The organism is Streptococcus sp. 9903, from assembly GCF_013276625.1.
In the GTDB taxonomy this organism is placed as follows: Bacteria; Bacillota; Bacilli; order Lactobacillales; family Streptococcaceae; genus Streptococcus.
Genome location: NZ_VMLI01000002.1, coordinates 1 through 53,618, shown reverse-complemented (window position 1 = coordinate 53,618; position 53,618 = coordinate 1). Strand labels below are relative to the sequence as shown.

Genomic DNA, 53,618 nt, shown 5'->3' with positions numbered 1-53,618 from the left:
TACTTCATCTGTTCCATCAATTTCGACACCGTCAGAAATAATCGCACCTTCACCAATAATGGCACGTTTAATCTTAGCTCCTTGACCAATGATAGCTCCACTCATGATAACTGAATCAACAACTTCCGCTCCTTCGCGAACTTGCGCGCCTGTTGAAAGGATAGAATGTTTAACAGTTCCATCAACGAAACATCCGTCTACAACTAATGAGTCTTCCACATCAGCATTTGCCCCGAGGAAGTTTGGTGGTGCAATCAAGTTTCTTGAGTAAATCTTCCATTGACGGTTACGACTATCCAAGGCATTCTCTGGAGAAATGTACTCCATATTCGCTTCCCAAAGTGACTCAATCGTACCAACATCTTTCCAATAACCACTAAATTCGTAAGCATAAACACTTTCACCTGACTCAAGGTAATTCGGAATGACATTTTTACCAAAGTCTGACATATCTACATTGCTCTTTTCAGCAGCGACTAACATATTACGAAGGCGTTGCCAATCAAAAATGTAGATTCCCATAGAAGCTTTTGTAGATTTAGGTTGAGCTGGTTTTTCTTCAAATTCAACAATGCGGTTATTGGCATCTGTGTTCATGATACCAAAACGGCTCGCTTCTTTAAGAGGAACGTCTAAAACTGCTACTGTCAAACTAGCATTATTGTCCTTATGAGACTGGAGCATATCATCATAGTCCATTTTGTAGATGTGATCCCCAGACAAAATCAAGACATATTCAGGATTGACACTGTCGATATAGTCGATATTTTGGTAAATAGCGTGACTAGTCCCCTCAAACCAACGATTTCCTTCACTGGCAGAATAAGGTTGGAGAATAGAAACACCAGAATTGATACCATCTAGTCCCCAGCTTGAACCATTCCCAATATGATTGTTGAGAGCAAGAGGTTGATACTGTGTAATGACCCCAACATTATGAATTCCTGAGTTGGCACAGTTTGATAGGGCAAAGTCAATGATACGGTAGCGCCCACCAAATTGCACAGCTGGTTTTGCGATGCTTTGAGTGAGTTTACCGAGACGAGTTCCTTGCCCACCAGCAAGAATCAAAGCTAACATTTCATTCTTCATTTTCTACTCCTTTTTGGTTTTTACTTGTGACGGTTTTAGTAGGTTTCAAGCGACGTTTGATTTTCCAGACACTAGCTCCCATAGCCGGTAGGGTAAAGGTCAAGGTCTGCTCATAATCTTTCCATAGTCCTTCTTGCGTTTGAACAGTTTGATTATGTTCTTTCCAAACGCCTCCCCACTCTTCCAACTCAGTATTCCATACTTCTTCGTAAATCCCTGCAACAGGTAGTCCAATTGTAAAATCTTTTCGTTCAACAGGTGCCATATTAAAGACGCAGACTAGCATGTCGCCCTTCTTACCCTTACGGATGAAGGAAAGAACACTCTGGTCTCGATTATCCGCATCAATGATTTCAATACCATCATAGCTGGTATCGATTTCCCACAGACAGCGATGATCTTTGTAAAACTGGTTTAGCTGAGAAGTGAAATACTTCATCTTAGCATTCATCGGGTCTTCTAGGTTAGACCATTCCAACTGTTCTTCGGATTTCCATTCTAGGAATTGACCGTATTCGCTACCCATGAAGAGCAATTTCTTACCAGGGTGACAAATTTGGTAAGTGTAGAGATTACGCAAGCCTGCGAATTGATTATAGCGATCTCCCCACATCTTGTGCATCATACTCTTCTTACCGTGAACCACTTCGTCATGTGAGAATGGTAAGAGATAGTTTTCATTGAAAACATACATAAAGCTGAAAGTTACCAAATTAAAGTCATACTTACGGTAAATAGGGTCTTCTTCGTAGAATCGAAGGATATCATTCATCCAGCCCATATTCCACTTGTAGTCAAATCCTAGACCACCAAGCTCTTTCATTCCCGTAATCTTGGTTGCTGACGAACTTTCTTCTGCGATCATCATCACATCTGGATGTGCTAGTTTAATGACATCATTCAAACGTTGAAGGAAATAATATCCTTCATAGTTGAGATTGCCACCATCTTTATTAGGCGTCCATGGAGCATCATCGTAGTCAAGATAGAGCATATTGCTAACGGCATCCACGCGAATACCATCTAAATGGTAAAAGTCAATCCAAAACTTAATGCTAGAAATCAAGAAGGACTGGACTTCATTTTTTCCAAGGTCAAAATTGAGAGCGCCCCAACCATAGTTATGAGCCTTATTATGGTCTTGGTACTCAAAAGTCGGTGTCCCGTCATAATAAGCTAAGGCATCATCATTAATGGTGAAATGACCAGGTACCCAGTCTACAATAACCCCAATATTGTTTAAGTGACATTCCTCAACAAAATCTTGAAACTCTTCAGGGCGACCATAGGCATGCTCTAGAGCAAAGTAACCCATAAGCTGATAGCCCCAACTCAAACCGAGTGGGTGGGACATTAAGGGCATAAATTCAATATGAGTATAGTTCATCTCAACTAGGTAAGGAATGAGTTCATCTTTCAATTGAGCAAAACTATAAGGACTTCCATCTGGATTTCTCTTCCACGATCCAGCATGAACTTCGTAGATATTGACAGGACGTTCAAAGAAAGTCCAACGTTTTCTGCGAGCTAACCAAAGCCCATCCTTCCATTTCTTTTCTGGAATCTCTGTTAAAATAGCTCCAGTACCCGGACGTGCCTCATACCGTACAGCCAAAGGATCAATCTTCATCAGCTGATGACCATTTGCACGTGTGATATGATACTTGTAAATTTGGCCTTCATGAGCAAGGCTGGTAAAGACTTCCCAGACTCCAAATTCATTTCGTTCCATCGGAATTTGATTTTCTACCCAATTCGTGAAATCCCCCACCAAGTGAACAGCCTGAGCATTGGGAGCCCACACACGAAATGTATAACCGTATTCTCCATTTAGTTCTTCCCTATGTGCTCCTAGATAATGCTGAAGGTGAAAATTTTCTCCTGTCATAAAGGTGCGCAAAGCTTCTCTTTTATCCATAATACCTCCTCTTTTCTGTAAGCGTTTTCTATGTTTTTATTATACTACCTTTTTAGAGAAGATTCAAGTGAATTACTATATTTAGTAAAAATTCTTTTGAAAATCTTCAACAAATTCACTGATGTGTCCACTTGTAAATCAATGTTTTTCAAAAAAATATGAAAACGCCTTTCTTTTCTCTACTATAATACCAAAAAGTTCGTATTTTTGCTACCAATATTATTTTTTTATAGCAAAAAATAAAACCAGGAAAACAATTTCCTGATTTTATTGTTATTAAGAGATACAGTACTGCAAATGAATTTAAATTATAAATCTATTTTATAAGACTTTAAAGACACTAGCGCTAACGCCACCAACCATGTCTTTATCAGCTAAATGGCTATTGGTCACCAATAGTTCTAAATTTCCTGCATTTTCAAATGGATAGGGTTCTGATTTAGCATTCACAACCACCAAGAGGTGTTCTTTGCCGTGAACTTCATAGATAAGGCAGCCGCTATGTTCAATCGCAGAATGCACAAAGACATGATGGTAAATTTCATCATAGCTAGAGTAAGAAAAGGCACCAGTTTTTGTCTTCAATCGGATGACTTGACGGATAAACTCAATACTGTCTTGACGCTCATTGATCAAATCCCAGTTGACTTGGTTCACACTGTCAGGAGCATTATAGCTATTCATCGCACGCTCTCTATCATCATGTGTCAACTCACCATTCTCACCAGTCGCAACGAGTTTGGTACGACCAAATTCTTGACCGATTTCCATAAAGGCCATCCCTTGCATGAGTAGGTTCATAGCTGTGGCTGTCTCAACCTTGCGCATGATTTGTTCTGAACTTTGGTCTGGATGAAGAGTTGCCAATAAATCGTGAAGATTGTAATTGTCATGGGCTTCTACATAGTTAAGCACCTGATTTGGATGTGTATAGGTTCCTAATTCACGACTTCCTAGGATTGCTTTAGCTAGAATTGGCTCTGTCGCAGCACCACTGACAAAACCTGATTTAATTGCACCGTAAACTTCTCCACCTTTGACAGCATCGCGCTGATTGTCATTAAAGAAACCAATATTTGGCATCTCGTAGGCATTGTCTTTCTTAGCCTTATCATAAGGGGCAAGGCCTGTTCCCATATCCCAACCTTCTCCATAGAGGATAATGTTAGGGTCGATTTCATCCAAGCTCTGACGAATCATCTGCATGGTCTTGACATCATGAATCCCCATCAAGTCAAAGCGGAAGCCGTCAATATTGTATTCTTGCACCCAGTATAGAAGAGAATCAATCATATACTTGCGGAACATTTCGTGTTCACTGGCTGTTTCATTTCCAACACCAGTTCCATTCTGGAAGGTACCATCTGGATTCATACGATAATAATAGTCAGGGACAGTTGTTTGGAAAGGTGCATCAACAACTGAGAAGGTATGGTTATAGACCACATCCATAATAACACCAATACCCGCATCGTGGTAAGCTTGAACCATGGTCTTCAAGTCGCGAATAACCTGAGCTGGATCCTCTGGATTAGTTGAAAAACTAGTTTCTGGTGCGTTATAGTTTTGTGGATCATAACCCCAGTTGTAGGTTACATTTCCATCCTCATCGTATTCTTTGTGACGGTCTGCAATTGGTTGCAACTGAACATAATTGTAGCCCAACTTCTTGATGTGATCAAAAGCAGTTGACTGACCGTACTGGTTAACCGTTCCAGTCTGAGCAGCACCCAAGAACGTTCCTCGAAGATGTTCATCCACACCTGAGGTCTGTGATTGGGTCAAATCACGAATATGCATTTCACAAATAACTGCCTTACATGGATTTTCCAAACGCCAAGCAGCATCAGAACCATGCTTAACCTCAAAGTTTTCAACTTGCTTTTCTGCATGACTCAAAATAGCTGAACGTTTGCCATCAGGGCTGGTCGCGATTGTATAAGGATCACGTGTCAGTGTTTCGTGATGAGGGAATTGGACTTGATACTGATAAGCCTTACCAGTCAAATCTTCCTCAACATCCAAACTCCAGACACCAATAGTATTGTCCTTATGGTTATAAGAGTAACGATTGCCTCTCTCCATATCAAAAATCTTCCAAACAGGTGCATCATTAGCAGCTGATTCATAGACTAGGACTTGCACTGCTGTCGCTGTTGGTGACCAGAGGGAAAAATGAGCCTGATTGTCCTCTACACGGCAACCCAATTCCCCTTGGTAACCCCAATGATGGTCAAAACTAGCACTGTTGATAGCCTTGTCAAAGGCAAAAGGATTTTGATTTTTATAGAAAGGACTGGCAATAGCAGGATTTTCAGAATAATAAATCCGATCATCCCCTTCCAAAATCCAGACCTCTGTTAATAGGGGATAGTGATTAAAACGGATAGCATATTCCTTACTAGTTTGGCCTGTGTGAACTACAAAATTCAAGCTTTCTAGGGGATGAACACTGGGATGTTCAAAACTAAATAAGGCGCCAAAATAATCTTCTTTGTAGGTCAGCAAATCAATTCGGTGGTCATGGCTTTTTACAAAAGAGCAAGTGTCATATTCACCATTCTTGCGATGGTAATGAATGCGCATAGGGTAGGTATACATTTTTATTTTTTCCTTTTTTTAATTTGTTTCTGTTTCACTAATAAATTCTTGACTAATTTTGTCACGACTAACAAACATAGTTATATTATCTAAACTCTGTTTTTAAACGATCATTACAGACTTTCTAGCCAAGCTTCATCTCGAACTTCGATACCAAGTTCTTGTGCTTTTTGCAGTTTACTTCCAGCATCTGCTCCTGCCACAACAAGGTCTGTCTTTTTAGAAACACTGCCTGTTACTTTTGCACCCAGACTTTCGAGTTTGCTTTTAGCTTCTGAGCGCTTGAGACGTTCCAATTTCCCAGTCAATACAACGGTCAAACCTGACAAGGCTGCATCCGCAACTACTGTCTGTCCTTTATAGTCCAGATTGACCCCAGCTTCTTTCAATTCTTTAAGGAGAATTTCAGAGCCCTCTGTCGCAAAATAAGTCTGAAGGCTCTTGGCAATCACACCACCCAGACTTTCAATACTAGCCACTTCCTCTGGATCTGCCTGAGCCAGATTTTCAATTGAATGGAAATGTTGGAGTAAGAGCTGACTGACCTTGCTTCCGACATGGCGAATTCCTAGTCCAAACAAGAGTTTTTCAGCAGAGTTTTCCTTAGATGCTTGAATAGCTTTATACAGTTTAGAAGCGGACTTTTCCTTGACCCCTTCTAAAAGGAGGAAATCCTCTTCTTGCAAACGGTAAATATCCGCCACATCCTTAACCAAATTGGCAGCAAAAAGCTTCTCAACAATAGATGGACCAAGGCCTGTAATATTCATAGCATCTCGAGAGGCAAAGTGAATCAAACCTTCCATGATTTGAGCAGGGCAACGCGGATTGATACAACGCAGGGCCACTTCATCTTCAAAGTGCAACAAATCAGAGTCACAACTTGGACAGTTTGTAGGGATATCTAGTTTCTCTTCAGCAATCCGTTTGGACTCTACTACTCGTAAAACAGCAGGGATGATGTCACCAGCCTTATAGACGATAACCGTGTCGTATTTACGGATATCTTTTTCAGCAATATAATCCACATTGTGCAGGGTCGCACGGCTAACAGTTGTTCCAGCAAGCTGAACGGGAGTCAGATTAGCAGTTGGGGTGGCAACACCTGTACGACCAACTGTCCAGTCAACTGACAAGAGTTGAGCTTCTTTTTCCTCAGCAGGAAACTTGTAGGCCACTGCCCACTTTGGAGCCTTAACGGTAAAACCAAGTTCTTCTTGACCTGCTAGGTCATTGACCTTGATCACTACTCCATCGATATCATAAGGCAGATTGTCCCGTTCCTGTCCTACTTTTTGAATAAAATCCCAGATTTCATCTATGTTTTCAGCCAAAATTCTCTTTGAATTGACCACAAAACCGAGCTGTTCTAGGTGCTTCAAAACCTTTTCTTGGCTATCACGAGTTGAAGGGCTGGCTTCTTGATAGAGAAACGTGGCAAGATTGCGCTTGGCTACTACTGCTGTATCCAACTGTCGCAGGGTGCCTGCTGCCGCATTACGAGGATTGGCAAATTCAGGCTCTCCATTTTCCTGGCGAGCTTGATTGACCTGGTCAAAAGAAGCACGTGGCATATAACATTCCCCACGAACTGTGATATCTAGTTCTTCTGGCAAGGTCAACGGAATGTCCTTAACACGCTTGAGATTTTCTGTGATATTTTCACCAATAGAACCATCTCCACGCGTTGCCCCAGCAAGCAAAATCCCCTTTTCATAAGTCAGCGAGATAGATAAGCCATCGATTTTCAGCTCACAAATATAGGTTGGATGAGCCACTTCCTTACGAACACGCGCATCAAAAGCTTCAAGCTCCTCACGTGAAAAAGCATCCTGCAAACTATAAAGAGGATACTGATGACTGTATTTTTCAAAACCATCTAAGACTTTGCCACCAACACGATGGGTCGGACTGTCTGCTAACACTTGATCTGGATAGGCAGTTTCTAACTCAACCAACTCACGGTAAAGGCGGTCATATTCACTATCTGAAACCGAGGGATTGTCGCTGGTATAGTACTCAGTCGCATAGCGATTGAGCAAGGCGACTAACTCATTCATTCTTTTATTCATAAGACCATTTTACCATAAACTAAGCCCTCCTCACAAACGAGAAGGGCGGAAAAACACTTAGATTGGAATTATTTTTAAAACTCAAGCAGCCTTATATCGATTTTTCAAAATGAGTTCGAACATAAATAAACGATATACAAGACAAGATGATAACACCACTTCCAATTATCAGGAAAGAAGAGAGATGGACACTTGGCAGGACTGTCATAAATCCTTTTGCAATAGGCATAAATAGAATAGCTAAGGTAAAAATTGTACTTAGTACTCTCCCAAGAAATTCGCTCTCCACCTTGGTTTGTACTTGAGTAAAAAAGTGAATATTAAAAATCGTCATAAACAATTCACAAACTAAATTTCCAGAAAAGGAAAGCAAATTTGGAAGTGGTAATCCCATCATAAAAACTCCGACACCTGTCAAAGCCAATAAAATCAAAAGATTATAAACATTAGCTTTAATTTTACTAGCTAGAAGAGCCCCAATGATGGAACCAATAGCCCCCATAGTTAAAATACTTGCATAGGCTCCTTCTGACCCGTAAAGCTGATTCGAAAAGGGGAGGAGAAATTCAAAAGAGGCAAAAAAGAAATTAACGCTGGAAGCTACCAGCAAAAGGAAGAAAATTTCTTGCTGATGCCAGATATAGTGTAACCCATCCTTGATATCTACAAAAATATCTCTCCCAGTAAAAGCCTTTTTCTCTTGAACTTTTGCTTCCTCTTTTGGAAGGAAAGCCACTAGAACAAAAGCAATGAAAAAAGTCAGCGAGTCTAGTAATAGCGTCATATGGAGACTTGCAAATTGTAAAACAAGGAAGGAAAGAACAGGAGAACTAACACCTACAACCTGCAAAACTAGTTCTAAGCGAGAGTTATAGATCACAATCTCATCTTTCTCCACCACTTCAGTTATAATAGCTTTATTGGCTGTACGAGAAAAGGCAAAAGCAATAGCCTGAACAATATTGGCAACAATCAAAGCGCCAATCATCCAGCTGTCATTCCTTATGAACGAAATAGCTAAACAAAGAATCCCACAAACAAGGTCTGTCACCATTAAAATCTTACGACGAGAAAAACGGTCTGAAATAACTCCGCCGAAGGGATTGACGAGAATAGATGTGACGAGCTCAGAAATCTGATACATTCCTAAAACTGTCTGTCCGATAGTTCCCATGGACGCCAACCAGACACTATTGCCATAATCATAGAGCATATTCCCTATCCTGTTAATAGCTCCACGGCTAATCAACTGTACTGCATAGCGATTCATATAAAAACTCCTCTCAAATTTTGAAACTATTGTATCAAAACCGAAAGGAGCTTTTTATTTTTTCCCTTATTTGGGAAAATTAATCTTTGACAAATTTTTCATAGTGTTCCTGGTAGTAGGCTACTTGCTCTGGAAGACCTAGTACGTCAAAAATATGCATAGCCTCTTGCATTTGGCTACAACCTTCTTTACACTGTCCTTTTTGGTATAAGGCAAAACCTTTTAAATAATGGAAAACATTACGCTCATAAAGCTTAATACCTTTACCAATAATCTTCTCTGTATAAGTCTCAAAATAGCTTGCATTATCAAAAGAAAGATGCTCTAAACAATGCTGGTAACAATTGAGGGCCAAAATCAACACTAATCTCTTATGGCGACCAATCTCTTGGTAAAATTCCTCCCTCTCCATAACTTCTCTACCAATCCGAGTGACATAGTCCACATCGTAGAAACTATAGAGGTTACCGAAAAGAATCAACTCATACATGGTCCATTCTTCCGTTTTGAAAAGATAATCTGCTACCTTATCCAAATCATCCTGCTTCATGTCATAACTCGAATCTCTTTGACAAATCAGACCTTGCAACAAAATCCAGTTCAGCTCAAAATAAAGGGGAGTCGTCGAACTCTTAGCCTTTTCAAGTTGTTCTCTTTGAAGCTTTTGAAAACCTGCAATATCATTTGAATAGTAAAGAGGCACAATTTGTCCCATCATGGCAACATGTTCATGATTATGAAAATTCCTTGCCTTATCCATGAAATTTTCGATTGTGACATGAATATTATCCAAAATCTCAAAGAAACGTGAGACTGCTAGGTCAGACTCCCCAAGCTCAAAGCGAGATAACTGAGAGGTAGAGCAGGACTCGCCTGCCGCCTCCTTTAAAGAATAATTTCCACTTGTTCGAAATTCACGAAATACTTTTCCAAGATGTTCCATCTTTACACCTGCTCTGATAATTCTTCCCATTCAAGCATAGCTTCTTCCTGACGATGGCTGATTTTGTCCAGCTCAGCCTGTAATTCCATCAATTTGTCTGCATCGTTTGTTTCCAACATTTGTTGAGAAATGGCTTGACTTTGACTTTCTAACTCTTCGATTTCAGCTTCTAGACTTTCGATTTGTCGCATGAGTTTGCGGGCTTCTTTTTGACTTTCTTTCTGGGCCTGATAATCATTGACTGGACTTACTTCATTTGCTTGATTGCTGGTTAAAGCTCCCTCTGTCAGACTTATTTCCATTTCAGCCTTTTTATCAACATAGTAGTCGTAGTCTCCAAGGTAGAGAGTCGAGCCATTCTCAGACAATTCCAAAACATGAGTTGCCACACGATTGATAAAGTAACGGTCGTGGCTGACGAATAGAAGAGTTCCATCAAAGTCAATCAAGGCATTTTCTAGCACTTCCTTGCTATCAATATCCAAGTGGTTGGTTGGCTCGTCCAGAATCAAGAAGTTGTTGTTTTCCATAGACAATTTAGCCAAAAGCAAACGTGCTTTCTCACCACCAGACAGCATGCCGACGGATTTTTTAACATCATCTCCTGAGAAAAGGAAGGCACCTAGACGGTTGCGGATTTCAACTTCTGGTGTCAATTTAAAATCATTCCAAAGTTCATCCAGTACCGTATTACTTGCTGTTAGTTTGCTTTGCGTCTGATCATAGTAGCCAACCTCAACATTAGCGCCAAATCGCTTTTGACCCTTGATAAAAGGAATCTGATCCACGATAGATTTGATAAAGGTTGACTTGCCAATGCCGTTTGGTCCAACAATAGCAACAGCATTCATCTTACGAAGGTCTAAGTTGATAGGCTCTGACAGGACTTCCCCATCATAGCCAATAGCCGCATTTTCAACAGTCAATACAACATTACCAGACGTTTTTTCAGACTGGAAGGTCATGTTGGCTGCTTTCTTGCCAGCTTCAGGCTTGTCTAAACGCTCCATTTTTTCCAGTTGTTTACGACGAGATTGGGCACGTTTGGTCGTTGAAGCTCGGACTAGATTGCGATTGACAAAGTCTTCCAGAGCAGCGATTTCCTTCTGCTGCTTTTCATAGTTTTTTGCCTCAGTAGCTAGCTTTTGCTCCTTCAACTCGACAAAACGAGAGTAATTACCCACATAGCGATCCAAAGAGTGCTTGGTCAAATCCAGCGTAATCGTCGCAACCTTATCTAAGAAATAACGGTCGTGACTAACAATAATGAGGGCACCGCTATAGTTTACCAAATAATTTTCTAGCCAGGCAATGGTTTCAATATCCAAGTGGTTGGTTGGCTCGTCCAAGACCAAGAGATTTGGCTTTTCAAGAAGCATTTTGGCTAGAGCCAAGCGAGTATTTTGACCACCCGAAAGCTCAGCAATTTTCATCTGCCACATAGATTCATCAAACTTGAATCCATTTAAAATCGCTCGTATATCAGCTTCATAGGTAAAGCCACCTGCTTGGCGAAAATTCTCAGATAAGCGGTCGTAATCTGACATCAGCTTATTCAAGTCCTCACCAGACTTTTCACCCATCTCCAGCTCCATCTGACGAAGTTGTTTCTCCGTCCGACGTAAGCCATCAAAGACATGAAGCATTTCATCATAAATGGTATTTTCAGACTCAAAGCGACTATCTTGAGCTAGGTAAGATAGAGAAATATCTTTTTTCTTATTGATTTCTCCGCTAGTTGGCTCCTCTTCTCCAACCAAAATCTTCAAAAGAGTAGACTTACCTGCACCATTTTTCCCAACAAGAGCAATCCGATCTCGTTCATCAACCTGCAGGTTGATATTATCAAAAAGAACCTCTCCTGCAAAAGAACGTTCAATTTTATTAGCTTGTAAAATAATCATACAAGTAGTATAGCATGTTTCCCTAAGGCATTCAAGACAATCGTAAGTCTTTTAGTACAATTTTTGTAACATAAAATAAATTATGTATATTTCATGTTATATTCCTTCGCTATCTTGTTGGATTTTCTAACCAGCTAATCTTGCTTCAAATAGTTATCGCACAAGTCTATTATTTAATTCTTTTCATTATATACGTACGTATAGCAAATTGAAATAAGATGAGAACAAATCGATTGGGAAAGTAAAATTAATTTCTATAAATGTTTTAGCTTTTGTTTCGTACTATTTTAGATTCAGCTACTATATATACAATATTTTCGGAGCATTCAACTTTTTAACTCTATTTATTACTAGATTTCATAATTAAAAAGCCTACTGACCAAGCTAGAAAACTTGATACAATAGGCTTTTTAAAGGCTGATTATTTAACAGCGTCTTTTTATAAAGGATATACTTCATAGCTATATAATAGAAAAAAGTTTTGATAAATAAGGATGTATACGATTAAAAACCAATTTAAAATTATAGGTAAAAATACATAAGTTTTAAACTTATGCCCCATTAATGCCCCAAATTTTATTTTTATATTTTTGGGGCATATATAGTCCCTATTCTTCAAGTAAGCACTTTTTTGAACAATAGGATTGTAATTTCTGTTTCTAATCGTTCAAAATACGTGTTTTTGCAAAATAGAAAAACGCAAGCCAAGCGGCCTGCGGTGAAAGAACATTTTAGAAAGTTTCCTTTCTATTTATTTTTTAAAATTATTTAGTCGTAATCAAGCCATCAGGCTCTACTTTGAACTCTGGCTTGTCTGCCATCGTTCCGTCTGGTTTGAGGTAGTACCAGCCTGTTCCGTCTGCGGACTGGATAAAGGCATTTGATACCATAGCACCTTCTTTACCGTCAAGATAATACCAAGTATCTTTGTACTTGACCCAGCCTGTCTTCATAGCACCTTCTGCGTCAAAGTAGTACCACTTCTCAGCGATTTTCTTCCAACCTGTGGCCATTTCGCCAGATTGGTCAAAGTAGTACCAGTTGCCATCTGAGTGCTTCTTCCATCGGTCTGCAAGCATGTAGCCTGAGCCGTCGAAGTAATACCAAGTGCCGTTAATTTTCTCAAACTTGTCTTTTGGATAAGAGCCGTCTGAGTGTACGTACCAATAGCCTGTATCATTCTTCTGCCAGCCTGCCTCAATCGTCAAGCCGTTTTCAATATCCTGCTTGAACTGTTGACGGCTAATGCCCCATTTGGCTAGATATGGATAAGGGTCAACATGGTCTGAGTTGTTGTTAGGTTGGTTATTGGTACAGTATTCATGCGTTTTGATACCTGCCAAGTCGTCTGTATCAAGCGTTTTAGGTAAACCTGCTTCATCAGCTAGATTGCGTAAGAGTTCGATATAGAGGCGGTAGTCAGCCATGAACTCTTCTTTAGTTGAATGGCTTTCAATCAATTCAACTGCTGCATAGCTTTCCGCATTCCAACCGCCTCCAACGTCCCAAGATCCGTTATTTACAGGGCCTACTTGCATGACACGACCGTTACCAACGACATGAGAAAAGAATCCAAGTTCAGGGTCCTTTCTATAGTGGTAGTCTGCCTCATTCTGAGCTGTTGAGTTGCGGTTACCTGTTGAGTGGGCATGTACTTGTCGGTAAGGTTGCACTCCGACTTGAGGCAAGCCTGTACGTAGTCTGCTTGTATCGATATCCATACCTACTCCTTCCAAGCGTCATTCATCTGTTTCACGGCTGACTCAACAAAAGTATCCAAGTCCTTGTTGGTCATACTGATGTTATATTTGGTCAGCTCTGCACGGATTTTAGCACGAGCCTGTGCCAGTTTTTCATCTCCCTTGTAGCCAGTTTCAGCAGCTACCTGCTCAACGGCATTTACTGCGTTCTTGGCTAGGATTTCAGCGATAATCACCGCTTTCTCTCCGCCTTTACGCAAAAGGTAGTCTTTCACTGCCTTTACAATACTGCCTATTGCTACTGCCAAAAAGCCTGTCGCAAAGGCAATGATGAGTTCGTTAAATTGTGTCATGTGTTGTTTCCTTTCTTATTCATAGTAGAATGTGATATCACGGTGAATAAAGCCCGTTGTGACTCCTACACGTTTGAAGTTTTCGATTGTTTCGCTACTTAGATGAAAAATGTATGAACTTTCAGAGATATGCGGCGAATTTGTCGTGATTAACGGGAATTCACTAGCACCTATTCTTACTTTTGTTATTTTCTTATCTCCAAGAGTTGTGTTTATATCTCTATTAGATACCCAAATACGATAATCTTCATAAAAAGAGAGAGACACATCTTTTATGGTAACACTTTTCAAACCCTCCCACACCAACCTATCGCCAATATAGCGCTTGACAATCTCCTGATTGCCTAACATGATTCTTACTCTATCTCTCATAGCTTCACCTACTTAAAAATATCGTAAATCGTGTTAGGGTCTTTGGTTGGAAGGGCATCGTACTGCGCTTGTGTTCCTGCCCAATAGTTGAGCGCTTGCGAACCGTTCTGATTGACAATGTTCTGACCAGGCGCCCCCGTTGCGCCTCGTTCACCATCGTTGACATTATCCAAATGGGTAAAAGCAGAGGCTCTCAATCCTCTATAATTCACTTCAATGCGGACTTCGAACCAGCCACCAGAGCGCTGAGTAGCGTTCCACTGACCAAATTTACCATTTGCATCCGGCGTTTGATTTCTCAAAACACCCCAGCTATTATTCCCAAAACCACGGTAGTAATAATCAAGAGTATAGCCACTCGTGACTGCTTCGCCATCGTAGAATACATCCGCAAACAGATTCAATTGGCTAGTAGAGCCATTCTTATAAGAGCCCTCAATACGAACGCTGGCATTTAAACTATGCCCATTATCCCCTTTTAAGCTTTCTCTCTGGCTGGAGGTCAGATTGTCAAATGACGGGCGATTTTCCAAGGCGGAAATCCTAGCCTTGATCGGGATATCATTGTACAACTCCCATTTTTGGGCATAAGTAGACAAGTCTTGGTGGGAGGTCAAGTAGCCTTTCTCTTCCAGCTCCGCTTTTGTAACGAGGGTTTCTGGATTGACTCTCGGTCTACTCTCAAGAGAGTCCAGTCTTTCCTGGACTTCCCTATCCTTTAACTCTGAATCTTCTTTGATCGCCTTGACATCCCTACCAATAGCTGTTGCTAGATTTTCAAGGTTACTCATAGCACTCACGCTTTCGCTGCGTTATAGGTTGCGACCAAATCAACATTGGCAATCTGGTCTACACGTCCGCTGACTTCAGTTACTTTGCCAAGAAGTGCGCCGTTTTCGTCTTGCCCCATGCTCGTGATTTTTTCTGCGATTTCTTTCAACGTATCAAGATTTTCAGGCGTTCCCTCACCCAAGATTTCAGCCTTAACCTCGGATTTAGCACGGGTAATTGCTTGGTTCATGTCAGACGTGCTGACTTTCGTTTTCAGCTCTTCGTTTACCTTTTTGTTATCTTCCCCCACTGCCTGCGCGAATGCTGTTAATTTTGTAGTATCCATTTTGTGTTACACCTTTCCTAAATTGTAATAAAAGAGCAGGTCTGGCAATTCATGACCTGCTGGGCTCTCGCCTACAGTTCTACCTGCAAGCTGTTTTTCGACTTCTTTTGCAATATCCAGCTCTTTTAAAGCATGGACTTCTTCTGTGACCAATTCCTTATCTGAGGCGACTATCTGGATATGGACAGATTTATCACTGGGGAAAACATAGCCTCCAGCCGTGATTTCCAAGCGATAACTCCCAATGGGCAAGATAGCGTCCAGATGAAAACTCACACCTTGACTGGTAACAGCTACCTGCTTCTTCCACTGGTAGCCCTCCTTGGTCAGACTGATCAGCGCCTGCTCCCCTTCCAGAGAGGAGATGACTTGGTAGTCTTCGTCTAAGAGGGCAAAACCAAAGGTAGAAGCCAAGTCCCCTTGCTTAATCAGGTGACCGCCGTCAATCTGTGCGAGATTGGTCATATTGAGATTACAGACCATTCTGCACCTCTTTCTTTACTGTTTACTTTGTATCAAGGTTTTCAGTTCTCTCACATCTTCACCTAGCGATTTGACCTGTTCAGCCAGCACCAGAATAGCCTTGTTTTGTTCGTCATGGTTATCCAGCCTTTTGTTAGCCGACATTCGAAATTCGCGTAAGTTCTCAATATCTTTTTCTATGGCTGTAATGCGATTTTCCTGTTTGGTTGCCCTGTCCTTCATGGAAAAGTACAAGACAACCACAGGAATCAGAGAAAAGAGAAACCGAATCAATAAGTGCTCAATCTCTGTCATAAACACCTCGCTAGTTCGCCAAGTGGCTCAAACCACGTCGCTTCAATTCCTTGCGCACACGGTCTCGGAAGCGTTTGTTGACGAATGAAAAGTCAATCGCTTTACGTTTCAGCAGGTTGATGTACATATCGATTTTAGCTTGGTCTAATGTAATTTTACTCATTGTTGCTACCTCCATTGTTTTCACTAGTGCTCGCTTCGCTTGTCGGTGTAGAAATTTCATGTTCTGTCTCGCTTTCTGTTGGTTGTTCTACTGCTGGTGCAGGTTGTGTAGGCGCTTCTGCTGCTGGTTGTTCAGTAGTTGGTTGCGGTTGCGCTGGAGCTGGTTCAGATACGACCACGTTGGGGACTCCGTTTGTAGCCACTTCTGTAGCCGGTTGTGGTTCCGATTGAACTGGTGGGGTTACTGGAGCCGGTTCAGCAGGGTTTGTTTCTGTTTCTGCAACGTGAGGTGCTTCCTCATGTCCCTCTGCTTCGTCCTCATGCTCATGATCAATACCGTTGTGTTTCTCAAGCACTTCCAAGCGTGCAAAGATTTCCTCGATATCGTCAGTATTATGCAAGCTGACCTTCTGCATACCTTCCATAAGCTGGTTGGCTTGTTCAAGTGCTGCAGTTGTTTTAGCCAATTGTTCTTGGTTCTTAACAATAGCGCTTGTTGGGTCTAACTCAGTTCGTAGCACATCTTTAACTGCTTCAATGAGTGTTTCATCCGTGTCGCCCAATCGATCACCGTCTAATTCACGAGTGAAAAAAGTAAACGGCTTGTCACATTGAATAGAGACTTCCGTCTTGCCAACTCTAAAAAATTTATTTACTAATACAAATTCCATGTTAATTTTCTCCTATCTAATATAAATATCTATTGTTCCAGAATGATAGCGTTGTTTGAAATCCGAAGCTTCTTGGTTGCTGTCGAACTCGATATGTAATTGTTTATCTGCAATGTAATTGCTTTCACCTGAGTATCTTGTGTATACATAAACTCGATTCGCATAGAAGACCTCTGTGTCATAATTACTATAATTAATAAGTTTAAGTTTTCTGTTTTCACTATCGAAACTACTTGCTAAACTTATGAAATTTCCATCTACAGCAACCGTATTAGATGAATATGAATAAATAATTGCGCTTTTTAAATTACTAAAACGTTTTAAAAATCGCCATTTTTGCCACACTAACTTACTTCCGACATATCGTTCTATAATCTCATGTCCTCCGACATAGATTCCTTCTCTTATAGCCATAGCATCACCTACTCATACACATCATAGATTGTGTTAGGGTCTTTGGTTCTAACTGCTTCATATTGGGCTTTCGACCCGTACCAATACTTCATTTGCTGGTTTCCGTTTTGGTTTACAAATTTATTCGCGATCACTTCGGACGGTGTACTTGGAATTCCAAGCGCCGACCTGTTTACTCGCAAGACACCCGAACTATCGACTGTAATCGTCGAGTTATCCGGTCTGACAACTCCGTTTGACCCAGCTGTTGCTGTTGCAGGAGTTGGACTCACTCCGTTTTTGAAAGTCTGCACAGACACTTTTTTCAACCCACGGCCATCATGAATCATGATGTTGTCCGAGTTATTAACCTGATATGTTTGTGGCAAGTCAGTTACTTTTCGTGTCTGTGTACTAATTACTGCCATATTATACCTCCATTCTATATTTCCAATCTGCGACAATCACATGACCATTTTCGTCCGCAAGTAAGGTATGTTCTGTACCGTCTTCCGTACGAATCGGAGCAGTGAAGTCATTCTGCAAGAACATATACTCGATAGCATTTAGTCTATCTTCATGCTCCTGAAACTCACGCTTTAAAGCCTCTACAGACTCATAACTTGCTTGTCTTACGTTGTCTACGTTACTTAGACCAACTTGGGATTTCGTTACTCCGTGCGGATTGTTGCGATTAGTTGCGTGAGAGTTGAACTCCTGCTTACTTGCCTGTTCCACATTCGTAACGTTTCCTAAGCCGACTTGCTGCTTAGTGACATTGTGTGGGTTGTTTTTGTTTTGAATGTGAGCAGTAAGGTCTGCTTGATTCGCTTTATTTGTTGTTTGGTTGCCGATAATCGCTTCAAGACCATCGATGTCTGCAACCTTGTGTCGATGGGTTGCGTCGGCTTTGTTTTCCCATCGTTGCGCATCCTCAGCGCCGATAATATCTCTTGATCTCCAGATTTTAGCCATCTGTTAGCACCTCCAGTCTATATTTGAATCGTGTCGTTGTTTCAATCGGAACGTATACATCAATGACAGACTGAGGGACATTTGAAGCGTCTAACAACTCAATCTTGTTGATTTCTCTGATTGAGTCTGGTACCAAGAAATCAATCAAAACAAAATATTGCTCTCGTTGCTTCTGTATCGTCACAATCTGATTGTCATTCAATCTTGCTTTGTTAATTTTAGCTAGTACGGTTTCTGTAACTGTATTTAGTAACGCTTCTTTAATCATTGAATAAAACCTCCTCTTGTGGCCCTTCATACTCAAAAGGTGTCACGCCTACAACTGCATAACCAACTCTAGCAAAGTCTACTGACGTATTGAATAACCGTTCTTTCAGCTTGACTCGTTCTGTTACTGTCGGGATATGTGTATATCCCATATTTGCTGGCTTGATTGCATTGACAAAAATAACTGACTCTCTGAAAAGTCCGCTCGTTTCTGCACCGGACTCAATCAGTAAAACCTGATTAGCGAAATCTACTGAAGCCTTGTACTTTCCTTTTCCGAAAAGGTCGTCCAATTTGCGAATTAAAAACCACCATGAAAATGGTGGTCTCATATTGATCCGCAGTAAAACGCGCTCTCTTCTCCACTCCAACGTGTCGTCAGCGTGAGCAACAATTCCGTAGACTTCTTCAAATTTCGTTAACGTAGGAACATCGCAGAGCATAATGAACTGATTCTTGATGAACTGCTCTAACGAGATAGTACCGTCTTTAAACAGAGCATTTTCAACCCGAACTAGTTCTTTCATATCCTTGACGCCCTCGTAGTAATCTGGAACGTATTCAGATAAGTTTACTTCTTTTACCATTAAACCGTCCTCACTGTTCCTTTATACGGCAATTGTTGTAATTGTCCTGTAAAAACAAGTGCTAAATCAGCTTCACGGTTGTTCAATTTCATCTTATCAACGTTTGCGATACCTGTAATGGTCAGTAACTTGGCCATTAACTGCGAGCGATAGATTTTCATGCTGTAGGTGTTGACATCTGAGTATTGCGCCCAGTTCTTTCTCAAATCTAAGAAATACTGGTCTAGAGCCTTGTCTACCAGTTCTTTTACTTGATTTAGCTGATATCCTGTCATCAACTCAAGTTTAAACTCAATATCAATCGGGAAACGTGTCGCGGTCGTAACCGTCACACGATGATTGATAGGAGCAAGTCCAACGCCTTTTCCAGTATATTCTAGTGGATCCAGAACATTTTGCACCTTCTTGATTGTCTCAGTAGATGCCAAGTTTAAGTCATTGTCTAAAACAACCACTTTAACCGTTCCTGAGCCATTCCAAACTGGATAAACCTGAACTGCGCCAACACCGTCAATTTCACGAACACGCTGAACGTACTCGATGAAGTTACCGCCAAACGGCTTCTCATTGACGTAAATCAAGAAACGCTTCCGCAATTCATCGTCGGTCTCTTCATCTTGCCCAGATGTAACGATTTCCCCTAAGGCTGCAGTAGCTAGGTTTCTGTAGTTTTCCAAGGGCAAGATATTACCATAGTAGCGATTTCCGACAACACCACTTGTCTCACACTCTACTTCATACTTACCAGCTACATTAGTTGCACGAACCACCTTGTAGATGAGTGCAGCATCGTCAATTGTTGCAAAACGAGAACCCAAAGCGATTTGTACGCCTTCTTTTCTCTCGTTTTTAAACTCCGCAAAGCGTACCGCTTTTTTTGACGGATAACGATGTAGACCGAACTCTTCCACCTTGTAGTCTAGGTATTGCCCAATAGCAGTCTGTGGAAATGTATCTAGCAGTAGATTTTTCAACTGCAAATAAAAACCAGCTAACTCGTAACAAGCAGGCGCTAATGCGTCATAGATGATAGAACCTTCCCGTGTATCAATATTTTCATTGACACGAGAAAGAGCGTCATTCATCAGATAATCAAACGTATATTTTTCTAAGAAATCACCTATCATTAATCAGCGTCACCTCCTTTTCAACTTTAAATAAACCGGATATGGTATGAACTTCAAAGACACAAAGCAAGCTGTCCTTGGATTGCTGCTCGATAAAGAAATTCTGAACACTTTTAATTCTTGTATCAACTAACAAGGCTTGAGAAATTGTTCTCTCAAGGTCAGCTTTTACAAAATCATAAGGCTTTCCAATCAAGCGATCCAATTCTACTCCGTAGTTCGAAGAGTAGATCACCCACTCAAACCGTTCTGTAAGCAAAATCTTTTCAACAGCTTGCCTCATGGCTTCTAAGCCGTCAATATATCCGTGTATTCTGCCATTTTTCACTTGATAAGTGTAGGATGGCAAAACAACTTCTTCAATATTTCGTATATCTACCATCTTCACTCCATCCTTTGTAAAACGTAGTATAATTGCCCGTTCTGGGCTTTAATCATTAAGACTTTGTCTCCTGCTTCAAGATCACGAAAAACAATCCATCTCTTGTTGTCCCCTTCAGTATCTCCAGTGCGTAGTTCTTTAACCATCGGACTTAGAACTAAAAAAGACTCAGGGATTTCAAGTTTATTATTAACCTTGATTGTTAAAGGAGAAACAGATGTGACAGAGCCAAAAACAATATCTGTCCTGTCTGTCCCATCATCTACTCCTTGCGCCAAAAGGCGTGCTAATAACTCTCCTGCCATTATTCCAGCGTCCTCAATTCTAAATCCATTGTATGCACCTTATCCCACTTGTGGGTACATTTAGAGATGATGCCAAGACTGTTCTTCTTAATCCCTTCAGACTCTAAATCAGCAAAATCCAGTACAACACTGTTGCCTGCACTGATTCCAAGATGTCCTAAACAAGGAACTTTAAAGGTCTTTTTAGGATGATTCTTAGCTTTCAATAAGAGTTCAGCCTTTTGTTGAATCTGACTCTCATTCATCTTTTCATCCACTTTTTCGTGGTACTGCAACTTGCCCCAAAGAGCAACATTCTTAGAGTCTTTCACGACGTAAACTTCACGCTTCTTACTCTGCTTGTTGTCTTTAGTCAGCTTCACATAGTTGTAACTATCATCGATAGAGCCTTCGTAGTCAAAGTCTGTAGCTACGCTATCATCTCCAATCACTAAGTCAGTAATCAGCGAATTTAAGGCTATATGCTCGACTGTACCAAAGTTATCTCTGATGATGTACCACATGCCACCATGAATCAAAGTTAAGTCCAAAGCGTTCTGGATCATCGCAAAATAAGTTTTCTTATCTTCGATTTTCTCAGGACACGTCCAGTTACCTTCATCAACAACTTTGTACTCAAGTTCTGATATTTCGCAAATCTTACTGAAGATTTCATGACTTTTAGAGGCTTCAAACACGATTGTGTCAGTGTTTTTCAGATATCTCATTCTGTCATAAGCAGTAACCGACCATTTCTTAGCTGATTTCCGCTTTTTCTTGAAAACTTTTCCGTAAAAAATGCCTTTATCATCTACTTTGAAGCGGATAACATCCCCAAAGTTACAAGCAACCTGCGAGTCTATAATCATATCAAACTCAAGTTTTCCCGGCTGAAAATCAATACTGGTTTCCCATTTGACACCTCCGACCAACTCAGTGATATCAAAGACTTTACCGTCATTCACATCTTGAATCAGAAATTCCATCATAGGACTTGTACCGAATCAGCAGTAACCCAACCACGCCAACCGCCATCAAGCGTAGTAACGTGATAAGGATGCGACCCTTTCATATTGATATAATTGACCAGTCTAGTTGCGTTGGACTCAGTTTGACCAGGCCCTTCTCCGTAGCTATCTCTATGCAGCTGCCCATTGACGAGCACCTTTGCACCGATAGTCACTTCTTTCTTAGTCGAGGGAGCTTGTTCTTTCTGAGGTTGACTAGCTTTCTTCTCCTCTGATACCTTCTTTTCGATTTTTACAAACCGAGCCTTGGCCATCTTGTACTCTTTAAAAGTGATGTCGTAGTAAACATCCTCATGAATACCAGCTTTTCTTTGTTGCTCAAAATTCTCAACTGTCGCAAGCATATTGATACCCACGCCAGAAATAATCAAGCGACAAGGTTCTTTCCCGTCCATGATTTTTTTTAGGAGTCGGACATAGGTTTCAGGCGTTCCTGATTTATTCAGGACATAAGAGCGGAAAGTGTCTCTAGGGAAGAACGAAGTGAAAGTAACCTCAGAAAGTTTAGGAAAACTCATCTGGGTTATTTCTCCTAGCGCAATACTCGTTGTGGACTCGTTATTGGCGCTATTCTTCGTTTTTAGCTCTTCTGGATTGACAGGAAGTTGTGTGACCTGACCTTTGTACTCCACAAAAATACCAATCGCCATTTCTTGTTACCTCCTACGCAATTCCTAGGTCACTATTGACCAAACCGACAATCTTATCTTCAATCTTACCAACTAGATCATTGATATCCTGTTCAGTAGCGCTATTTTTAGACTCGTAATTGACGCTAACTTGAGGTGTTAGAACTTGGTAATCAATGATGTACTTACGTTCTGCAACATCACGCATCATCTTGATATCTTCGTCTTTCAGCTTGACTTCATCTTCAATCTTACCGACGTTACCAATGTTCTTGCCTTTGCCTAGCTTGTCGCCAAGACCACCAGCACCACCAGAAGGAGCGCCAGCCCCTGCCGGTGTTTGGTTCATTTGGTCAAATTTAGAAGCAAGTTCATCTTGACCTTTCATCTTATCAGCGAAGCCTTGCATAGCATCACCAACGCCTTGACCAAAAGCCTTAGTACCACTAAAAGCATTGCCAGCAGTTGAAAAAGGATTTTTCATCCCATCCCACAAACCGCCTGGAGTTATCATGTTAGCACGCATGCCATCAAAAGATTCATAATCATCAGGAGCCTCTCCCGGATTAAACATCTCTCCCATCGCACGAATACCATTGGCAAAACTACCGTCATTGGACATGTAGCCCATTTCGCCAACTTTTCCTAGATTCACTCCTGGTATTTTATTTAAAGCGTCAATGATCCAGTTGATAGCTTTAATAGCCATGTTTGCTCCAGCTATAAAAGCATTACCGATAGATTGCGCTACATTGACTACCCCATCAACAAACGAAGCAAAATAATCTAATACAGTTCGAATAAGATTATAAAATAACTTTCTGATGGAATAAATCGGGTGCTTAAAGACATTTCTCAAAAACTCTGCAATAGCTACACCAATGTTATAAATGGCTATGAAGAAATTTACAATCGGTGCAATCATATACATGACAAGATTAATAACGAACATAATAATGTCATAAACAATCGTTCCGACAAAGACAAAGGCTGCAACGATAGCAGCTGCAACGTCTAAGAATGAAATCCCCATAGCGTTTAGAGCTGTAGCGATTAAGAGCGCGATCCCAATTACACCTATCAGTATCAGCATCAGCCAAGCCCAAGGAGCTCCTGCCATCAAACCTGCTACAAACATTGCTACACCTGCTATAAGAGCAACTGCTGCAAGAAGTATTAATGCAGTCATGACTATATTGATATTCTCAGTAACCCAGTTCCAACCAGAAACAAAGAGATTAAAGAGCCATAACGCTATCTGGCCAATCGCAAACATAGCGGTCTCTAAACCTGCCATGAAGTTTTGTCCAGCGGTACTATTAATGAACTCTTGCCATGCTTGAATTAAAGGCTGAAATGCGTATGAAGCTACGTTGCCAATCTGAGTCATCATGTCGGCAAAGGTCATCGGCATTTTCGCAAACTCAGCGTTTGTCTCAACTGCTGAACCAAGCAAAGCGTTTTTAAGAGTATCTCCAGTCAATTGACCATCTTTAGCCATTGCCCTCAGTTGACCAACGCTAACGCCAAGGTGTCTAGCTAGTTTTTGGGCAACAAGCGGAGCGTTCTCCATCATAGAGTTAAACTCATCACCACGAAGAACCCCTGAAGCAAGCGCCTGTGTGATTTGAAGCGTCCCTGCTTTTTGTTGCTCTAAGCTTGCACCACCGATTTTATACAGCTTATTCAACTGTTCAGCGAATGCAATAGCTTCATCATTGCTTTTAAAGGCTTCTCCAGCTTGTGAGCGTAGTTTAGCCACTGAGTCTGCCATGATACCGAAGCCAGTCCTTGAGCGTTGTGCTGCTGCCATGATACTATCTTGAAGTTCTTGGCCTGTCTTAGTTCCGTCTTCTATCGTCTTAAGCCTTGCCATGGTCTGGATATACTCATCGCCTGACTTAATCAGACCACCCATTAAATTAGCCATTTGCCTCAAGGCTTGAATAGCCACCATGAAATTCAAAGCACGAGAAATAGAAGTCATTCGACCAAGCATAGATGTAGCAAGACCTAAGCCACCAACAAGAGGCCCAGCCGAAGGAAGTTTAGGAGTGACAGGTGTAGCCATTTTAGGCGCTACAGGGCTAGAAGTTTTAGGCGCAGTTAAATTCTTAGGCATATCTGCTTTGACTTTAATCGTTGCAGTCTGTGTCATTTTTTTAACACGTCTGTCCAACTCGCCGAACTTAGCAATAGTCCTGTTAATCGTACTATTAATTCTGTTTAAAGGGCTTGAGAAATTATCTCTAAGCGCCAGTGTTTGCATTAATGTAGTCATCTTCTACCGTTTCCTCCTTCCTTTGCTTTTTCTTTCCATCTCTTTGTGTTCCTTTTCTTCTGCCTCTACTCGGATATCGATAAAGGCAAAAATCAAGGCTTTCTCACGCTTGGATAAGCTATCCAAAAAGGACGGAGTCCAGTTGAATTGATGCAAACAGTAGTAAGCATAACTCAACTCTGCATCCCCGTCCTCTAGTCGTTTTTTGCTTCTTCAACAAGATCATTGATATCTTCATCAAATCCGTTAAGCGACTGGATTTCTTGCATTAGGGTAGCATATTCCCCAATCTTCAACATAGCTTTTAAGGTTGCTGCTTCGTCACCAACAGTACGATAAGACTCTTGTAGTTGAGCGTCTTTCAGGTCTGGCGTAACAACGCAGGCAGACATTAAAGAGTCAATGTACTTATCGTTGTTGAACTCAGGAATAGCCACACCTTGACGGTTTTTCTTCTTGATTGTCGCACGTTTCTTCAATGTATCATTTAGACTTTCGTCAATACTGCGAATGACAAAAGGAGATTTGAAACGCTTAAGGTGTACTTCCTTTGTTTCTTCCTGCTGAACGTTTTCTAGTAAAAAGTCTGAAATTGCCATTTATCTATCCTCTTTCTAACCTAATTTAGGCGCATTAAATTTTTCCAAGATATCCACATCTTCAAAAGTAAAGTTGACTTCTTCTTCCAAGAAATCTTCTTCAACTTTTAGTTGACCCATCACAACTTCATCAAGGTTACATTCGCGCAAGATAGTTGTTTGACGACCGATTGAACTTGTCGCATCGTCATTGGTCACTTGGATATCAAAGAATGTATCACGACCATTCTTCATGTAGTCCAACATCATTTCCTTGAATGTTGAAGTGACACCGTAGATGGTCATCTTACCTTCACCCTTGAAACCAGTCGCCTTCACTTGCGTACCACGTTTGTTAAGGGTACGGACTTCTTCTTTGTTTTTCTTAACTGTTGCTTCAAGTTCCTTGATATAGAACATGAACTCATTTTTTCCGTCGATGTGAATAAAAGCGGTACCTTCCTGACCGCTGATTACGTCACGACCTTTTAAAAAAGCCATACTATCTCCTTCCTTACTCTACTGTAACTGTCATGTACAGTTTTTCCATACTGTCTACTGGTTTCACTTTAACATTAACCACTACAGACTCTTTCAACTCACCACGGAGTACCTCGATGTCTTCAACTTTGAAGTCTTCAATAGCACCACGAGCTTCAAGGTCTTTGAAGTAGCGAATACGGTTCGCTTTGAACGCTTGGCGTCCATCTTCGTTGTTGCTTACCTTTCCAAGGAAATACTCAGAGAAAGCATAACGAGTATCGTTCACAATATCGTCCAAGGTGCGCAAGATACGGTTCTTACGGAAATCTTGGTTCTTTTCAATCGTGAAGCTGACGTGTGAGTTGATATCTTGTTCAACTACCGCACGGCCACGACGAGCAGTGAAGACAAACTGCCCTTTCAAGAGCGCATCTTCTGTCTCTGTATGGCTCAAACGACCCACAACATCAACAGAGTCTTCGTACTTCTCATAAGTTAATGATTTCTCAACGCCAGCATTTGCACTTGCTGCTGCAACCCAAACAGTCGCTTTAGTCTTATCAATAACTGTCTTATCAGACAAGATAACGCCATTTTTAACATTGATTACCGCTTCACTGTCTGCGTCAGAGTCCGCAACAACCAATTGAGCGCCAAGTCCTTCATCTTCACGCATACGTTTGATGAAGTTGATAGCTGCTTTCTTGATAGAAGCGTCTTCTACTGGTAAGGCCATATAGTTAAATTCAACTGTTTCAAGCGCTTTGAAGTATTCTGAGTAGTCTTGGGTTGAGACTGCACCATCAGTACCACCAGTCAATTTAGCACCAGCCACCGCTTGCAGTTCGCCTGTTCCTGAAAACTCAACTAGATCATTGTTTTTCAAATCAGCCAAGACTTTTACAGTTTGCGAGTCCATGACCACTGTATCAAGGAATGTGACAACATCAAATGAACTTGGGTCGTCTACGTTTGTTTTGACCGTTACTGTAATGTCATTCCCACGGACACCGCTATATTTAGCTTGAGCCGTTACGTTGTCCGAAAGGTTTACGTTCGCCTTTTCGCCCGTATTTAGACGATAAAGCAAGACTTCACTAACACGTTTGAATGCTTCATTCAGCAACAAAAGCTGTGGGCTTTCTTGCTCATAACCTAGCTTCTTAAATAGGTCTTCACCACGTCGGATTTTCATCAATTTCTTTGATTCACCGAAACTGAGTGCCAACGGTACTGTTACGACACCGTCACCGCCAAGGCGAGTCATTGCGATGTCTTTTGATTTGACGTTGATGTAAGCACCTGGTCTTACTTTATTTTGGCGTTTCCAAATTCCACCTGCCATTAGTTAATCTTCCTTCCTAGTTCATATTCTAGTTTTGCTCTTGCTTCTTCCAAGCTATAAGACTTTTCTGGATCTAAAATAGCCCCCAAAATGTCTTTTTCTCCGTTGGTAAAAGCGCTACTTTCCAAAATGTCCGCAGTAGGGAACACAATTCCGTCTACATTATCCATCTTTTACCTCTTCTTTCACTTTCAATTCACGTTGTTTGATATCTTCCTCTTCTAACTTCAAGCGTGTGCTTGCGTTAAAAATACAATGCAGAACGTTGTCAACCACTTCATACTGACGGTCAAATAAATGAATCGTCGGCAAGTGCAAGAGTTTATAACTCAATTCTTCCTGCATTGCTAAACACTCGCTACGCTTTTTCTTAGGAGGAAAATAAGACAAATCCACTTTAGAACGTACTTTCACATACTTGTTAGCTTCTGGAGTGTACTTAGTATCGACCACATGGATAAAAAAACAAGGCTCTTTAAAACCTTGCTCTACTTCGTCCAGATAAATCCTGATGTCAGGATATAACCCCTTGATATGACTAACTAACTCCTCGACTAACCGAAAGCCTTTATTTGCCATTTCCTAACACTACCTTTCTCATAAATCCATCATACTTATCACGGACACGATTTTCCATATCGCTTTTAGTATCTTCAACCGTTTTATGAAGGAAAAACTGCCCTGGAACAAAGCCACCATTAACCGTCTTATGCCCGTACTCAACGTGTGGGGCATAGTAGACCTTGTTATAAACTTTCTGCTTATAAGTCCGTCCAGATACTTCAATATGGCTTTTAGACCAGCCTTTTTGCAAAGTTCCGCCCTGTTTACCATGAGCACTTGCCCAAAATTTGACGTGTTTGCCATCTTTGGTAGTGAACTCCACCCAATGATCCGTATAAACACCAACAGGCGTTCTCTCTTTCACTTTGGATTTTAGTTCTGTGCCTTCGTAATTCAAGGTCTGTCTCATAAATAGGTCTACTTTCGCATGACTCGCATTCCTGTTGAAGTTGTTAGCAAACTTAGCGAAACTACGATAATCAAAACTGCCACTCATGACTTGCCCTCTAGCTTTATAGCAATTTCTTGATGTGACCAATACTGACCAATAGGCACATTAGACCGTGTAAACACTTTAACGTGCCCATTTCTATCAGTCACCTCAATCTTGCAACCTGCAGGAATATCATAGACAACGGAGCAAAAGAGTTTCATATCATAGCCGTTAGCTTGATAGTCGCTCCCGTTCGTTGAACTATTGCTCATTTGCGAAATCCTGCAAGGAATGTCCTCTAATAGCACGCTTTCTGACATACTGGTCAAACCGTCTATCTCTTGCTCTGTATAACCTTTAACCGTCATTTTACAGTCATACAAGGAATCAAAGACTGTCTTAGCATATTCGGTCATAGTAGCTTCCTAAAACGATTCAACTGACGCTTGTAACGGTCAAGTGATGACGGCACTTGTTTCATTCGTTGAATCATTTCATAAGGACTAACCTTCTCGATTGTCGTATCACCCATTTTGATACTCTTAACCGAAAAGTCGTCTGCGTCTGCTTTTTCAGCAAGAACGCTTTGCTCCTTGACCTTGTCCAGTAAGTCGTTGGTCATGTCTATCCATACGTTCTCTAAACGTCCAGGCACACTGTCTTGGTGAATATAATTCAAAATCTCGTTTTCTGCTTGGGTCAAAGCGTAGTGAAGAACTTCCATATCTTTGAAATAATTATCCTGACGCATTTTCCGAACGCATGAGATCAAGTACATTGTGTTGTCTTGTTTCAATTCTTGAATCATATTCTGTTACCCAATCTATTTGCCAATTTTGTGTTTCAAAGCGATAATACCGATGTTCTTAGGCTCATAAACACGTTGCCAGTTTTTGAATTTAGCCAAGTCAGTGTTTGATGGAGTGATGTTTCCAGCATCCACTTCTGCGCCAGTCCATTTCACACCGTATGGGTGCATAACAAGGGCACGGCGAGTGTAAATCATGTCGTTGCCTTTAGCAGCTTCACGAGAAGTTTCAAACGTAGTCAATCCTGATGGATTTCCTGTATTAAGGCCGATTGAACCCGTGCGGAAAAGGTATGATGTATAAACATCTCCTGTCGGTTTAATGCCATCATCGATAATGACACGGTAACCAAGGTAGGTTGGAATGTTGATAGTCGCAGTTGTTGGCTGGATGTATTGAATCAAGTTGTCTTTTTGTAGTTTAGTGTAAACCGCTGAGTTCATAGCAATAGCAGTAACTTGATCAGCAGAATCTCCAAGCAATTGTTTGGCGTCAAGTACCATAGCTGCATCGATACCAGTAGACGCTTTTGATTGGTCTGATACGTGAGTTTCTTCAAGCGCACCTTTCTCTCCACCGGTACCAGTAGCAAAGATACCATTCAAGGTAGCAATCAAGGCTTTTTGGTCTTCACGTAGCCAATAAGCACCGATACGGTTCAAGATAGCACGTACTGGGTCAGAACCAGCTACAATACCAGTCAATTCGTTGGCAGCCCAACCACGTCCACGATAAAGAACGCAGGCAATGTCTGCTCCAGCAGTAATTTTCCCAGTTTCTAGGGCTTTGTCGCCATTTCCGAGAACCTCAGAATCACCAGTAAGGTCATTCCAGAAAGGCATGTTGACCAAAAGACCACCAGATGTAATGTTTTTAGAGACACGCTCATCTGATACTGCGATACCACTTTGAACGAAAGCAGATTTAGCAGCCGTGTACTGTTGCATGTAGGCATTGTACTGTTGAGGTGTAATCGTGTCTAGAATTTTTGTAATTTCATTAGCCATTAGTTATTTTCTCCTTGTTGTTCTAAAAATTGAGTTAGGTTGACGTCGGGATTGCTCATGGCAGTTTCCCAATTCCCTAAATTAGCACCTTGCCCATCGCCTTGATTTGGCGTGTATTGGGCTTGTTTCTCCCCGTTAAATAGATATGGACTCTTAGCACGCTGAGCCTCGATTTGATCAGTCAAGCCAATCAATTTGCCATCTTTTACAGAGATTTCGTCTTTGTTTAAGATTTTTTCAAAAATTTCTGCGTCTCGAACGCCAGCTTTTGTCAACTCAGCATCGATTAAGCGAGATTTGTTCTCATCTGCTAGTTTCATTTCAAGCGCTTCTGTATCTTGCTTGTACTTAGCTTGTAAGTCCTCTAGCTTTTGCTGAATATCTTCAACATCTGCGCCTTTTTTCTTCAAATCATTCAAGTCTTGGTCACGTTGTGTCAGCTGTCCACGCACGCTCTCCAATTCGCTATCTTTACTTGCCACATCATCCTTTAACTTTTGGATATCCACACCATGCAAAGCGAAGACTTGAGAAATTTGGTCTTCAGTTAAGCCGATGTTTGCCAGTTGTTCTTTTTTCATTTTGAAAATCCTTTCCTCTACGCTAGGCTTTTTAGGTGTTCTCCATCACCAGTCGCTCCGCTTTTGTTAGGACTACGGACTTGTCCAATGTTTGAACCTTTTAACGCCATGCCCAGGGCGAAAAGAAAACCGTACGGGATTCCATACGGTTAGAGCATAAGAAAACCGCCTCGATTTCGATGCGGTTAGATTATTTTTTAATTTCTTTGATTACTTGTTTTACAAATGCTATGATAAACAGCATCAAGAACAAAAATACCAACCACCCAAAAGCGATTGATACCCAATCCCAGATAAACATATTTTTACTCCTCTACATTTTCGTATGTTTCTTTAAAAATGTCAGGTTTACATGGATAAAATTCACCTTGTACACCTTTGATAATGTAGTCACCTTCTGTTGCAACCATCAATCCTTCAAGCGTTTCTATTTTTAGAACTGGATTATCCAAATCAGCATAATCAACACGAACTGGATCTAATCCTAATTCTGATAACTCCAAAATTGATTCTTCTGTATCTAAAAACTGCACAGCTTCAATCACTACTGGTTTTTTACGGTATTTCATTTCTTGCTCCTTTCTGAACATAAGAAAAGCACTTAGATTTCTCTAGGTGCTACTTTTTCTATTTCGTTGATTGTAATTGTTATGGTATCCCAGTCCTTGGGTGAATCACCTATATCAGCAATAAAAGTATCTTCGCTTAGCTTTTCGACAATTGCTGCAGATTGCCCATTTTTTAAAATCACTGTATCAAATTCTTCTATCTTCATCAGAAACCTCCTTGATATAAGCAGACGTAAGGTGGGTACCTTCTTCAGTAACATTCCATGCAACAATAACATTTACAGGATTGTTCTTTATACCATACATTACCATTTTTTGCTCATATCTATGCCCGTGTTCATCTTTCGTTTTTGCTTTCGTTGGATATTTAGGCGCTCTATTTGATATTTCTTCAATCATCTCCCGATAATTGTTCAAGTCATATCCTAAAAGATGTGTAATATTCTTACCTTTAGCAAAACCTTTTGGTCTATCAGGATTGAAAAGATAATGAGTAAATTTCTTCTCACTTATGATTATATTATCTACATTAGGTAGTGTTAGTTGCGGATTTTTTTGTAATCTACTCTGACGCTTAAAATCCAATTGAATCATACCAAACTTATTAACATCATTATACTTCAAATCATAGAAGCCTGCAAATGTTTTGGGCATATTTTGAGAGCCTAAAACCTGCCTATAAGCTATGAACTGCTCCTTGGTTCTGCGGACTCTGTCCTTTTCCAATCGTTCAGCTTGTAGCTTGTCTTTGATAGCAGTTTGACCATATTTATCAAGTTGCTGTTTTCGCCAATCCTTGAAGGTCTGACCACTTTCAACCTCATAGCCTTTCCCTGTTTCAATGTCTCTTGCATAGCGTTTCCCACCTGTTTCTAAGGCAGGAACCGTCGTACATCGACAGTGAGGGTGCATAGTAGGATAATTCACACCCTTTTCTGCATCCTTAACAGGAAATACCTTGCCGTCCAACTCACCACAAATAGGGCATGTGTGAACCTCTAAGGTCGCTAGATATCTGTACTTCTTAATATTGTCGTCTTGGTATTCATCTAACGTTGCCTGAGCCTGAATGCCGTTCGTTTCCGTCTGTAAAACCGTCACTGCACGATTACGAGCACGTTCGAACTCAATGGCTAGAAGCTTACTGGACTGGTCTATCGGATAGCCTCGGTTTAAATCATTGGTTACAAGCGACTCTACTCTACTGACCAGTTCGTCCATATTGCTACCCCAAACACGCTCAGAGAACCGCTTACCTTTGAAGTTTTCGTTAATTGCCTTTTGAAGATACTCTTCTTCTAGACGCTCAGGCTTGAAATTCGGTTCTCTTTTGGTCTGTTTATGATAGTTGTAAGCACGATTTAAGTAAGTTTCTTGGTAGGTTTGTTTGAGGTGTGTTTCTATTCGCTTATTGATTTTACCAGTCATTTCAGCGATATCCATCTCAACACCAGCAAACAAGGCATCTGCATTTGTTTTGACCTTTATTGACCTTGACCACTCTGTTAAATCAGGATGTTTCTTAACAAAGCTAGCAATCTCTTGCTTGGTTTTCATTTGGTCAGTCTTAGTCAGGGATAACAGATAAAATGGTAATGAGTCGCTACGATTTTTAGATACCCTCTCGAACGACTCTAAACGACCTGCAATGCGTTTTAGTGTTCTGCGGTATAAATTATCGATGTAGTCTATTATCTCGCTGAGGTCGTCAATCTGAGCCAGCTCATATAGCAATCTGTCTTTCTCTTCTCGGTTGAGGTCATCAAGAGATTCGATGAAAGCAATCTTCTCTTTTTTATTCAGTTTCCGACTCATGCTCTACCTCTTCCATGTCGTAGAGTTTTTCAGATTGTTCCTCTTGTTCAGCTTTCTGCAAGCGTAGTTCATCCTGCCAATCTTCTACAATTGGATTCGATTTAGCTACGTTCTCTCTTGATGTGATAGTTGCAAGAGTAGAAACTACTTGAGCCATTTCTGTATCGTTATTGATTGAGTTCCGTGTCCATGTTTGCTTGATTTTGAGTTTATCGGATAACCCTAGATGTTTCAAGATCATCTTGACAAGCGTGGCATATCCACTTCTGAACTGAGTTTCCATATTCCCAGCTTTTAACTCTAAAAGAGAGTAAAGGAACTTCAAAGCAACGCCTGAACTGTTCCCTAGTTTATCTGTTTCAGGGTTAACCCCTTGGCCGCTGATAAAGATTTGTTTCTTAGTCCGCTCTAAAATCAGATTTCTAGCTTCTGTTGGGATGTCAATCGCAATGGTTGTAACTCCTGACTGGTCTCCCATACCATCGTTGTCCATCTTAATCATCTTGTAGCGTTTCAAATCTTCAAGAAACTCTTGCTTGTCCTGCCCACCGTAATTTGTAAGAACAAAGATAACCTCTTGGACATCGTCTGTGTCATTGACAAACCCACTAAAGACCTTGTCGTAAACATCAACTAGGTCTTTGATTGGTTTCAAGTCGTTGGTCTCGATTTCATTGTTTTTGAATGGAATAAAAGGAACAAGGCCAAAATCATGCTTGAAACTATTGTCACTTGAGCGGTCGCCATTCATGGTATCAACCAAAGAGATTGCCTGGAATGTCTCTAATTCTTCCAGCGGCTTATTTTCTTCGTGACGATAGAAAGAGCACTCTTTGTCGTTCCAGTATTCGTAAACAGTGTAATTCTTACCATCTGTTTCATCAATACTAGAGTATACTCGCAGTACCCCAATCAACTTTTTATCCAAAGACTTTGAGTAGATTGGTATCACTTCTTTTGAGTCCACGCAAGCATATCTAAACGAGTTATCACTAGCGTCTTTCCAAACATGAAGCCAAGCGATGCCAGCGTTTCCTGCATTCACACAAAGCTGCTTGCTGATACGTTCATAATCGTCTCCTAAGACATCCACGATCATATCATTTACCTTTTTATCGTCCACATCGAAGGTAGGCGGATAGGTCAACGCATAAGCCTTTTTCTGGTCAAGCAATAACTGGTGCCAGTTGTGACTAATACGGTTGTCAGCATTACGAAAGGCATTATCTTCTGCTTTCGCTTCGTTCTCAGCTCCTTTTTTATCGGCAGGCTTACGCTTTCGTTTAATATCATTCTCGTTACGATAGTATTTCTCGGCTTCAGCTGCTTGTGAGACAAACTTTCCGTGCTTAACCATCTGCGACGAGATTATTTTTTTAATTACTTCTATTTCCAAACAGTCATACCTCCTGACTTGAATAATACTGTATAGCAGAAATAACGCAGGGCGTCCATTGCGTGGTCGAATTGTTTGATAGGCTTGTCCTCGCCGTTTGCCGAAGCTTTCTCGTCCCAGACATAAGCGTGGAACTCTTTCAGCGTATTCACACAACTCTCATGTACTGCTATTTTCTCTTGGCCTAACATAGACCCAACAAAACGAATGCCTTCAAGAACATTATTTCTAGCTTTTTTGATTTTATATCCTCGCTTCTTCAATTCAGCAATGAATGAAGCAGCAGACGGGTCAATAATGATTCGTTCGATGTTCGTATCTCCTAGCCAAGCAGTTAGATCATCAGCATACTCAGCATTGGTTTTCTGCACGTTCTCGTCACGACCTGAATAGTAGTATTCCCTTGTTAAGTAATACTTGCCATTGATATCTTTTTCCCACAAAAGAAAAACGGTCGCATTCTGCGTACCGTAGTCGACCGAAACATATTTGCCCAGTTTACTCATTTCTGGCAAAGTTGATACAACATGCTTATCCTTACTGAACATATCGTAGATAATACCTTCTGCAACCGTCCAAAGACCTTGGATATATCGCTGATAGAAAACACCTTGATATTGACTTCTGTAACGCTTCTTGATGTTCTCTGAAAGAGAAAGGTTATCGTCCATGTCAAAATGCAGATAAAGCATGTTCTTTGTTTCTGCTTTGTCTATCCAATTGACTTTAAACCAATGATAAGGCCCGTCTGGGTTGCAGTTAAACCACCACTTGGAACCTGTCACAGAGCAACGCCCTGTGCCCTGGTTAACAAACGACTCTGGCATAAGCGCCACTTCATCGAAAAAGATTCCTGCTAGCGTCAAACCTTGAATAAGATCCTGCGAACTTTCGTCCTTACCACCAAAGATATAAAAATCATTTGACACGTCGCCTTTTGAGATTTCTATCAAATTATCCGTCCGATGATAGACGTAGCTAAAACCCCTTGACTGTATCATAACCAACAACAGTTTTAGGACGTTACGATTGAAAGAGCCAATTGTCTTCCCACACATCGCAAAGTTCTGATGGTTGAATGATGTCATCGCCCAGATAACGAAAGCTAGACTCATAGAAACAGTCTTGCCAGAACGGATAGCACCATCAGCAATAATGCCTTCTGACTCATGAACTGGAGAGTTCCAAAGCCACCAAGTCAGCACTTTCTTCTGCTTTTTGCTAAAAGGTTGAAATTTGAATGTATTGGTTTGCATTCTTAATCTAGCCAAGTTTCTTCAACCACCCCTTCTAGAGATTTAATAAAGCCGTCGTCTTTAACGTCAACTTCTGATGTTCCTATCTGTTTTCTAAGCTTCTCGTTTCCTAGCTTGAGCGCTTCAATGCGTTCTTTTTGCTCTCTCTTATCAAGTGAGTCTTTCGCATCTGTCGTGGTTAACTTGCTGATTTGTTCAAACGCTCTAACGTTACCTTTCATAGCCTTCTGCATCATAACCATCGCTAAAGCCATTTCGTTAGTTGTGTCAAATCCCATATCCTCAAGTTGCTTCTTAACGTTTGGACTTGCCACATCTGCTTGCAGAATCGTTTCAAAAGCCTTTTTTAAGTTTGCTTTTTTTCTTCTAGCTTTACCAGAAGCCACCCCTGCTTTTTTTGCATTTTCTCGGCGTTCGCTCGGAGTTCGTTCTGAATTTTTTATCAAATTTTGCTCATTAGCCATCGCCTCACTTCCTTATCAAAAAAATAAATTTAACTTACTTTTTCAGCGGTAAGTCCAGTCTCTTCTTCCCAACGTTTAATCGTCCGCTCTACATACACAGGATCTAATTCCATTGCATAGCAAACTCTTTCAGAACGTTCACACACCATCAATGTAGAACCTCCGCCATTAAAGCTATCTAGTATCTTGTCACCTTTCTTACTTGAGTTCAAAACACATCTAGCAATCAACTTTAAAGGCTTCATCGTCGGATGAATATCGTTTCTAACAGGTTTATCCTCGTAAAAGACAGTCGTCGGAGATGTATCCTGCATGGTCTTGATGTAAGAAATCAATTCGCTTTTTGTCATTTCTTTTAGATTTTCTTCATCTTCTTCAATGACAGTAGCTAGTGAGCGATTGTCCACAAAATAGTGACTCGCTCCGTCTTTCCAACCGTATAGGCAGGGTTCATGCTTCCATTGATAGTCCTGACGACCTAACACAATAGCATTCTTGACCCAGATAATGGACTGTTTCAGTAGCCAACCTGTCTCTTTTACTGCTGCTCTAAAATTTAAACCTTCCGAATCTGCATGCCAGATATAGAACGCTCCCCCTGGTTTCAAGTGGTTGTTTGCAACCGCAAACGCATCTCTTAGAAACTGTCTAAAACTAACATCATCCATGCTATCGTTCATAATTGTCATGGCTTCATCAGTTCCTCCTTGATAGGCCACGTTGTAGGGCGGGTCTGTAACATATAAATCTATCACCGCACCATCAATTAACCGTGCCATATCTTCAGCAGATGTGCTATCGCCACACATTAAACGGTGTCGCCCTAGCTGAAAAATATCTCCGTACTCTACTTTCGGCTTCTCTTCGGAATCGATATCGGCTTCTTCTCCCGTCTCTTTTTCATCTTCTTCAAAATCATCTAAAGAAAAGTCAATATCTTCGAACCCAAACATCGTCATATCAAAACCAGTAAGTTCATCTAATTCGCTATAAAGTAGTTCAACGTCCCAATCAGCAAGCTCCCCTGTCTTATTATCAGCAAGTCTAAATGCCTTAATCTGTTCCTCTGTCAAATCATCTGCAATAAGAACTGGTACAGTTTTTAACTTTAAAAACTTAGCTGCCTTAAACCTTGTGTGTCCGTTTACGATTTCTCCATCTATCGTTGCGACAATCGGAACCTTAAAACCAAATTCCTTTATAGAATTGGCCACTGCTTCAACTGCTTGTTCATTGTTCCTCGGGTTATTTTCGTAAGGTCTTAGCCATTCAATCGGCTTATCAACAATCTTCACTGTTTCCCTCCTCAAGAAACCAAAAAACACACATCCAAAAGATATGCGTTTCTCGGGTTATATAGTCTTTGACTTTGTTTTTTACAGCCAATTCTGTAAAAATTGGAACGACAGGACTCGAACCTGCCTACGTTTCAGACCCTTTATAGTCATATCGCTCCACCAACTGAGCTACGTTCCAACTGCAAGGCGACTACTACCTTGCCTGTTAATTAGAAATAAATTTTCTGATTTATTTTTTGTAGTCGTTAACGGCGATGTCCGGAATCGAACCGAAGGATTAGAGAACAGAGGAAATAAACCACTTACCTGTCACCGCCAAAACGAGGCCGAAACCTCGGAAAAATATAATAAAGATAAAGGAGACGTCAATGAACGAAATAGAGGGAGGGACTTGACCCCTCAATGCCTTTACGACACCCTGATTTCAGGTACCTCTCTTTTCAATTCTTGACACTACCATTCTAACAGATTTTAGACTTCATGCGCATTCACTTTAGCTCACTTTGTCTATGATTGTCTCCTCTAGTTCGGACTCAGCCTGTTTGCGCAATCTGTAATAAGTTGCCTTACTAATTCTCAAATTGTCGCAAATATCCTCAATGTAAGTCTTAGTAATGTAAGTCATTCTAAGGACAGACCTGCTTTTTGGATTTTTAAGCCTGTTGATCATTCGACCTAATTCAAGTTTTCTGTTAATAACCTCTTTAGTATCCTGCTCTATAGCCTCTTTCATCACTACCAGCTGAGTATAGACATCATCAACTCTTCTAGCCTGTCCACCTTGGACTTTGACACTTGACCACTTAGGACTTGAGAGCAAACCTGCCTCAAGCTCATTGATTTCATCTATACGGCTTTGGATGTCCATGTCAAGGTCTTGTAATTCTTTCAATAGCTCTTTAGCCTTGTTCACTCTCTATCTCCTTTGTGATATAATAATATTATTGAGATTATAGCTGAGGCAGAGAGTGCCTTGGCTTTTTTATTTTATTCTTTATTCGTGATCACACTACCTGCACCGTTAACAGTGACCCAGCCATGCTTCTCTCTGGCTTCTGCTTCTTTCATCCGGATAAGATTATCTGTGATTGAGTCTGACTTAGCTTTGTTGGCCTTGGCTTCACCTTCTGCTTTGATGATACCTGCGTCTGCTTCTGCTTGAGCTTGAACTTTCTTGGTATCGGCTTCAACTTTAGCTTTTTCCTGCTCCTGTTTTGCAGTGTCGATTTCTTTTTGTTTTACAGATTCATTTTTGATTGCTGCTTCAATTTCATCTCCAGCATCCTGATCTGTAATCGTGAAAGAAACAAACTCCAAATCGTAAGACTCAAATTTTTCTTTGAGAGCTTTATCAATCATTTCATAAACTTCAGTACGCTTATTACCGAGAATATCGTAAATATCGTAATTTCCTGTTACAGATTCTATAGCACGCTGAACAGCAGGAGATACTACGCTATTATTCACGTTTTCTAAGTCTGTGTAATTAGAAAATACCGTCATGGCTTTTTCCTTATTGACACGATATTTCACATCGATATTAGTGTTGAGCCACTGACCATCTTTAGTCTGAGTCGTAATTTTCTCCATTGTTTTACATTTTCTAGTGTGGTCATAGTAACTCCTAAAATAATTTTATTTTCTTCTCGTAAACATCAAGTCTCTGTTTAGCAAGATTAAAGATGTCTCTATCTAACTCGCAACCTACATATTCAAAACCTAATTCTTGACAAGCGATTAAACTACTTGCTGAACCAACATGAGTATCAAGAATCTTGTCTCCTTCTTTTGCGTAAGTTTGAAGTAACCAAAGATAAAGACTTATCGGTTTTTGTGTCGGATGGATTCTAACCTCATTTAAGGCCTTATTCCCTTGTTGTATATGACCTTCAGATATCGACTTCCCTTGCATCATACCATTCCACATATATCGAAATAAACGTATGCTGTCATGTAAACTGCAGTATGCTATCTCACAATCTGAGAAACTTGACTTGCCATTAACTTTGTCCCAAATGATACGGCCAGGTCCAAAAGAGTAGTCAAAGTTGTTCACACCCCAAATGATTTGATTTTTTGAAACTCTAAACAACTCATCAAAATAATCTCTATTTGGAATTTTCCACTCCGATGTTTTGCCATACAGTCTATTGACACCAATCGGACTGATTTTTCGACCATAGTATTCTCTTTTTTCTGGGCCAGAAAAATATGGAGGATCTACAATAGCTAAATCAAAATAGTTGTCAGGATATCTTGTCATGACGTCCATACAATCTTCGTGAAGAAATAATTTCATAACATCACCTCATCCCCTACTTTCACTTTCTCATACACGTCCTTTGTAACAACAAACACCCCGTAGTCACGAATGGTAAGCGTGTATAGCTTCCCCTGTCGTCCTTTCTCGACGACTTTACCGAAAATCTCAGCTCCTGCGTTATCCGCCTTGTAGATAACCATCGGCTTCTTTTCTTCTAGTTTTTTTATGTGGATACTCTGCCAGATGTTTAGTCCAGCAGATAGCAAGATCCAGATAGCTATGAATCGTTTCATGTTCACTCCCTGTAATTATTGTAAATTTCAATAGCTGGAATTGATTCATTATCAATAGCAGAAGTAATTATTAGCTCGTTTCCAACTTTTTTCTGAAATTCTAGCAACTCCTCTATCGAATTGATTTCGATAAAATGCCCCTCTGCACTGTTCGGGAATTCTCTTTGTATTCGACCTTTAGACGTTTTATGATTAACTCCTTCAGAAAGTCAACTGCCTTCTATCCTAGAAAATCGCTTATCAAATTCTTCAAATGTCGAACAGCCTCTAACTTCTATTTTTGTGTATTTTTTAATCACGGCGTTAGGAATTTGATTTTCAACCCACCCGCTTGTGCTTGTTAGTAAAAATTCCATCACTCCACCTCTTTTTCTACAGTAATCGTAAATTCATGGTCATTTATGTTTAAAGGTAGAACTACCCCTGTTTTTGAATCGTCTTTTAGCAAATCCAATACAATTTCTAAAACTTGCTTACCTAAAATCAATTGTGTCTCTAAAATATTTTGCTCATCTGCCATCACTTCACCTCCTTGTCCTTAATTTCTCCAGTAAGTCTATTTTCTAAAATATGACTTGTATAGCAAATATCGTTTTTATATGTATAGTGATCAACGGTTTCTTCAACCCATTGATTTTTAGTATACGGGTATCTGTTTGGTCGTTTCATATTACCACCTCATATATAAATATTTCGTATCAATATCTTGTTCTAAAATACACTCTTTCAGTGACTTTAGAACTTCTAAGGCACCACTGACTGTTCCCCATCTATTTTCAGGTTCATACTGCACATACTTTTCAGGGTACCGTTCTAATTCAGAGATACCGCGTTGAATGTTATCTAAAATATCAGCGATGTTGTACGTAGTGTCTTGGTCGAAATCCCAATCCATAGCAATTCTAAACATCTTCCCGAGATTGTAGGTCGGAGAACTATATCTAGGTTCAGCAATACGAATATAATCTCCACTCTCTATTTTCGCTAAGATTTCCAAATCATAACTCATCACTCAACCTCCTCAATCTCAATACCTGGGCAATCGAATACCCAGCCGAAATCCGCTTCTTCCAGTTCTTTACGGGTGTGTGCTGTACGAAATTTATTGTCAATTTTTAACGATGACAACACCCAAGCTTTTTGAAATTTAATAAAGTTTAAGTAATTAAAATCATCGCTTTCCATCCCTTTGAATCTTACATAATACCGCTCCTCCTCCTCGACTTCATAGCCGAATTGGTGAATGTTGACGAGAATTTTAATAAAGTCTTTTGTATCCGATATCCACTTTAAAAAATCGTTATTGTCTATTGAATCTTCCCGTCTAATGCAGAGATTTACAATACTGTTATTGAAGTCGTGATAGTGCAATAAATACCAATCTGCCACACACTGCGGAACTTTGACCGGTTTGGGTTCGTCTAGTTGTTTGATTAGATCAATTGCAGTTTCGGTCGGAATGCCTTTGACTACAGTTCCAAACATATTCAAACCATGAATCCCGATTTCTTCAAATTCTTTAATCAATTCCTTAAGTTTCATCTTCACTAACTCCTCAACTCACCTTGTGGCTTTCCAGATTTCCAAATTCTTGGCCATGGTTTACAAAATATGAACCAATCAGGATAGCGTCAGCTTCATCGTCTTTAACGTTAAGGTCGAATTTATCCGCAACCTTAGCAACTGCCTGCAGCTTCATTGACTTTTTACTTCGGTCCTTGTAACTAAACTTCCAATACTTGCGCCAAGTCGACACGTTCACGAAGTACACATTGTCAGCAATCAGTCGGCCAAGAATGATACCTGTCACAATTCCAATGCTGATCATAGACTGCTGATTTGGTCCCATGACTGAGTTCTTCTCGACCACAATCGACTCAAAATGGCAGTCGTACTTCTGAAGCGCTCTCGATTGAATAGCTCGCAATTCACTAGCCATGAATCGCCCACGCTCAAAGAAAGACTTACTTTTATATTTTAAGACACCACTCTGAACAAGATCAGAGCCGTGAAATACGGCCCAGCCTGTCGCAGTAGTTGAAATGTCTAACGATAATGTCAGAGATTTCATTGCAGTTCTCCCTTGAATCCACAGAGATCAAATAGGTTTCGTTTATTACTCTCAATAAACTCAAAGAACTTCTGAAGTTCGGCCAAGTGGCGCTTTTCTCTCTTGATTCCAAGGCTCGTATGATACTCTGTCGGCATTTTAGGTGTCGCCTTAATATCTAACCAGTAGAGAGGCTCAAACACGTCGCCACTTGTATCAAGAGAAGCATCTGCATCTGTATTTCTAAAATGCATCTGCATATCATATTCAATTTTATTGGTGATCGTGATGGTCTTGTCCACGATTTCAAGTGTGATATCTGTTCCTGGTATGTCGATTTTGTTTAGCATTTATTTTCTCCAAAAAAATGCGACTGCCTTTGTGATAATTGGCTAAATACGGGCAGTCGCTCGTCCAAGGTCACACGACCCTTACTGACGTTTTCTAGTTCGCAGTTTTACAAGAATGCACGGCTTGTTGGTTTTTGAGTTGTTTCCAAAATGGAAATAGTTGGGTTTTGATTATTTCCCCCTCTTAAAAGGGCAATAATTGAATGACAATAAAATCTTCCGATGTTTTTTTAACATCACAAACATAGGCATTAAGTAAGGATTCCTCAGTTTTGTATGTTGTTTGATTTTTAACACTTTCATTCCAACGAATAAATCGAGGTTTTAGTCCGGGCCAACCAGAACGACCAAACAAAGCAATACACTCATCTTTATCTTGATGTATTGCAAATGTGATACCATGAGGACAACCTGTGTCGTGAGTTTCTAGTATGTCTTTTACTTGTTTACTCATCAGACCACCTCCACACGCTGACTCAACGCTTTCGTTTTGCAGTATTCACAATGACCGCATGGCTTTGCCTCTTCTTTCCCTTTTTTTACATCGTCAAGACGCTTTATAAGCATAGATAACTCAGATAACTCGTAATCAAGTTTTTCCTGAGATTGAAAAACAATCGCTCGGGTATCAGGAGTAGATTCTTTAGTCACAGCATAGATAACAGGGGTAAACTCCTTGACATACTTCTCTTCTAGCATTTTCTTATACGCTGCCATCTGCAAGATATATCCCCAAGCTTCGAACCAGCGGACTTGAATATTTCGTCCGCTTGCTTCATCCTGAACCCAGACCATGCTGTCAATGTCTGATTTTGTGGTCTTAATGTCTACGAAATAGCCCTTTTCGACATTGAGACAGTCAATCTTGCCTTTAAATTCCACTCCTTCGATTTCGCCTGTGACAGCAACCTCTTTCTGGCCGACATAATAGTCCACGAACTGTTTGTCAGCTTCCAGTCGCTCAATCATTCGCTGGCCGACTAAGAAGTCAGATTTTAACTGACCTTTGGTTTTACCAGCTTTTGAAATCATGGCATCCGCATTTTCATCCATAAACTTCTTGTGTGCTTCTGGGCTTTCAAAATAGCTGTGAACCATGTTACCAACCAAAAGAGCTGTGTTATCTCGTTGGTCTTCCCACTCTCCCTCTAGCTCTGCCAATGCCCGTGCTTCGCACTCTCTAAATCGCTTGTATTGCGAGATAGACCAGTATTGACGTGCAGAAGCTGCTGAGTAGTAATCTTCTCCAAGTAAGTCCATTGTCATTTCATCTCCACCTTTACTGATTTTGTTTGTGGCTTAAATTGAACGCCATGAACATTGAGCCATTCTTTAAATTGCTCCTTTGTTTCCTTTGCGTTCTCTGCTGGAAAAATTAAATCTACAGTAAATTTGTAACCATATTTTTTAACGCCATCCTCAGAAACCATATTTTGCGATTTTCGGTCTGTTTCTTGCTCTAGGGTATGATTGTCCCCTGAACTGCTTTCTGACCCAAATTCAGGCTGATTTTGGGCGTAGAATTGACCCTGAGTATCTTGTTCCGCTTCTGCTTTAGTCCGTCTAAGCTCATCTGCGTCTGCATGTAAGATATCGATAGTATCCAAAGCAGAGCGACCCTCTCTTAGCAAATCAACGTACTTTTCAGGGTTCAAACCTTTAGCTACCGCGATAGCAGTCATTTCATCAATACGCTTTTTTAGTTCGGTTTCCGCTTTAGTTTTTTCAGCTAATGCCTTATCATCAAGAATTGCTTGCAAAACATCAGCAAGTTTCGCTCCCTGGTCATAACTGCGAATGTAGACAGTAGGTCCGAAACCAGCTTTAGCTGCCGCTTCTGTAATCTGGATAAGTCCAGCTTCACGTTGTTGCTTCTTAGTAGCTTCTTCTGCAACCAATCCGACAATCATCTTAGAAGTAGCTTGATTGATTCGCACATTATCGGCCATAAAACACTTCTTCTTGCTGAAATCGTCAAAATAAATAGCAAATAATTTGATGTCAAGATCGACTCCACTTTCTGCGATTGCAGATTCAAAAGCTTCTCTGACCGTTTCCTTTCGAGCTTCTGTCTCTCTCTCCTCAAACTCCCTGATTTGATTTTTAATGTCTATCTGCAAAGTTTTGATAGGGTCTAGTACAGCATTAACCCATGCTTTCACTTCGTCCAACGGATTAGAGTAGTCTTTCAGTTGGTTTTTGAGTTCTTGTTCAATTTGACGTTGCACTCGTCCCAATTCATCTTTAACCTTAGTATCATCTGACAAAGTTTCTTCTGTCACGATATAGCCAGCGTATTTCTTTTGATAGGCGGCCAAAGCCTGTTCTAAAACTTCCTTTCCTTGGATTTCGATTTCGGCGGCCTTTAGGACGAAGCCAACTTCTAAATCTGTCACTGGAACGAGTTCTAGGCTATCTGTTACATCTTTCAATTCTTCAGTCATTCTAGAAATCCTCCCCTTCTAGCATGTCCATTTGACCATTTTCTGGCTCCTTATCAATTACTTCGCCCGTTTCTTGATCAAAATCTGGAACTTCATCTGCTGGGTAGCTTGTATCTGTGGTCGTCAACTCCTGGTTGATAACCTCTTTTTTTGGTTTTTCAGTCACTTCTTCAGAAGCTCCAAGAATGCCGTCCAATGTTTCAGCAACTGGTTCTTGAGTGACGTCTTTGATTTCGTTCTTGTTTGAAATTGTACTGTCTGCGTTGTCTGCCACAATCGCATCCTGCAATTCGGTAGAAAGTGGCGCATAGGTTGAAAGCATGTGCTTCAATACAGTTTTACGAGCCATAGCATCAAAATCAGACTGCCATGGGCTATACTTGCTAGAGAATGATTGACTGTACTTCTTACCGTGAGCTTGGACTCGTTCCTTGGTCCAAAAGACAGTCTTTTCAAAACCATTGGCCAATCGCATGAATGCAAAGTAACCAACGACTTTTTCTTTCTCTTTTGGCATAGCAGACATGTCCACTTCAAGGTCTTCAGTAAGTGGGTTAAACCCTTTATACTGGCTTTCATAGACCTCTCCAGCATTTAAACGTGTGACTTGTCCGCTTCGTTGTGCAAGCTGGATCAACCCTTTATATCCAACTTGGAACTGCGCCTGGTTCTTGTAAGGTACGATATACGCATAACCAAGGCTAGGCTCGATTGGCAGGTTTAGGACTGCAGCTTTCATTGCAGCGGTCATGATGCTTTCATTGGTAGCTTTAGCTAGTAGGTTGTTATTTGTTACGATACTAAGCAAACTGGCCACGAATTGCTGACCATTCCCATTTACCACTTCTGAGAACTTCTGTTTTACTGCTGGTGAGTTAAAAAATTGTTTGTGTGTTAGTTCGTTTGTCATTTTGTCTTTCTCCTTAAATTGTGTAAAGCTCTTCGCCTGTTTCATCGTCACAAATTCCTAGACCGCCAAATTCTCTAACTTCTCTAGCAAAACGGTTCCAGTGTTCTACATTTTGAAAATATGTTGATTCTGATATTTGTTCGTAACTCATTTTATTCCCATCCTTCTTTTAGTAATTAAACATTGTTCCACAGTATCCAGCTTCTTCTAATGCTAATCGGTTCAAATAGTGTGACATATCGCTAATACTCATTTTTCTAACCATTTTCTCGGTTAGATAATCGCCATCAATTTCTTCTCTCATTGCCTCTCTCAATTCTTGTTTCCATTTTTTGTAATATAATCGTTTTTTCATTTTCTTCTTCCTTTCGTCTTCTTAAGGTTCCAATTCTCACGTTTTATACGTCTGTTTTCGTTTTGCAATTTCAAAATAACGTCCTGTTGTTCGTTGATGATTTGCCCCAGCTCGATACCAAGATGCATATACTCAGCTCGCCAGTTATCGATTTCTGCAAGTAGTTCTTCAATCATATTTCATCACCCACATATCGACGTCTACCGCATCCGATATCCACATACTCGCTTGGGTCAAGTTCTTCTCGTTCTTCAGGCGGTTGCATCATATCTCTGTCATAATCAAACATGAGCATACACCTTTCCAAGTTCCAACACTCGTTTCACATATCTGGCCTTGGATGTTAGCCCGAGATCCAGCAATTCGTTTTTTTCCTCATGGCTGGCCAAAAGCCACACACGGTTTTCAAGTTCAATTCTAGTCATCAGCGTCTCCTTTGCTCTATCCAAAACGCTTTGCATAGCGTGATCTTCGTGGTTCTGGCAAGGCTAATGGCTCAGGTCGCAATCCTTGAGGCGGTTCGTTGTCAAATGTGAAGCCTGGAAAATCTCTGCGAATGTTCTTGCGGATTTGTTCTCTTTCAATCTCACGACCCATTTCAAGCAATTCATTACAAGTTCTAATCACTTGCGTATCATACTCTTCTTGAAGTCGTTTTTCTTCCTCTTTTTGCTTCTCCAACTGATGAACTAGGATTCCTGCGCTGATAAATCCCAAAATCACTGCGCCAGTTCCTAAAAGCTGATTAATTAATGGTGGTTCAAACATTTCTTCTCTCCTATACCCCAAATTGTTTTTCTTTCTTGATATTCTCAAGCATTTCTGATAAAGTTTCTTTCTTCGTACGATAGCGATTACGACTTTTCCATTTGACGAACATGCGAAATCCTTCGTAATCGATAAATACAATCTTATGAGTTGGGTTATCGATGAACTGCTTGAAGTCTGGATGTTCTCGCATTTCACCTGCCCAGACTTTTGCAGTCCCGGGAGTCAACCCTTCCCACCTCTGACAAAGATGTTTGTAATCACCATGCGTAGCTTTTTCGTTCACATCAACTGGCTTATAAGTAATTTCTGTTTTCGGCATGCAATTTCCTCTCTTTCGTGTTATAATTTAGTTAGTTTTTTTAGTATGCGCCTGATTGCCGTCAGGTGCTTTTTTGTTTTATCTTAGTTCATCTGTGCTGATTTCTAATGCGTCAGCGATTTTCTTAACTGTGTCAAAATATAAATCTTTTACCACTCCATCCCTTAAACGATAGATCCCAGCTGTACCAACACCAGCTTTTAAACAAAGTTTATAAACTGTCCAATTTTTCTCTGAAAGTTTTTCAGATATTTTTTCCCAGAGCATGGTTGTTTCCTCCTTATCTGACTTTATTTTTATAGTTTTTATTTCTTTGTATGTCTTTTTACAACATATTGTGCCTTTTGCGACTTTATCTTTCGAAAAAACACCATATATTGACAAACATTGTTTTTTATCATACAATGAAAGTGTGGCTAGGACCTCTCACGTTTTAGTCAAAATTCTAATAGAAAGGAGGAAAAACATGCAAAGAGAATATGTTGCATCTACTAATGTTCGTAGTGTTGGTTGGCAGGACGGAATCTTAGAAGTTCAATTTAATAACGGTAGTATTTATCACTACCATAATGTTAGTGAATCAGAGTACAGCTCTGTCTTGATTGGATCTGTAGGCTCTAATATTCATAGACTGTCTAAACGCCATCCTTACACACGAATAAGCTAATCCAGTAGAGTTTCATCAAGTGGGTGAAACTCTTTTGTTTGCTCTAAATAAACTCCATCTGCTGAAATAACAATCTTTGAATGAAAATCATTTTTTTTAAGGTATTTAGCATGATCCAGCAATCTATCTAAGTTTGTCATCTGTCGCTTACACTTATTAGCTTTATAACTTGTTGTTTCTTCAGCTTTTGAACTTCTAACACAATCGGCAGTTATCTTGACTTCAATCTCACTAAGTCGATCGATTGCTTCTTGCAATTCTTCGGCTTTTTTTGATACTTCTTTACAGGCTTCCTTGAATTTTTCAATACCAGAAACTCCAACATTAAGCCGATATCCTATTGGTCTCATTTCCTTCTCCTTTGTATTTATTTTTCTACCCTCTCTTTTATTTATTTAGAGAAGTAGGACTTGTTGTCTTTTAATATTTATTGTTAGTTAATACTTGTTGTTATTTAATATTTATTAGTGCCTAAATTTTCTGATTTGTAAAATACAGATTTGTAAAATACAGATTTGTAAAAATCGGAAATGTAAATTCTAGCCTGTGGATAACTTAGATATACTTTCATTCAATCTCTGTTTCATGATTTCAAATTGAAAATCGGATATTTTTACATCTGAGAAAAATCTGAAAACACGAACTCCTTTACCACGTCCCATGCCTTTTTTTACAATTCGTAGGTATCCATTTTTTTCTAATATTTTGAAGTAGCTATCAACTGTGTCTCGACTAACACCTTTTCGTTTAGCTATTTCTTCTGGATAGACTTGCCAGTTTGGGTGATTAGCCAGCACCACCATCATAATGCCAACAGCTGTAAAATCTAGCGCAGGATCGTTAATAAAGCTATTACTAACAGCTGTATAATCATCGATTGGATTCCTGAAAGATGAATTGACAATCTAAATTTTTAAAGTCTGTCATACGCTCTCCTTTCTCTTCTCTTATTTTCAATCATTCTTTCTCCTTTACTCTTCAAACTTTTCCCACGACTCACTGATTCGCAATTTTTTATTAATGCGAAGCTTCAAGTCATCACTTCCTTTACCATCTTTGAAAAGTTGCGTGATGGCTGATGGACTAACACCTACAACAATGGCCAAGTCCGTCTGTGACCACCCACGTTTTTCAATTCGCTCTTTTACAAGCTCAATCCATTTAAGATGTTGTTGGCTCATGTGACCTCCTCCTTTTAATCAGTTAAGTTAAAAAGTTAGTAAATTATTTTATAAAATGCTTGACAAAATTAATGTATAGTATTAAAATGAAAGCATAATTAAAAACCTTGATAAAACCTTATATCTATCAACTTATTCGCTCGCCAAAGCTATTTATTTTTTAGATAAGTTTTAACTTCGTTTTTTACTAACTCATTAACTTACAAAAACTATTTTAATACTTCACATTAACTTTGTCAAGTGTTTTAATGAGAAATATTAAATATTTTTTGTCATATTCTCAGAAAGGTTGAAAAATCAATGTTTCAGACATTTGACAGAATTAAAGAACTTGCCAAAAAGCAAGGACTTTCAATAAATTCATTGGAAGAAAAACTTGGTTACAGTAGAAATACCATTTATAATTTAAAAAATTCAAAACCATCTACTGAACGTATTTCAGAAATCGCCGACTACTTCAACGTATCCACAGACTACCTGCTCGGACGAACGGATAACCCTGCTATCGCTGGGAGTGATGAATTCGCTCAAGTAAACGGACAAATCATAGACTTACGCAAAGCAGCAGCCAACACTATGTTATTTGACGGGAAACCACTAAATGAAGATGATATCGACTTCATCACATCCGTCCTATCCGCCCACTTCAAAAGCAAAGGAGAACGCTAATGACTATCACTATCAACTTCACAGAAAAAAATTCCTACATCACGGACTACCTAAACAAACACGGTATCGACACAACGACCATGGATTTTGACGACTTCATGGCACTCATGGAAGATATCGAAGACGCACGAGCAGCCGACCAAGCCTATATGGAGTATTTAGCCGACCCAGTTACTTATACCATGGATGAGGTCTTGGATGAACTAGGACTAACTCGAGAGGATATTGCTTAATGTATCGGCTAGATATTGATAAAAAAGCTCTCAAGCAACTTAAAAAACTAGATACCCCAACCAGAAAACAAATCCTATCCTGGCTTGCTAAAAACATTGAAAACACGACCAATCCACGACAACATGGAAAAGCATTAAAAGCCAACCTTACAGGTTATTGGCGATACAGAGTAGAGAATTACCGCATCATCTGTGATATCCAAGACGATAAACTAGTCGTCCTAGCCGTGGAAATCGCCCACCGCAGAGATGTTTATAAATAACGAAGGAGAACTATGACACTCGCTAAATTCTGCGAAGAATATCAAGTAGAACTTTGTCTCTTCGACGGTTCAAACTGGCACAGTAGCGGTTTCTACAATCCAGACACAAACGTACTCGCTATTGACCACAACTTGACTCCTGAACAACAAATCCAAGTCGCCCTACACGAACTTGGACACAAAGACCACACACGCTCAGAGTACCAGAACGCCCGTCTACGCTGTGAAAACGAAGCTGATAGAAATATGATCCATCATCTCGTAAAAGACGCACTAGAAAACTTAGACGACCCCACAGAGTTTGATTACCTCAAATTCATGTCTTACTACAATCTAAAAACCATGACAAATGAAATCATGGTTAAAGAAGAGTATTTAGCATTAGTAAATTAAAAAAAGGAGTATCAATATGGAAATTGATAAAGTAAAAGCCGATTTAAAACAAGTCGGAAAACGTGTAGCAGACCTCAGTCAAAGCATTACGAATGAAGAGCAAACCAAAAATGCCTTTATTATGCCTTTCTTTCAAGCGCTTGGGTATGACATATTCAACCCTCTTGAGTTTGTCCCAGAGTTTACTGCAGATGTAGGAATTAAAAAAGGTGAGAAAGTAGACTATGCAATCATTTTGGACGGCGAACCTCAAATCCTGATTGAATGTAAATCGATTACTGAAAATCTCACTAAACATGACTCTCAACTATTCAGATATTTCGTAACAACTAAATCAAAATTCGGTATCTTGACAAATGGAAGAGAATATAAATTCTTTACTGACTTAGACGAACCAAATAAAATGGACACAACTCCATTCTTAACAGTCGATGTGACTGATATCAAAGAAAATCAATTCACAGAGATTATCAAATTTCACAAAGAGAATTTTAATATTGATAATATTGTCTCATCAGCTTCTGAATTGAAATACCTCAATAATCTTAAAGCGTTTCTGACTGAAAACATCACTACACCTTCAGATAGCTTCCTCAGATATCTAACATCAGAAATCTATGAAGGTCGTGTGACTCAAAATATCTTAACGACATTTTCTCCTATCATCGTGAAAGGATTTAATCAATTCATCACAGAAAGAGTTAATGAAAAATTAAGTGCAGCACTTAATACAAGCGTTGAAACAAAAGTAACAACCGATATTCCAAAAGTTGAAGCTGAACCTGAAGAGATTGTTGAAGCAGCTGATGAAATTATCACAACTCCTGCTGAGTTAGAAGTCTATACTGTTGTTAAAATGCTTGCTAAGGATGTAGTATCTCCAGAACGTGTATTTTACAGAGATAACCGAAGCTATTTCAATGTTTTAGTTGATGATAATATCAAAAAATGGGTATTACGCTATCGTTCAAATTCAAAGAAAAGCACAATCGAAATTCGTGATAAGGGCATCTTCCCAGTATCTACTCCCCTCGAAGTCGCAAATTATGCCAATGAGATTCTAGAAGTAATTGAAAAATTTGCATAAGATAAAGGAGAACACCCATGAAAAAACTACTAACAACATCCGCTATCTTGCTTTCTGCTACCGTCCTAGTAGCATGTTCTAACAACCAATCAGCTACCAAAGATGGCGTAGAACAACCAAAAACAGAGCAAACTAAAGCAAATGACAAATCTGCTTCTAAAAAGGCTACTAGCTTAGACGATTTTAAAAAAGCACTAGAAAGCAACGGCTTTACTATCAAAGAAGAAATCTCAAAAGAAGCTAGTCTTATTCAAGCCGAATCAGGGAAAGGGTTCATCTTAGAAGATGATACTGCTGTAGAGGTTTACGAATACTACGATAAAAACCCAATGTTTAAAGAAGCTAAGAAAGAAAAAGAGTTAATCGGACATCCTGCTTATATCTACGGAAATTATGTTGTTTTAGTGCTTAATGCTACAGACTCAAAAGATAAGATTCTAGAGAGCTTCAAAGGATTTGAGTAGAGAAAAAGTCAACTTTTCTCATTTTGAAAACAGGTCAAACAAAAAATCCCCACACTCGCCATCGCCAAATTTTGAGTGTGAGGATATCGTCTATAAGAAACAACCATTCAAAAGGTCGTTTTCTTATACCCATTTTATCAAGAAATGAGGTGAAAATCAATGTGGGTAGAACAACATAAAAGCGGAAAAGTAAATTTTTTTGAGAGATATAAAAATCCTTACACCGAAAAATGGTCCAGAGTATCGATTCTCATGGAAAAAGATACTCCTCGTATTCGAAAAGAAGCTCAGAAACAACTTGAAATAAAGATAGCAAATATTCTGAGTGAACTAGAAAGCTCAGAAATGCTTTTTACGGAACTTTTCGACCAGTGGTGGTCATTCTACAAACAAGAGATTAAACGTTCTTCTATCGCTTCATTAAGCGGAAATATCAAAGAGATAAAAGATGACTTCGGAATTGGTATCAAAGTTTCTAAAATTGACCCAAAATATGTTCAATCATACCTGGATAAACTCGATTGCTCAAGGAATAAAAAAGAGCGAAATAAGTCCATGCTAAATCTTGCTTTTGATTATGCAATAGACCTTGGCATTATTAAGGATAATCCAGCTAGGAGAGCTAAGCTTCCAAGAGTTCAAAAGACATTAGAAGATTGGAAAAAGGTAGGACAGAAATATCTTGAAGAAGATGAAATCAAACTACTGCTGAAAGAGTTGTATCGTAGGCCAAGCACCTATCGAATCGGACTACTCTCTGAATTCATGAGCCTGAATGGTTGTCGTATTGGGGAAGCCGTAGGAATTGAACCTCATAATGTTGATTATGAATCTAACACCCTGCAGCTTCATGGAACATACGACCACACGAATGGATATCAAAAAGGTGAAAAAACTTCACCGAAAACCCTGGCATCCTATCGCGAAACCGTCATGACCACCCGTGAAAAAGAGATATTAGAAGAGATGGAGTTCATGAATGAACTGGAGAAGAATACCAATCCTCGCTATAAAGATATGGGCTTCATTTTCACAACAAAAAATGGAGTTCCTTTGCAAACAAACTCTTTTAATCTAGCTCTAAAGAAAGCTAATGAAAGACTTGAAACACCAATCCAGAAAAACCTTACTAGCCACATATTCCGTCACACGCTAGTAAGTCGACTTGCTGAAAACAATGTACCTCTTAAAGCTATTATGGATCGTGTGGGGCACTCCGATGCAAAAACAACCACTCAAATATATACTCACATTACAAAACAAATGAAATCAACGGTAGCAGATGTCATGGAAAAGTATTAGTCTATGCCCCAAAAATGCCCCAAAAGCAAAAGAAAAGCCTGTCACACAAGCTCAAATGCTTGATATGACAGGCTTTTCAAATGCTGATTATTTAACAGCGT

General features: G+C 40.0%; 75 protein-coding genes, 1 tRNA gene and 1 pseudogene (1 of these 77 running past the window's edge). 8 read left to right on the top strand and 69 right to left on the bottom strand.

Translation table 11 applies throughout. From position 1 onward, the window contains the following. The 66 genes and pseudogenes from HT696_RS01595 to HT696_RS01270 all read right to left on the bottom strand — a co-directional run. A protein-coding gene (locus tag HT696_RS01595) for a glucose-1-phosphate adenylyltransferase (protein WP_173282893.1) crosses the window boundary here: on the bottom strand, positions 1 to 1,092 show its 5' portion. Its footprint begins 51 nt before the window's first position; the window shows 1,092 of its 1,143 coding nt (coding positions 1–1,092); it begins with the start codon at positions 1,090 to 1,092; the stop codon falls past the left edge of the window. Then, complete coding sequence (gene glgB, locus HT696_RS01590) at positions 1,082 to 3,010, bottom strand: 1,4-alpha-glucan branching protein GlgB (RefSeq protein ID WP_173282892.1); 1,929 nt, start codon at positions 3,008 to 3,010, stop codon at positions 1,082 to 1,084. Before glgB ends, HT696_RS01595 begins: the two co-directional genes overlap by 11 nt. 321 nt (positions 3,011 to 3,331) lie before the next feature. Further along, entirely contained in the window at positions 3,332 to 5,611 is a 2,280-nt protein-coding gene (pulA, locus tag HT696_RS01585; protein WP_173282891.1) for a type I pullulanase, read from the bottom strand. A 113-nt stretch (positions 5,612 to 5,724) separates the two neighbouring features. Further along, complete coding sequence (ligA, locus tag HT696_RS01580; RefSeq protein WP_173282890.1) at positions 5,725 to 7,683, bottom strand: NAD-dependent DNA ligase LigA; 1,959 nt, start codon at positions 7,681 to 7,683, stop codon at positions 5,725 to 5,727. Positions 7,684 to 7,774: 91 nt separating this feature from the next. Then, positions 7,775 to 8,953, bottom strand: a complete 1,179-nt coding sequence (locus HT696_RS01575; RefSeq protein ID WP_173282889.1) for an MFS transporter — start codon at positions 8,951 to 8,953, stop codon at positions 7,775 to 7,777. A gap of 79 nt (positions 8,954 to 9,032) precedes the next feature. Beyond that, the gene (locus tag HT696_RS01570) at positions 9,033 to 9,896 is read right to left on the bottom strand and encodes a MutR family transcriptional regulator (RefSeq protein WP_173282910.1); all 864 of its coding nucleotides are present in this window, start codon (positions 9,894 to 9,896) and stop codon (positions 9,033 to 9,035) included. 2 nt (positions 9,897 to 9,898) lie between these two features. Continuing rightward, a complete protein-coding gene (locus HT696_RS01565) occupies positions 9,899 to 11,800 on the bottom strand; it encodes an ABC-F family ATP-binding cassette domain-containing protein (protein ID WP_173282888.1) in 1,902 nt (633 codons plus the stop codon). A 764-nt stretch (positions 11,801 to 12,564) separates the two neighbouring features. Further along, on the bottom strand, positions 12,565 to 13,521 hold the full coding sequence (locus HT696_RS01560) for an N-acetylmuramoyl-L-alanine amidase family protein (protein WP_173283189.1): 957 nt from the start codon (positions 13,519 to 13,521) through the stop codon (positions 12,565 to 12,567). A 2-nt stretch (positions 13,522 to 13,523) separates the two neighbouring features. After that, positions 13,524 to 13,853 (bottom strand): phage holin, encoded by a 330-nt coding sequence (locus HT696_RS01555; protein WP_173283186.1) that lies wholly within the window; start codon positions 13,851 to 13,853, stop codon positions 13,524 to 13,526. A 15-nt stretch (positions 13,854 to 13,868) separates the two neighbouring features. Beyond that, entirely contained in the window at positions 13,869 to 14,225 is a 357-nt protein-coding gene (locus HT696_RS01550; RefSeq protein ID WP_173283184.1) for a hypothetical protein, read from the bottom strand. An 8-nt stretch (positions 14,226 to 14,233) separates the two neighbouring features. Next, the gene (locus HT696_RS01545) at positions 14,234 to 15,016 is read right to left on the bottom strand and encodes a hypothetical protein (protein ID WP_173283182.1); all 783 of its coding nucleotides are present in this window, start codon (positions 15,014 to 15,016) and stop codon (positions 14,234 to 14,236) included. Between the two features lie 5 nt (positions 15,017 to 15,021). Beyond that, a complete protein-coding gene (locus HT696_RS01540) occupies positions 15,022 to 15,342 on the bottom strand; it encodes a hypothetical protein (RefSeq protein ID WP_173214578.1) in 321 nt (106 codons plus the stop codon). 6 nt (positions 15,343 to 15,348) lie between these two features. Next, positions 15,349 to 15,825: a hypothetical protein gene (locus tag HT696_RS01535; RefSeq protein ID WP_173283180.1), complete on the bottom strand. Its 477-nt coding sequence runs from the start codon at positions 15,823 to 15,825 to the stop codon at positions 15,349 to 15,351. Between the two features lie 15 nt (positions 15,826 to 15,840). Then, positions 15,841 to 16,119 carry a hypothetical protein gene (locus HT696_RS01530; RefSeq protein WP_049512689.1) on the bottom strand — a complete coding sequence of 93 codons (279 nt, stop codon included), beginning with the start codon at positions 16,117 to 16,119 and terminating at the stop codon, positions 15,841 to 15,843. Between the two features lie 10 nt (positions 16,120 to 16,129). Continuing rightward, positions 16,130 to 16,282 carry a hypothetical protein gene (locus HT696_RS01525; RefSeq protein ID WP_173283178.1) on the bottom strand — a complete coding sequence of 51 codons (153 nt, stop codon included), beginning with the start codon at positions 16,280 to 16,282 and terminating at the stop codon, positions 16,130 to 16,132. Next, positions 16,275 to 16,952 (bottom strand): hypothetical protein, encoded by a 678-nt coding sequence (locus HT696_RS10565; protein WP_205380599.1) that lies wholly within the window; start codon positions 16,950 to 16,952, stop codon positions 16,275 to 16,277. The genes HT696_RS01525 and HT696_RS10565 overlap by 8 nt, the downstream gene beginning before the upstream one ends. 12 nt (positions 16,953 to 16,964) lie before the next feature. Continuing rightward, positions 16,965 to 17,366, bottom strand: coding sequence for a hypothetical protein (locus HT696_RS01515; RefSeq protein WP_173283176.1), 402 nt, complete (start codon positions 17,364 to 17,366; stop codon positions 16,965 to 16,967). An 8-nt stretch (positions 17,367 to 17,374) separates the two neighbouring features. Then, on the bottom strand, positions 17,375 to 17,773 hold the full coding sequence (locus HT696_RS01510) for a hypothetical protein (RefSeq protein ID WP_173283175.1): 399 nt from the start codon (positions 17,771 to 17,773) through the stop codon (positions 17,375 to 17,377). Position 17,774: 1 nt separating this feature from the next. Beyond that, complete coding sequence (locus HT696_RS01505; protein WP_173283081.1) at positions 17,775 to 18,320, bottom strand: hypothetical protein; 546 nt, start codon at positions 18,318 to 18,320, stop codon at positions 17,775 to 17,777. Then, entirely contained in the window at positions 18,313 to 18,588 is a 276-nt protein-coding gene (locus HT696_RS01500; protein ID WP_173283174.1) for a hypothetical protein, read from the bottom strand. The genes HT696_RS01505 and HT696_RS01500 overlap by 8 nt, the downstream gene beginning before the upstream one ends. Then, complete coding sequence (locus tag HT696_RS01495) at positions 18,581 to 19,174, bottom strand: putative phage tail protein (protein WP_173283173.1); 594 nt, start codon at positions 19,172 to 19,174, stop codon at positions 18,581 to 18,583. Before HT696_RS01495 ends, HT696_RS01500 begins: the two co-directional genes overlap by 8 nt. Beyond that, on the bottom strand, positions 19,174 to 20,301 hold the full coding sequence (locus tag HT696_RS01490) for a baseplate J/gp47 family protein (RefSeq protein ID WP_173283171.1): 1,128 nt from the start codon (positions 20,299 to 20,301) through the stop codon (positions 19,174 to 19,176). The genes HT696_RS01495 and HT696_RS01490 overlap by 1 nt, the downstream gene beginning before the upstream one ends. Further along, on the bottom strand, positions 20,291 to 20,683 hold the full coding sequence (locus tag HT696_RS01485; RefSeq protein ID WP_173283169.1) for a DUF2634 domain-containing protein: 393 nt from the start codon (positions 20,681 to 20,683) through the stop codon (positions 20,291 to 20,293). The genes HT696_RS01490 and HT696_RS01485 overlap by 11 nt, the downstream gene beginning before the upstream one ends. A gap of 2 nt (positions 20,684 to 20,685) precedes the next feature. Continuing rightward, positions 20,686 to 20,988: a DUF2577 domain-containing protein gene (locus tag HT696_RS01480; protein ID WP_015973671.1), complete on the bottom strand. Its 303-nt coding sequence runs from the start codon at positions 20,986 to 20,988 to the stop codon at positions 20,686 to 20,688. Further along, on the bottom strand, positions 20,988 to 21,953 hold the full coding sequence (locus tag HT696_RS01475; RefSeq protein ID WP_230529166.1) for a hypothetical protein: 966 nt from the start codon (positions 21,951 to 21,953) through the stop codon (positions 20,988 to 20,990). The genes HT696_RS01480 and HT696_RS01475 overlap by 1 nt, the downstream gene beginning before the upstream one ends. Next, positions 21,953 to 22,645 carry a phage baseplate protein gene (locus tag HT696_RS01470; protein ID WP_173283167.1) on the bottom strand — a complete coding sequence of 231 codons (693 nt, stop codon included), beginning with the start codon at positions 22,643 to 22,645 and terminating at the stop codon, positions 21,953 to 21,955. Before HT696_RS01470 ends, HT696_RS01475 begins: the two co-directional genes overlap by 1 nt. A 13-nt stretch (positions 22,646 to 22,658) precedes the next feature. Further along, positions 22,659 to 24,905: a tape measure protein gene (locus HT696_RS01465; RefSeq protein WP_173283165.1), complete on the bottom strand. Its 2,247-nt coding sequence runs from the start codon at positions 24,903 to 24,905 to the stop codon at positions 22,659 to 22,661. Between the two features lie 194 nt (positions 24,906 to 25,099). Then, on the bottom strand, positions 25,100 to 25,504 hold the full coding sequence (locus HT696_RS01460; RefSeq protein WP_023948071.1) for a phage portal protein: 405 nt from the start codon (positions 25,502 to 25,504) through the stop codon (positions 25,100 to 25,102). A 15-nt stretch (positions 25,505 to 25,519) separates the two neighbouring features. Beyond that, on the bottom strand, positions 25,520 to 25,984 hold the full coding sequence (locus HT696_RS01455; RefSeq protein ID WP_015973666.1) for a phage tail tube protein: 465 nt from the start codon (positions 25,982 to 25,984) through the stop codon (positions 25,520 to 25,522). Positions 25,985 to 25,997: 13 nt separating this feature from the next. Then, positions 25,998 to 27,311, bottom strand: a complete 1,314-nt coding sequence (locus tag HT696_RS01450; RefSeq protein ID WP_173283164.1) for a phage tail sheath family protein — start codon at positions 27,309 to 27,311, stop codon at positions 25,998 to 26,000. After that, positions 27,311 to 27,481 carry a hypothetical protein gene (locus tag HT696_RS01445; RefSeq protein ID WP_173283162.1) on the bottom strand — a complete coding sequence of 57 codons (171 nt, stop codon included), beginning with the start codon at positions 27,479 to 27,481 and terminating at the stop codon, positions 27,311 to 27,313. Before HT696_RS01445 ends, HT696_RS01450 begins: the two co-directional genes overlap by 1 nt. Beyond that, the gene (locus HT696_RS01440; protein WP_015973663.1) at positions 27,474 to 27,890 is read right to left on the bottom strand and encodes a DUF6838 family protein; all 417 of its coding nucleotides are present in this window, start codon (positions 27,888 to 27,890) and stop codon (positions 27,474 to 27,476) included. The genes HT696_RS01445 and HT696_RS01440 overlap by 8 nt, the downstream gene beginning before the upstream one ends. Then, on the bottom strand, positions 27,880 to 28,371 hold the full coding sequence (locus HT696_RS01435; RefSeq protein WP_173283160.1) for an HK97 gp10 family phage protein: 492 nt from the start codon (positions 28,369 to 28,371) through the stop codon (positions 27,880 to 27,882). The genes HT696_RS01440 and HT696_RS01435 overlap by 11 nt, the downstream gene beginning before the upstream one ends. Then, positions 28,368 to 28,724, bottom strand: coding sequence for a hypothetical protein (locus HT696_RS01430; protein ID WP_173283159.1), 357 nt, complete (start codon positions 28,722 to 28,724; stop codon positions 28,368 to 28,370). The genes HT696_RS01435 and HT696_RS01430 overlap by 4 nt, the downstream gene beginning before the upstream one ends. Continuing rightward, positions 28,721 to 29,116: a hypothetical protein gene (locus tag HT696_RS01425; protein ID WP_023948059.1), complete on the bottom strand. Its 396-nt coding sequence runs from the start codon at positions 29,114 to 29,116 to the stop codon at positions 28,721 to 28,723. The genes HT696_RS01430 and HT696_RS01425 overlap by 4 nt, the downstream gene beginning before the upstream one ends. 15 nt (positions 29,117 to 29,131) lie before the next feature. Then, a complete protein-coding gene (locus tag HT696_RS01420; RefSeq protein ID WP_173283157.1) occupies positions 29,132 to 30,124 on the bottom strand; it encodes a major capsid protein in 993 nt (330 codons plus the stop codon). After that, on the bottom strand, positions 30,124 to 30,705 hold the full coding sequence (locus HT696_RS01415) for a phage scaffolding protein (RefSeq protein WP_173283155.1): 582 nt from the start codon (positions 30,703 to 30,705) through the stop codon (positions 30,124 to 30,126). The genes HT696_RS01420 and HT696_RS01415 overlap by 1 nt, the downstream gene beginning before the upstream one ends. 305 nt (positions 30,706 to 31,010) lie before the next feature. Further along, on the bottom strand, positions 31,011 to 31,274 hold the full coding sequence (locus tag HT696_RS01410) for a hypothetical protein (RefSeq protein WP_173283153.1): 264 nt from the start codon (positions 31,272 to 31,274) through the stop codon (positions 31,011 to 31,013). A 32-nt stretch (positions 31,275 to 31,306) separates the two neighbouring features. Beyond that, positions 31,307 to 31,480, bottom strand: a complete 174-nt coding sequence (locus HT696_RS01405) for a hypothetical protein (protein WP_173283151.1) — start codon at positions 31,478 to 31,480, stop codon at positions 31,307 to 31,309. Continuing rightward, the gene (locus tag HT696_RS01400) at positions 31,461 to 33,089 is read right to left on the bottom strand and encodes a minor capsid protein (RefSeq protein WP_205380598.1); all 1,629 of its coding nucleotides are present in this window, start codon (positions 33,087 to 33,089) and stop codon (positions 31,461 to 31,463) included. Before HT696_RS01400 ends, HT696_RS01405 begins: the two co-directional genes overlap by 20 nt. Further along, entirely contained in the window at positions 33,070 to 34,485 is a 1,416-nt protein-coding gene (locus tag HT696_RS01395; RefSeq protein ID WP_173283149.1) for a phage portal protein, read from the bottom strand. The genes HT696_RS01400 and HT696_RS01395 overlap by 20 nt, the downstream gene beginning before the upstream one ends. Then, positions 34,476 to 35,741 carry a PBSX family phage terminase large subunit gene (locus HT696_RS01390; RefSeq protein ID WP_173283223.1) on the bottom strand — a complete coding sequence of 422 codons (1,266 nt, stop codon included), beginning with the start codon at positions 35,739 to 35,741 and terminating at the stop codon, positions 34,476 to 34,478. The genes HT696_RS01395 and HT696_RS01390 overlap by 10 nt, the downstream gene beginning before the upstream one ends. Positions 35,742 to 35,743: 2 nt before the next feature. Continuing rightward, entirely contained in the window at positions 35,744 to 36,205 is a 462-nt protein-coding gene (locus tag HT696_RS01385) for a stress-induced protein (RefSeq protein ID WP_173283147.1), read from the bottom strand. Positions 36,206 to 36,234: 29 nt separating this feature from the next. Further along, complete coding sequence (locus HT696_RS01380; RefSeq protein WP_188110382.1) at positions 36,235 to 37,515, bottom strand: DNA modification methylase; 1,281 nt, start codon at positions 37,513 to 37,515, stop codon at positions 36,235 to 36,237. Positions 37,516 to 37,602: 87 nt separating this feature from the next. Then, positions 37,603 to 37,681: transfer RNA gene (locus HT696_RS01375), tRNA-OTHER, on the bottom strand. A gap of 315 nt (positions 37,682 to 37,996) precedes the next feature. After that, a complete protein-coding gene (locus HT696_RS01370) occupies positions 37,997 to 38,416 on the bottom strand; it encodes a DUF1492 domain-containing protein (RefSeq protein ID WP_173283145.1) in 420 nt (139 codons plus the stop codon). Positions 38,417 to 38,490: 74 nt separating this feature from the next. Next, positions 38,491 to 39,108: pseudogene (locus tag HT696_RS01365) on the bottom strand (prohibitin family protein); the annotation flags it as partial. A 19-nt stretch (positions 39,109 to 39,127) separates the two neighbouring features. Further along, positions 39,128 to 39,802, bottom strand: a complete 675-nt coding sequence (locus HT696_RS01360; protein WP_173283143.1) for a DNA methyltransferase — start codon at positions 39,800 to 39,802, stop codon at positions 39,128 to 39,130. Next, the gene (locus HT696_RS01355; RefSeq protein ID WP_173283141.1) at positions 39,799 to 40,059 is read right to left on the bottom strand and encodes a DUF1372 family protein; all 261 of its coding nucleotides are present in this window, start codon (positions 40,057 to 40,059) and stop codon (positions 39,799 to 39,801) included. The genes HT696_RS01360 and HT696_RS01355 overlap by 4 nt, the downstream gene beginning before the upstream one ends. A 209-nt stretch (positions 40,060 to 40,268) precedes the next feature. Next, positions 40,269 to 40,415, bottom strand: coding sequence for a hypothetical protein (locus tag HT696_RS01350; RefSeq protein ID WP_173283139.1), 147 nt, complete (start codon positions 40,413 to 40,415; stop codon positions 40,269 to 40,271). Beyond that, positions 40,415 to 40,579 carry a hypothetical protein gene (locus HT696_RS01345; RefSeq protein WP_173283137.1) on the bottom strand — a complete coding sequence of 55 codons (165 nt, stop codon included), beginning with the start codon at positions 40,577 to 40,579 and terminating at the stop codon, positions 40,415 to 40,417. Before HT696_RS01345 ends, HT696_RS01350 begins: the two co-directional genes overlap by 1 nt. 150 nt (positions 40,580 to 40,729) lie before the next feature. Then, entirely contained in the window at positions 40,730 to 41,068 is a 339-nt protein-coding gene (locus HT696_RS01340; protein WP_173283135.1) for a hypothetical protein, read from the bottom strand. Further along, positions 41,068 to 41,601, bottom strand: a complete 534-nt coding sequence (locus HT696_RS01335; RefSeq protein WP_173283133.1) for a DUF1642 domain-containing protein — start codon at positions 41,599 to 41,601, stop codon at positions 41,068 to 41,070. The genes HT696_RS01340 and HT696_RS01335 overlap by 1 nt, the downstream gene beginning before the upstream one ends. A 13-nt stretch (positions 41,602 to 41,614) precedes the next feature. Next, positions 41,615 to 42,130 carry a hypothetical protein gene (locus HT696_RS01330; RefSeq protein WP_173283131.1) on the bottom strand — a complete coding sequence of 172 codons (516 nt, stop codon included), beginning with the start codon at positions 42,128 to 42,130 and terminating at the stop codon, positions 41,615 to 41,617. After that, positions 42,127 to 42,459 (bottom strand): hypothetical protein, encoded by a 333-nt coding sequence (locus HT696_RS01325; protein WP_153199852.1) that lies wholly within the window; start codon positions 42,457 to 42,459, stop codon positions 42,127 to 42,129. Before HT696_RS01325 ends, HT696_RS01330 begins: the two co-directional genes overlap by 4 nt. Before the next feature lie 184 nt (positions 42,460 to 42,643). Further along, on the bottom strand, positions 42,644 to 42,913 hold the full coding sequence (locus HT696_RS01320; RefSeq protein ID WP_153192940.1) for a hypothetical protein: 270 nt from the start codon (positions 42,911 to 42,913) through the stop codon (positions 42,644 to 42,646). Continuing rightward, positions 42,913 to 43,725: a PD-(D/E)XK nuclease-like domain-containing protein gene (locus tag HT696_RS01315; protein ID WP_173283129.1), complete on the bottom strand. Its 813-nt coding sequence runs from the start codon at positions 43,723 to 43,725 to the stop codon at positions 42,913 to 42,915. The genes HT696_RS01320 and HT696_RS01315 overlap by 1 nt, the downstream gene beginning before the upstream one ends. Beyond that, on the bottom strand, positions 43,722 to 44,903 hold the full coding sequence (locus HT696_RS01310) for a DUF1351 domain-containing protein (protein ID WP_173283127.1): 1,182 nt from the start codon (positions 44,901 to 44,903) through the stop codon (positions 43,722 to 43,724). The genes HT696_RS01315 and HT696_RS01310 overlap by 4 nt, the downstream gene beginning before the upstream one ends. A gap of 1 nt (position 44,904) precedes the next feature. Continuing rightward, the gene (locus HT696_RS01305) at positions 44,905 to 45,813 is read right to left on the bottom strand and encodes a recombinase RecT (protein WP_173283125.1); all 909 of its coding nucleotides are present in this window, start codon (positions 45,811 to 45,813) and stop codon (positions 44,905 to 44,907) included. 13 nt (positions 45,814 to 45,826) lie between these two features. Next, complete coding sequence (locus HT696_RS01300; RefSeq protein ID WP_173278841.1) at positions 45,827 to 45,964, bottom strand: hypothetical protein; 138 nt, start codon at positions 45,962 to 45,964, stop codon at positions 45,827 to 45,829. A gap of 18 nt (positions 45,965 to 45,982) precedes the next feature. Further along, on the bottom strand, positions 45,983 to 46,168 hold the full coding sequence (locus tag HT696_RS01295) for a hypothetical protein (protein ID WP_000746960.1): 186 nt from the start codon (positions 46,166 to 46,168) through the stop codon (positions 45,983 to 45,985). Further along, positions 46,165 to 46,344: a hypothetical protein gene (locus tag HT696_RS01290; RefSeq protein WP_173283123.1), complete on the bottom strand. Its 180-nt coding sequence runs from the start codon at positions 46,342 to 46,344 to the stop codon at positions 46,165 to 46,167. The genes HT696_RS01295 and HT696_RS01290 overlap by 4 nt, the downstream gene beginning before the upstream one ends. Before the next feature lie 105 nt (positions 46,345 to 46,449). Further along, entirely contained in the window at positions 46,450 to 46,593 is a 144-nt protein-coding gene (locus HT696_RS01285) for a hypothetical protein (RefSeq protein WP_173283121.1), read from the bottom strand. A gap of 16 nt (positions 46,594 to 46,609) precedes the next feature. Then, entirely contained in the window at positions 46,610 to 46,936 is a 327-nt protein-coding gene (locus HT696_RS01280) for a hypothetical protein (protein ID WP_173283118.1), read from the bottom strand. Between the two features lie 10 nt (positions 46,937 to 46,946). Next, on the bottom strand, positions 46,947 to 47,258 hold the full coding sequence (locus HT696_RS01275; RefSeq protein WP_112444035.1) for an excisionase: 312 nt from the start codon (positions 47,256 to 47,258) through the stop codon (positions 46,947 to 46,949). Positions 47,259 to 47,336: 78 nt separating this feature from the next. Continuing rightward, the gene (locus tag HT696_RS01270) at positions 47,337 to 47,525 is read right to left on the bottom strand and encodes a helix-turn-helix transcriptional regulator (protein ID WP_156013059.1); all 189 of its coding nucleotides are present in this window, start codon (positions 47,523 to 47,525) and stop codon (positions 47,337 to 47,339) included. A gap of 199 nt (positions 47,526 to 47,724) precedes the next feature. On the opposite strand from HT696_RS01270, the gene HT696_RS01265 reads away from it, so the two are divergent. Further along, positions 47,725 to 47,925 (top strand): KTSC domain-containing protein, encoded by a 201-nt coding sequence (locus HT696_RS01265; protein ID WP_173283116.1) that lies wholly within the window; start codon positions 47,725 to 47,727, stop codon positions 47,923 to 47,925. Here the strand turns inward: HT696_RS01265 and HT696_RS01260 are convergent. From HT696_RS01260 to HT696_RS01250, 3 genes are all read right to left on the bottom strand, one after another. After that, a complete protein-coding gene (locus HT696_RS01260) occupies positions 47,922 to 48,275 on the bottom strand; it encodes a hypothetical protein (RefSeq protein WP_173283079.1) in 354 nt (117 codons plus the stop codon). The two genes, HT696_RS01265 and HT696_RS01260, sit on opposite strands and share 4 nt — an antisense overlap. Before the next feature lie 189 nt (positions 48,276 to 48,464). Further along, the gene (locus HT696_RS01255; RefSeq protein WP_061369489.1) at positions 48,465 to 48,731 is read right to left on the bottom strand and encodes an HTH domain-containing protein; all 267 of its coding nucleotides are present in this window, start codon (positions 48,729 to 48,731) and stop codon (positions 48,465 to 48,467) included. Positions 48,732 to 48,896: 165 nt separating this feature from the next. Beyond that, the gene (locus HT696_RS01250) at positions 48,897 to 49,106 is read right to left on the bottom strand and encodes a helix-turn-helix transcriptional regulator (protein WP_033686199.1); all 210 of its coding nucleotides are present in this window, start codon (positions 49,104 to 49,106) and stop codon (positions 48,897 to 48,899) included. Between the two features lie 300 nt (positions 49,107 to 49,406). On the opposite strand from HT696_RS01250, the gene HT696_RS01245 reads away from it, so the two are divergent. From HT696_RS01245 to HT696_RS01215, 7 genes are all read left to right on the top strand, one after another. Further along, positions 49,407 to 49,775, top strand: a complete 369-nt coding sequence (locus tag HT696_RS01245) for a helix-turn-helix transcriptional regulator (protein ID WP_173278859.1) — start codon at positions 49,407 to 49,409, stop codon at positions 49,773 to 49,775. Next, positions 49,775 to 50,008, top strand: coding sequence for a hypothetical protein (locus HT696_RS01240; protein WP_049512785.1), 234 nt, complete (start codon positions 49,775 to 49,777; stop codon positions 50,006 to 50,008). The genes HT696_RS01245 and HT696_RS01240 overlap by 1 nt, the downstream gene beginning before the upstream one ends. Continuing rightward, positions 50,008 to 50,271: a type II toxin-antitoxin system RelE/ParE family toxin gene (locus HT696_RS01235; RefSeq protein ID WP_173283114.1), complete on the top strand. Its 264-nt coding sequence runs from the start codon at positions 50,008 to 50,010 to the stop codon at positions 50,269 to 50,271. The genes HT696_RS01240 and HT696_RS01235 overlap by 1 nt, the downstream gene beginning before the upstream one ends. A gap of 12 nt (positions 50,272 to 50,283) precedes the next feature. Next, complete coding sequence (locus tag HT696_RS01230; RefSeq protein WP_173283112.1) at positions 50,284 to 50,664, top strand: ImmA/IrrE family metallo-endopeptidase; 381 nt, start codon at positions 50,284 to 50,286, stop codon at positions 50,662 to 50,664. A 16-nt stretch (positions 50,665 to 50,680) separates the two neighbouring features. Continuing rightward, complete coding sequence (locus tag HT696_RS01225; protein ID WP_173283102.1) at positions 50,681 to 51,751, top strand: type I restriction endonuclease; 1,071 nt, start codon at positions 50,681 to 50,683, stop codon at positions 51,749 to 51,751. 17 nt (positions 51,752 to 51,768) lie between these two features. Then, entirely contained in the window at positions 51,769 to 52,215 is a 447-nt protein-coding gene (locus HT696_RS01220; protein ID WP_173283093.1) for a hypothetical protein, read from the top strand. A 159-nt stretch (positions 52,216 to 52,374) separates the two neighbouring features. Then, positions 52,375 to 53,517, top strand: coding sequence for a site-specific integrase (locus HT696_RS01215; RefSeq protein ID WP_173283083.1), 1,143 nt, complete (start codon positions 52,375 to 52,377; stop codon positions 53,515 to 53,517). The last annotated feature ends 101 nt before the right edge of the window (positions 53,518 to 53,618 follow it).

Excerpts from the sequence above, each read along its gene's own strand:
- glgB (WP_173282892.1), bottom strand. The coding sequence starts at position 3,010 with ATGGATAAAAGAGAAGCTTTGCGCACCTTTATGACAGGAGAAAATTTT.
- HT696_RS01545 (WP_173283182.1), bottom strand. The coding sequence starts at position 15,016 with ATGAGTAACCTTGAAAATCTAGCAACAGCTATTGGTAGGGATGTCAAG.
- HT696_RS01510 (WP_173283175.1), bottom strand. The coding sequence starts at position 17,773 with ATGGCAGTAATTAGTACACAGACACGAAAAGTAACTGACTTGCCACAA.
- HT696_RS01350 (WP_173283139.1), bottom strand. The coding sequence starts at position 40,415 with ATGGAATTTTTACTAACAAGCACAAGCGGGTGGGTTGAAAATCAAATT.
- HT696_RS01390 (WP_173283223.1), bottom strand. The coding sequence starts at position 35,741 with ATGCAAACCAATACATTCAAATTTCAACCTTTTAGCAAAAAGCAGAAG.
- HT696_RS01235 (WP_173283114.1), top strand. The coding sequence starts at position 50,008 with ATGTATCGGCTAGATATTGATAAAAAAGCTCTCAAGCAACTTAAAAAA.
- HT696_RS01325 (WP_153199852.1), bottom strand. The coding sequence starts at position 42,459 with ATGCTAAACAAAATCGACATACCAGGAACAGATATCACACTTGAAATC.
- HT696_RS10565 (WP_205380599.1), bottom strand. The coding sequence starts at position 16,952 with ATGGAATTTGTATTAGTAAATAAATTTTTTAGAGTTGGCAAGACGGAA.
- HT696_RS01315 (WP_173283129.1), bottom strand. The coding sequence starts at position 43,725 with ATGACAATGGACTTACTTGGAGAAGATTACTACTCAGCAGCTTCTGCA.
- HT696_RS01415 (WP_173283155.1), bottom strand. The coding sequence starts at position 30,705 with ATGAAAAAAGAACAACTGGCAAACATCGGCTTAACTGAAGACCAAATT.
- HT696_RS01440 (WP_015973663.1), bottom strand. The coding sequence starts at position 27,890 with ATGGCAAATAAAGGCTTTCGGTTAGTCGAGGAGTTAGTTAGTCATATC.
- HT696_RS01420 (WP_173283157.1), bottom strand. The coding sequence starts at position 30,124 with ATGGCTAATGAAATTACAAAAATTCTAGACACGATTACACCTCAACAG.
- HT696_RS01430 (WP_173283159.1), bottom strand. The coding sequence starts at position 28,724 with ATGACCGAATATGCTAAGACAGTCTTTGATTCCTTGTATGACTGTAAA.
- HT696_RS01525 (WP_173283178.1), bottom strand. The coding sequence starts at position 16,282 with ATGAGTAAAATTACATTAGACCAAGCTAAAATCGATATGTACATCAAC.
- HT696_RS01220 (WP_173283093.1), top strand. The coding sequence starts at position 51,769 with ATGAAAAAACTACTAACAACATCCGCTATCTTGCTTTCTGCTACCGTC.
- HT696_RS01465 (WP_173283165.1), bottom strand. The coding sequence starts at position 24,905 with ATGACTACATTAATGCAAACACTGGCGCTTAGAGATAATTTCTCAAGC.
- HT696_RS01570 (WP_173282910.1), bottom strand. The coding sequence starts at position 9,896 with ATGGAACATCTTGGAAAAGTATTTCGTGAATTTCGAACAAGTGGAAAT.
- HT696_RS01405 (WP_173283151.1), bottom strand. The coding sequence starts at position 31,480 with ATGAAGATAGAAGAATTTGATACAGTGATTTTAAAAAATGGGCAATCT.
- HT696_RS01225 (WP_173283102.1), top strand. The coding sequence starts at position 50,681 with ATGGAAATTGATAAAGTAAAAGCCGATTTAAAACAAGTCGGAAAACGT.
- HT696_RS01285 (WP_173283121.1), bottom strand. The coding sequence starts at position 46,593 with ATGACTAGAATTGAACTTGAAAACCGTGTGTGGCTTTTGGCCAGCCAT.
- HT696_RS01495 (WP_173283173.1), bottom strand. The coding sequence starts at position 19,174 with ATGGTAAAAGAAGTAAACTTATCTGAATACGTTCCAGATTACTACGAG.
- HT696_RS01355 (WP_173283141.1), bottom strand. The coding sequence starts at position 40,059 with ATGAAACGATTCATAGCTATCTGGATCTTGCTATCTGCTGGACTAAAC.
- HT696_RS01485 (WP_173283169.1), bottom strand. The coding sequence starts at position 20,683 with ATGGTAGATATACGAAATATTGAAGAAGTTGTTTTGCCATCCTACACT.
- HT696_RS01265 (WP_173283116.1), top strand. The coding sequence starts at position 47,725 with ATGCAAAGAGAATATGTTGCATCTACTAATGTTCGTAGTGTTGGTTGG.
- HT696_RS01530 (WP_049512689.1), bottom strand. The coding sequence starts at position 16,119 with ATGACAGAGATTGAGCACTTATTGATTCGGTTTCTCTTTTCTCTGATT.
- HT696_RS01535 (WP_173283180.1), bottom strand. The coding sequence starts at position 15,825 with ATGGTCTGTAATCTCAATATGACCAATCTCGCACAGATTGACGGCGGT.
- HT696_RS01295 (WP_000746960.1), bottom strand. The coding sequence starts at position 46,168 with ATGAAAAAACGATTATATTACAAAAAATGGAAACAAGAATTGAGAGAG.
- HT696_RS01385 (WP_173283147.1), bottom strand. The coding sequence starts at position 36,205 with ATGGCTAATGAGCAAAATTTGATAAAAAATTCAGAACGAACTCCGAGC.
- HT696_RS01330 (WP_173283131.1), bottom strand. The coding sequence starts at position 42,130 with ATGAAATCTCTGACATTATCGTTAGACATTTCAACTACTGCGACAGGC.
- pulA (WP_173282891.1), bottom strand. The coding sequence starts at position 5,611 with ATGTATACCTACCCTATGCGCATTCATTACCATCGCAAGAATGGTGAA.
- HT696_RS01360 (WP_173283143.1), bottom strand. The coding sequence starts at position 39,802 with ATGAAATTATTTCTTCACGAAGATTGTATGGACGTCATGACAAGATAT.
- HT696_RS01260 (WP_173283079.1), bottom strand. The coding sequence starts at position 48,275 with ATGAGACCAATAGGATATCGGCTTAATGTTGGAGTTTCTGGTATTGAA.
- HT696_RS01345 (WP_173283137.1), bottom strand. The coding sequence starts at position 40,579 with ATGGCAGATGAGCAAAATATTTTAGAGACACAATTGATTTTAGGTAAG.
- HT696_RS01290 (WP_173283123.1), bottom strand. The coding sequence starts at position 46,344 with ATGATTGAAGAACTACTTGCAGAAATCGATAACTGGCGAGCTGAGTAT.
- HT696_RS01400 (WP_205380598.1), bottom strand. The coding sequence starts at position 33,089 with ATGAGTCGGAAACTGAATAAAAAAGAGAAGATTGCTTTCATCGAATCT.
- HT696_RS01270 (WP_156013059.1), bottom strand. The coding sequence starts at position 47,525 with ATGCTCTGGGAAAAAATATCTGAAAAACTTTCAGAGAAAAATTGGACA.
- HT696_RS01275 (WP_112444035.1), bottom strand. The coding sequence starts at position 47,258 with ATGCCGAAAACAGAAATTACTTATAAGCCAGTTGATGTGAACGAAAAA.
- HT696_RS01310 (WP_173283127.1), bottom strand. The coding sequence starts at position 44,903 with ATGACTGAAGAATTGAAAGATGTAACAGATAGCCTAGAACTCGTTCCA.
- HT696_RS01470 (WP_173283167.1), bottom strand. The coding sequence starts at position 22,645 with ATGGCGATTGGTATTTTTGTGGAGTACAAAGGTCAGGTCACACAACTT.
- HT696_RS01480 (WP_015973671.1), bottom strand. The coding sequence starts at position 20,988 with ATGGCAGGAGAGTTATTAGCACGCCTTTTGGCGCAAGGAGTAGATGAT.
- HT696_RS01250 (WP_033686199.1), bottom strand. The coding sequence starts at position 49,106 with ATGAGCCAACAACATCTTAAATGGATTGAGCTTGTAAAAGAGCGAATT.
- HT696_RS01575 (WP_173282889.1), bottom strand. The coding sequence starts at position 8,953 with ATGAATCGCTATGCAGTACAGTTGATTAGCCGTGGAGCTATTAACAGG.
- HT696_RS01505 (WP_173283081.1), bottom strand. The coding sequence starts at position 18,320 with ATGGCTAAAATCTGGAGATCAAGAGATATTATCGGCGCTGAGGATGCG.
- HT696_RS01255 (WP_061369489.1), bottom strand. The coding sequence starts at position 48,731 with ATGATGGTGGTGCTGGCTAATCACCCAAACTGGCAAGTCTATCCAGAA.
- HT696_RS01245 (WP_173278859.1), top strand. The coding sequence starts at position 49,407 with ATGTTTCAGACATTTGACAGAATTAAAGAACTTGCCAAAAAGCAAGGA.
- HT696_RS01425 (WP_023948059.1), bottom strand. The coding sequence starts at position 29,116 with ATGATTCAAGAATTGAAACAAGACAACACAATGTACTTGATCTCATGC.
- HT696_RS01445 (WP_173283162.1), bottom strand. The coding sequence starts at position 27,481 with ATGGATAATGTAGACGGAATTGTGTTCCCTACTGCGGACATTTTGGAA.
- HT696_RS01230 (WP_173283112.1), top strand. The coding sequence starts at position 50,284 with ATGACACTCGCTAAATTCTGCGAAGAATATCAAGTAGAACTTTGTCTC.
- HT696_RS01460 (WP_023948071.1), bottom strand. The coding sequence starts at position 25,504 with ATGGCAATTTCAGACTTTTTACTAGAAAACGTTCAGCAGGAAGAAACA.
- HT696_RS01500 (WP_173283174.1), bottom strand. The coding sequence starts at position 18,588 with ATGATTAAAGAAGCGTTACTAAATACAGTTACAGAAACCGTACTAGCT.
- HT696_RS01240 (WP_049512785.1), top strand. The coding sequence starts at position 49,775 with ATGACTATCACTATCAACTTCACAGAAAAAAATTCCTACATCACGGAC.
- HT696_RS01305 (WP_173283125.1), bottom strand. The coding sequence starts at position 45,813 with ATGACAAACGAACTAACACACAAACAATTTTTTAACTCACCAGCAGTA.
- HT696_RS01560 (WP_173283189.1), bottom strand. The coding sequence starts at position 13,521 with ATGGATATCGATACAAGCAGACTACGTACAGGCTTGCCTCAAGTCGGA.
- HT696_RS01435 (WP_173283160.1), bottom strand. The coding sequence starts at position 28,371 with ATGAGTGGCAGTTTTGATTATCGTAGTTTCGCTAAGTTTGCTAACAAC.
- HT696_RS01320 (WP_153192940.1), bottom strand. The coding sequence starts at position 42,913 with ATGAGTAAACAAGTAAAAGACATACTAGAAACTCACGACACAGGTTGT.
- HT696_RS01565 (WP_173282888.1), bottom strand. The coding sequence starts at position 11,800 with ATGATTATTTTACAAGCTAATAAAATTGAACGTTCTTTTGCAGGAGAG.
- HT696_RS01475 (WP_230529166.1), bottom strand. The coding sequence starts at position 21,953 with ATGGAATTTCTGATTCAAGATGTGAATGACGGTAAAGTCTTTGATATC.
- HT696_RS01515 (WP_173283176.1), bottom strand. The coding sequence starts at position 17,366 with ATGGCTATAAGAGAAGGAATCTATGTCGGAGGACATGAGATTATAGAA.
- HT696_RS01490 (WP_173283171.1), bottom strand. The coding sequence starts at position 20,301 with ATGATAGGTGATTTCTTAGAAAAATATACGTTTGATTATCTGATGAAT.
- HT696_RS01540 (WP_173214578.1), bottom strand. The coding sequence starts at position 15,342 with ATGGATACTACAAAATTAACAGCATTCGCGCAGGCAGTGGGGGAAGAT.
- HT696_RS01340 (WP_173283135.1), bottom strand. The coding sequence starts at position 41,068 with ATGAGTTATGATTTGGAAATCTTAGCGAAAATAGAGAGTGGAGATTAT.
- HT696_RS01335 (WP_173283133.1), bottom strand. The coding sequence starts at position 41,601 with ATGAAACTTAAGGAATTGATTAAAGAATTTGAAGAAATCGGGATTCAT.
- HT696_RS01550 (WP_173283184.1), bottom strand. The coding sequence starts at position 14,225 with ATGAGAGATAGAGTAAGAATCATGTTAGGCAATCAGGAGATTGTCAAG.
- HT696_RS01280 (WP_173283118.1), bottom strand. The coding sequence starts at position 46,936 with ATGTTTGAACCACCATTAATTAATCAGCTTTTAGGAACTGGCGCAGTG.
- HT696_RS01215 (WP_173283083.1), top strand. The coding sequence starts at position 52,375 with ATGTGGGTAGAACAACATAAAAGCGGAAAAGTAAATTTTTTTGAGAGA.
- ligA (WP_173282890.1), bottom strand. The coding sequence starts at position 7,683 with ATGAATAAAAGAATGAATGAGTTAGTCGCCTTGCTCAATCGCTATGCG.
- HT696_RS01410 (WP_173283153.1), bottom strand. The coding sequence starts at position 31,274 with ATGAAATACCGTAAAAAACCAGTAGTGATTGAAGCTGTGCAGTTTTTA.
- HT696_RS01555 (WP_173283186.1), bottom strand. The coding sequence starts at position 13,853 with ATGACACAATTTAACGAACTCATCATTGCCTTTGCGACAGGCTTTTTG.
- HT696_RS01455 (WP_015973666.1), bottom strand. The coding sequence starts at position 25,984 with ATGGCTTTTTTAAAAGGTCGTGACGTAATCAGCGGTCAGGAAGGTACC.
- HT696_RS01450 (WP_173283164.1), bottom strand. The coding sequence starts at position 27,311 with ATGGCAGGTGGAATTTGGAAACGCCAAAATAAAGTAAGACCAGGTGCT.
- HT696_RS01300 (WP_173278841.1), bottom strand. The coding sequence starts at position 45,964 with ATGAGTTACGAACAAATATCAGAATCAACATATTTTCAAAATGTAGAA.